Annotated in this window: 51 protein-coding genes and 1 other RNA gene; 37 read left to right on the top strand and 15 right to left on the bottom strand. The window is 58.9% G+C overall.

Translation table 11 applies throughout. From position 1 onward, the window contains the following. Positions 1–7 precede the first annotated feature (7 nt). Both dksA and sfsA read right to left on the bottom strand, forming a co-directional pair. Entirely contained in the window at positions 8–454 is a 447-nt protein-coding gene (gene dksA / locus ABEA08_RS15705) for an RNA polymerase-binding protein DksA (protein ID WP_345336312.1), read from the bottom strand. A 206-nt stretch (positions 455–660) separates the two neighbouring features. Next, a complete protein-coding gene (sfsA, locus tag ABEA08_RS15700) occupies positions 661–1386 on the bottom strand; it encodes a DNA/RNA nuclease SfsA (protein ID WP_345336310.1) in 726 nt (241 codons plus the stop codon). A gap of 208 nt (positions 1387–1594) precedes the next feature. Between sfsA and pepB the strand changes: the two genes are divergently transcribed. Then, positions 1595–2869: an aminopeptidase PepB gene (gene pepB / locus ABEA08_RS15695; RefSeq protein WP_345336309.1), complete on the top strand. Its 1275-nt coding sequence runs from the start codon at positions 1595–1597 to the stop codon at positions 2867–2869. Between the two features lie 176 nt (positions 2870–3045). Here pepB and thpR read toward each other — a convergent pair whose 3' ends face one another. Further along, positions 3046–3573, bottom strand: a complete 528-nt coding sequence (thpR, locus tag ABEA08_RS15690; protein WP_345336308.1) for an RNA 2',3'-cyclic phosphodiesterase — start codon at positions 3571–3573, stop codon at positions 3046–3048. A 122-nt stretch (positions 3574–3695) separates the two neighbouring features. Here thpR and hrpB point away from each other — a divergent pair, with 122 nt between their 5' ends. The 9 genes from hrpB (at position 3696) to ABEA08_RS15645 (ending at position 15205) form a co-directional block, all read left to right on the top strand. Further along, positions 3696–6164, top strand: a complete 2469-nt coding sequence (gene hrpB / locus ABEA08_RS15685) for an ATP-dependent helicase HrpB (RefSeq protein ID WP_345336307.1) — start codon at positions 3696–3698, stop codon at positions 6162–6164. Positions 6165–6224: 60 nt separating this feature from the next. Then, positions 6225–8564: a penicillin-binding protein 1B gene (mrcB, locus tag ABEA08_RS15680; protein ID WP_345336306.1), complete on the top strand. Its 2340-nt coding sequence runs from the start codon at positions 6225–6227 to the stop codon at positions 8562–8564. Positions 8565–8694: 130 nt separating this feature from the next. Next, positions 8695–9291 carry an exonuclease domain-containing protein gene (locus tag ABEA08_RS15675; RefSeq protein WP_345336305.1) on the top strand — a complete coding sequence of 199 codons (597 nt, stop codon included), beginning with the start codon at positions 8695–8697 and terminating at the stop codon, positions 9289–9291. Positions 9292–9445: 154 nt separating this feature from the next. Beyond that, positions 9446–11077 (top strand): ATPase RavA domain-containing protein, encoded by a 1632-nt coding sequence (locus ABEA08_RS15670; protein ID WP_345336304.1) that lies wholly within the window; start codon positions 9446–9448, stop codon positions 11075–11077. After that, complete coding sequence (locus ABEA08_RS15665) at positions 11064–12551, top strand: VWA domain-containing protein (RefSeq protein WP_345336303.1); 1488 nt, start codon at positions 11064–11066, stop codon at positions 12549–12551. The genes ABEA08_RS15670 and ABEA08_RS15665 overlap by 14 nt, the downstream gene beginning before the upstream one ends. A gap of 137 nt (positions 12552–12688) precedes the next feature. Next, the gene (locus ABEA08_RS15660) at positions 12689–12970 is read left to right on the top strand and encodes a YihD family protein (protein WP_345336302.1); all 282 of its coding nucleotides are present in this window, start codon (positions 12689–12691) and stop codon (positions 12968–12970) included. Between the two features lie 264 nt (positions 12971–13234). After that, a complete protein-coding gene (locus ABEA08_RS15655; protein ID WP_345336301.1) occupies positions 13235–13753 on the top strand; it encodes a DUF2937 family protein in 519 nt (172 codons plus the stop codon). 73 nt (positions 13754–13826) lie between these two features. After that, positions 13827–14288: a rhodanese-like domain-containing protein gene (locus tag ABEA08_RS15650; RefSeq protein ID WP_345336300.1), complete on the top strand. Its 462-nt coding sequence runs from the start codon at positions 13827–13829 to the stop codon at positions 14286–14288. A 98-nt stretch (positions 14289–14386) separates the two neighbouring features. After that, positions 14387–15205: a DUF2797 domain-containing protein gene (locus ABEA08_RS15645; RefSeq protein WP_345336298.1), complete on the top strand. Its 819-nt coding sequence runs from the start codon at positions 14387–14389 to the stop codon at positions 15203–15205. A gap of 65 nt (positions 15206–15270) precedes the next feature. Here the strand turns inward: ABEA08_RS15645 and ABEA08_RS15640 are convergent, their stop codons facing one another. The 3 genes from ABEA08_RS15640 to zapA form a co-directional block, all read right to left on the bottom strand. Beyond that, a complete protein-coding gene (locus ABEA08_RS15640) occupies positions 15271–15864 on the bottom strand; it encodes a 5-formyltetrahydrofolate cyclo-ligase (protein WP_345336297.1) in 594 nt (197 codons plus the stop codon). A gap of 130 nt (positions 15865–15994) precedes the next feature. After that, positions 15995–16174, bottom strand: a non-coding RNA gene (gene ssrS / locus ABEA08_RS15635) — 6S RNA. Between the two features lie 32 nt (positions 16175–16206). Continuing rightward, complete coding sequence (gene zapA, locus ABEA08_RS15630) at positions 16207–16563, bottom strand: cell division protein ZapA (protein ID WP_345336296.1); 357 nt, start codon at positions 16561–16563, stop codon at positions 16207–16209. A 135-nt stretch (positions 16564–16698) separates the two neighbouring features. On the opposite strand from zapA, the gene ABEA08_RS15625 reads away from it, so the two are divergent. From ABEA08_RS15625 to gcvP, 7 genes are all read left to right on the top strand, one after another. Further along, positions 16699–17274: a UPF0149 family protein gene (locus ABEA08_RS15625; RefSeq protein ID WP_345336295.1), complete on the top strand. Its 576-nt coding sequence runs from the start codon at positions 16699–16701 to the stop codon at positions 17272–17274. Between the two features lie 42 nt (positions 17275–17316). Next, positions 17317–18618, top strand: coding sequence for a Xaa-Pro aminopeptidase (pepP, locus tag ABEA08_RS15620; RefSeq protein ID WP_345336294.1), 1302 nt, complete (start codon positions 17317–17319; stop codon positions 18616–18618). Between the two features lie 10 nt (positions 18619–18628). Continuing rightward, a complete protein-coding gene (gene ubiH, locus ABEA08_RS15615; RefSeq protein ID WP_345336293.1) occupies positions 18629–19834 on the top strand; it encodes a 2-octaprenyl-6-methoxyphenyl hydroxylase in 1206 nt (401 codons plus the stop codon). Between the two features lie 70 nt (positions 19835–19904). Then, complete coding sequence (locus ABEA08_RS15610) at positions 19905–21113, top strand: FAD-dependent oxidoreductase (RefSeq protein ID WP_345336292.1); 1209 nt, start codon at positions 19905–19907, stop codon at positions 21111–21113. Positions 21114–21242: 129 nt separating this feature from the next. Then, complete coding sequence (gene gcvT / locus ABEA08_RS15605) at positions 21243–22337, top strand: glycine cleavage system aminomethyltransferase GcvT (RefSeq protein ID WP_345336291.1); 1095 nt, start codon at positions 21243–21245, stop codon at positions 22335–22337. 18 nt (positions 22338–22355) lie between these two features. Then, on the top strand, positions 22356–22745 hold the full coding sequence (gene gcvH, locus ABEA08_RS15600; RefSeq protein ID WP_345336290.1) for a glycine cleavage system protein GcvH: 390 nt from the start codon (positions 22356–22358) through the stop codon (positions 22743–22745). A gap of 100 nt (positions 22746–22845) precedes the next feature. Continuing rightward, positions 22846–25719 (top strand): aminomethyl-transferring glycine dehydrogenase, encoded by a 2874-nt coding sequence (gene gcvP / locus ABEA08_RS15595; protein WP_345336289.1) that lies wholly within the window; start codon positions 22846–22848, stop codon positions 25717–25719. 124 nt (positions 25720–25843) lie between these two features. Here gcvP and ABEA08_RS15590 read toward each other — a convergent pair whose 3' ends face one another. Together ABEA08_RS15590 and ABEA08_RS15585 are read right to left on the bottom strand one after the other, a co-directional pair. Next, positions 25844–26761 carry a cation diffusion facilitator family transporter gene (locus ABEA08_RS15590; protein WP_345336288.1) on the bottom strand — a complete coding sequence of 306 codons (918 nt, stop codon included), beginning with the start codon at positions 26759–26761 and terminating at the stop codon, positions 25844–25846. A 221-nt stretch (positions 26762–26982) separates the two neighbouring features. Further along, positions 26983–27948: a LysR family transcriptional regulator gene (locus ABEA08_RS15585; RefSeq protein WP_345336287.1), complete on the bottom strand. Its 966-nt coding sequence runs from the start codon at positions 27946–27948 to the stop codon at positions 26983–26985. A 441-nt stretch (positions 27949–28389) separates the two neighbouring features. On the opposite strand from ABEA08_RS15585, the gene ABEA08_RS15580 reads away from it, so the two are divergent. The 8 genes from ABEA08_RS15580 to ABEA08_RS15545 all read left to right on the top strand — a co-directional run bounded on the left by ABEA08_RS15580 (position 28390) and on the right by ABEA08_RS15545 (position 33775). Then, positions 28390–28572 (top strand): hypothetical protein, encoded by a 183-nt coding sequence (locus tag ABEA08_RS15580; protein ID WP_345336286.1) that lies wholly within the window; start codon positions 28390–28392, stop codon positions 28570–28572. Between the two features lie 108 nt (positions 28573–28680). Then, complete coding sequence (locus ABEA08_RS15575) at positions 28681–29070, top strand: multiheme c-type cytochrome (protein WP_345336285.1); 390 nt, start codon at positions 28681–28683, stop codon at positions 29068–29070. After that, complete coding sequence (locus ABEA08_RS15570; protein WP_345336284.1) at positions 29070–29729, top strand: 4Fe-4S dicluster domain-containing protein; 660 nt, start codon at positions 29070–29072, stop codon at positions 29727–29729. Before ABEA08_RS15575 ends, ABEA08_RS15570 begins: the two co-directional genes overlap by 1 nt. After that, the gene (gene nrfD / locus ABEA08_RS15565; RefSeq protein ID WP_345336283.1) at positions 29729–30691 is read left to right on the top strand and encodes a cytochrome c nitrite reductase subunit NrfD; all 963 of its coding nucleotides are present in this window, start codon (positions 29729–29731) and stop codon (positions 30689–30691) included. The genes ABEA08_RS15570 and nrfD overlap by 1 nt, the downstream gene beginning before the upstream one ends. Positions 30692–30719: 28 nt before the next feature. Then, positions 30720–31010 carry a cytochrome c3 family protein gene (locus ABEA08_RS15560; protein ID WP_345336282.1) on the top strand — a complete coding sequence of 97 codons (291 nt, stop codon included), beginning with the start codon at positions 30720–30722 and terminating at the stop codon, positions 31008–31010. 1210 nt (positions 31011–32220) lie between these two features. Beyond that, positions 32221–32538 carry a hypothetical protein gene (locus ABEA08_RS15555; protein WP_345336281.1) on the top strand — a complete coding sequence of 106 codons (318 nt, stop codon included), beginning with the start codon at positions 32221–32223 and terminating at the stop codon, positions 32536–32538. Positions 32539–32780: 242 nt separating this feature from the next. Then, a complete protein-coding gene (locus ABEA08_RS15550; protein ID WP_345336280.1) occupies positions 32781–33302 on the top strand; it encodes a hypothetical protein in 522 nt (173 codons plus the stop codon). A gap of 92 nt (positions 33303–33394) precedes the next feature. After that, positions 33395–33775 carry a hypothetical protein gene (locus ABEA08_RS15545; RefSeq protein ID WP_345336279.1) on the top strand — a complete coding sequence of 127 codons (381 nt, stop codon included), beginning with the start codon at positions 33395–33397 and terminating at the stop codon, positions 33773–33775. A 424-nt stretch (positions 33776–34199) separates the two neighbouring features. On the opposite strand, the gene ABEA08_RS15540 is transcribed toward ABEA08_RS15545, so the two are convergent. Beyond that, entirely contained in the window at positions 34200–35069 is an 870-nt protein-coding gene (locus ABEA08_RS15540) for a mechanosensitive ion channel family protein (protein WP_345336278.1), read from the bottom strand. 77 nt (positions 35070–35146) lie between these two features. Next, positions 35147–35791 (bottom strand): hypothetical protein, encoded by a 645-nt coding sequence (locus ABEA08_RS15535; RefSeq protein ID WP_345336277.1) that lies wholly within the window; start codon positions 35789–35791, stop codon positions 35147–35149. Between the two features lie 251 nt (positions 35792–36042). Between ABEA08_RS15535 and ABEA08_RS15530 the strand changes: the two genes are divergently transcribed. The 5 genes from ABEA08_RS15530 (at position 36043) to ABEA08_RS15510 (ending at position 42807) form a co-directional block, all read left to right on the top strand. Further along, entirely contained in the window at positions 36043–36801 is a 759-nt protein-coding gene (locus tag ABEA08_RS15530) for a Crp/Fnr family transcriptional regulator (protein ID WP_345336276.1), read from the top strand. A gap of 33 nt (positions 36802–36834) precedes the next feature. Beyond that, on the top strand, positions 36835–37293 hold the full coding sequence (locus tag ABEA08_RS15525) for a YaiI/YqxD family protein (RefSeq protein ID WP_345336275.1): 459 nt from the start codon (positions 36835–36837) through the stop codon (positions 37291–37293). A 207-nt stretch (positions 37294–37500) separates the two neighbouring features. After that, on the top strand, positions 37501–39672 hold the full coding sequence (locus tag ABEA08_RS15520) for a M3 family metallopeptidase (protein WP_345336274.1): 2172 nt from the start codon (positions 37501–37503) through the stop codon (positions 39670–39672). A gap of 173 nt (positions 39673–39845) precedes the next feature. Further along, positions 39846–41978 (top strand): M3 family metallopeptidase, encoded by a 2133-nt coding sequence (locus ABEA08_RS15515; protein ID WP_345336273.1) that lies wholly within the window; start codon positions 39846–39848, stop codon positions 41976–41978. Between the two features lie 70 nt (positions 41979–42048). Further along, positions 42049–42807, top strand: coding sequence for an SDR family oxidoreductase (locus ABEA08_RS15510; RefSeq protein WP_345336272.1), 759 nt, complete (start codon positions 42049–42051; stop codon positions 42805–42807). An 83-nt stretch (positions 42808–42890) separates the two neighbouring features. Here ABEA08_RS15510 and trmY read toward each other — a convergent pair whose 3' ends face one another. Then, positions 42891–43490 (bottom strand): tRNA (pseudouridine(54)-N(1))-methyltransferase TrmY, encoded by a 600-nt coding sequence (gene trmY, locus ABEA08_RS15505; RefSeq protein ID WP_345336271.1) that lies wholly within the window; start codon positions 43488–43490, stop codon positions 42891–42893. Positions 43491–43749: 259 nt separating this feature from the next. Between trmY and ABEA08_RS15500 the strand changes: the two genes are divergently transcribed. The 3 genes from ABEA08_RS15500 (at position 43750) to gndA (ending at position 48737) form a co-directional block, all read left to right on the top strand. Further along, positions 43750–45366, top strand: coding sequence for a GMC family oxidoreductase (locus ABEA08_RS15500; protein ID WP_345336270.1), 1617 nt, complete (start codon positions 43750–43752; stop codon positions 45364–45366). A 92-nt stretch (positions 45367–45458) separates the two neighbouring features. Further along, positions 45459–46304 carry an MOSC domain-containing protein gene (locus ABEA08_RS15495; RefSeq protein WP_345336269.1) on the top strand — a complete coding sequence of 282 codons (846 nt, stop codon included), beginning with the start codon at positions 45459–45461 and terminating at the stop codon, positions 46302–46304. A gap of 915 nt (positions 46305–47219) precedes the next feature. After that, a complete protein-coding gene (gene gndA / locus ABEA08_RS15490) occupies positions 47220–48737 on the top strand; it encodes an NADP-dependent phosphogluconate dehydrogenase (protein ID WP_345336268.1) in 1518 nt (505 codons plus the stop codon). A 119-nt stretch (positions 48738–48856) separates the two neighbouring features. On the opposite strand, the gene ABEA08_RS15485 is transcribed toward gndA, so the two are convergent. Together ABEA08_RS15485 and ABEA08_RS15480 are read right to left on the bottom strand one after the other, a co-directional pair. After that, complete coding sequence (locus tag ABEA08_RS15485) at positions 48857–49471, bottom strand: hypothetical protein (protein WP_345336267.1); 615 nt, start codon at positions 49469–49471, stop codon at positions 48857–48859. A gap of 32 nt (positions 49472–49503) precedes the next feature. Next, on the bottom strand, positions 49504–51969 hold the full coding sequence (locus ABEA08_RS15480; protein ID WP_345336266.1) for a bifunctional diguanylate cyclase/phosphodiesterase: 2466 nt from the start codon (positions 51967–51969) through the stop codon (positions 49504–49506). Positions 51970–52140: 171 nt separating this feature from the next. On the opposite strand from ABEA08_RS15480, the gene ABEA08_RS15475 reads away from it, so the two are divergent. After that, on the top strand, positions 52141–53397 hold the full coding sequence (locus ABEA08_RS15475) for a dicarboxylate/amino acid:cation symporter (protein WP_345336264.1): 1257 nt from the start codon (positions 52141–52143) through the stop codon (positions 53395–53397). A 46-nt stretch (positions 53398–53443) separates the two neighbouring features. Here the strand turns inward: ABEA08_RS15475 and ABEA08_RS15470 are convergent, their stop codons facing one another. Beyond that, positions 53444–53791, bottom strand: a complete 348-nt coding sequence (locus ABEA08_RS15470; protein WP_345336263.1) for a MaoP family protein — start codon at positions 53789–53791, stop codon at positions 53444–53446. Between the two features lie 216 nt (positions 53792–54007). On the opposite strand from ABEA08_RS15470, the gene ABEA08_RS15465 reads away from it, so the two are divergent. Both ABEA08_RS15465 and ABEA08_RS15460 read left to right on the top strand, forming a co-directional pair. Further along, positions 54008–54826, top strand: coding sequence for a LysR family transcriptional regulator (locus ABEA08_RS15465; RefSeq protein ID WP_345336262.1), 819 nt, complete (start codon positions 54008–54010; stop codon positions 54824–54826). 87 nt (positions 54827–54913) lie between these two features. Further along, the gene (locus ABEA08_RS15460) at positions 54914–55192 is read left to right on the top strand and encodes a helix-turn-helix domain-containing protein (protein WP_345336261.1); all 279 of its coding nucleotides are present in this window, start codon (positions 54914–54916) and stop codon (positions 55190–55192) included. A 303-nt stretch (positions 55193–55495) separates the two neighbouring features. On the opposite strand, the gene udp is transcribed toward ABEA08_RS15460, so the two are convergent. Beyond that, positions 55496–56254 (bottom strand): uridine phosphorylase, encoded by a 759-nt coding sequence (gene udp / locus ABEA08_RS15455; protein WP_345336260.1) that lies wholly within the window; start codon positions 56252–56254, stop codon positions 55496–55498. Between the two features lie 168 nt (positions 56255–56422). On the opposite strand from udp, the gene ABEA08_RS15450 reads away from it, so the two are divergent. After that, a complete protein-coding gene (locus ABEA08_RS15450) occupies positions 56423–57196 on the top strand; it encodes a TIGR04219 family outer membrane beta-barrel protein (protein ID WP_345336259.1) in 774 nt (257 codons plus the stop codon). Positions 57197–57671 lie beyond the last annotated feature (475 nt).

The following is a 57671-nucleotide window of genomic DNA, read 5'->3' as shown; positions in this document are numbered from 1 at the left end:
TTCGGCTTTAGCCGACCATCTGCTTCTCTTTGATCTCTGCCAGCGTCTTACAGTCGATGCATTGATCGGCTGTTGGACGGGCTTCAAGCCGGCGGATGCCGATCTCGATCCCGCAGGAATCGCAGAAACCAAAGTCGTCTTCCTGGACTTTCACCAGGGTCTTTTCGATCTTTTTGATCAGCTTACGTTCGCGGTCGCGAGTGCGCAGTTCCAGGCTAAACTCTTCTTCCTGGGCAGCGCGATCCACTGGATCAGGGAAATTGGCCGCTTCGTCCTGCATGTGGTGCAAGGTGCGGTCAACTTCTTCACGCAGCTGGTTGCGCCAGGCTTCCAGGATGGTTTTGAAGTGAGCCAGTTGCTTCTCGTTCATGTATTCCTCACCGGCACTTTCGCGGTAAGGCTCCACGTTGGCGTATGCCAATACGCCGATTTTCTTTGTCTTGCCCTGCGGCATCAGGCGTCTCCTGTTACTAAATACGAGAGGCAATCCTCTGATTGGGGCGGTACATATACCAGATGGATCTCGTTTGCGCAAATCCTTGCGAACCAGATTGCTAGCTAGAACAAATCAATTGAGCGGTATAACACGCAAGTCACACATTCGCAAGCGCCTGGAGTTGCGTCATATTCACGTTTACCGTCCATATTGGGGCTAGGTCATTATTTTTCCGCTACATCTGGTATTAAGACCGGTAAAGTCGTCACCGGCTTCACCGACTGGGGATCCATGTCGCAGCCAACGGCATAAAACTGAACCCCGGCCTGCTGGGCCTGATGGCACAATCGGGCATAATCCTCATCGATATGTACGGCGGGCGCGACCCGTTGGATCCCTGTGTGCGGCACGATAAAGAGGATGGCCGCCCGTTGGCCCGCCTGCACCATGGTCATCAGCTCGCGCAGATGCTTTTGACCCCGGGTGGTGACCGTATCGGGAAAGTAGCCCTGACCATCCTGGCCTAGCAATGTGACATTTTTGACTTCGACGTAGCAGTCGATGCCATCGGCTCCCTGTAGCAGCAGATCGATCCGGCTGTTCTCTGCGCCGTACTTTACTTCCCGTTTTATGACGTCATAACTGGATAAGATCGGCAGCAGTTTAGCTCGGATCGCCTCTTCCGCTAACCCATTTGCCCGCGCCGTGTTGACCATGATGCGATCGCCCCGATCGCTCTCGACCCACTCCCACGTACAGGGGTATTTGCGTTTGGGGTTGTCAGAGGTGGAGTACCAGACTCGCCAGCCGACGCCAGCGCAACCGGTCATGGCGCCGGTATTGGGGCAATGTAGGGTGGTTTCGCTGCCGTCTTGCAATGTGACGTCAGCGAGAAAGCGTTTGTAGCGTTTGATCAGAGTGGCACTATCAAGCGGGGTGGAGAATTCCATCGGTATTCGGCTCCTCGGGCGAAGGCGCACTTTACCACGTTAAAAATCCGCCTTTTGTTCGGTTTTGCCGATTGTCTGCAACGAATATGCCGGTAGGAATGCTCAGCTGGTAAAGGCATTGAATGCGACGGTGAATGGGCCGCTGCGCCAATGAGACAGAATGTTACACTGGATCGATGACAGCTAACAGTTATTCAAGGAATAGAGCATGAGTGAGATCCTCAACGTCGTATTGAGCGACCAACCGGCCCCGGCGCAATGGGGTAAGAGCAAGATCAGTTTCAGCGGCGAGGGGGCCTGCATCCATCTGAGTGAGGGGGAGCCGGCGCGGATCATTCAGTCCGCCGCGCGCAAACTCACCGGCCAGGGGATCCGGGATGTGGCCTTGTCCGGTGAAGGCTGGACCCGTGCCTTGCAGTGGCGCTTTGCCTGCGGCTTTGGCGAGGCGTTGGAGCCGGGCACCATCGCCTGGGCCAGCGACGCCGAGTCACTGGACGCGCAGCGCGATGCGGCTTTATGGCTCAAATCTCTGACTCATGCCAGTCCGGAAGCGCTGAGCCCGGAAGTGTTGGCGGACGAGGTGGCCGAGCGGATCAGTGCCGCGGCGCCGGAGCACGTCACTACCCGTCGTATTGTCGGGGATGCCTTGCTGGCGGCGGGGTGGATCGGCGTTCACGCAGTGGGCCGGGGTTCGGAGCGGCCACCGGTCTTGCTGGAGCTGGATTACAACCCGACCGGTGATGCCAATGCGCCGGTGTCCGTGGCGCTGGTGGGCAAAGGGATCACCTTTGATTCGGGGGGCTACTCGATCAAGCCGTCCGCCGGGATGGTGACCATGAAGTGTGACATGGGCGGTGCCGCCACCGTCTCGGCGGCGTTGAAGCTGGCCATTAAGCAGGGCCTGAACAAGCGGGTCAAGCTGTACCTGTGCTGTGCCGAGAACCTGATCTCCGGTCACGCCTACAAACTGGGCGATATCCTGCACTATAAGAACGGCACCAGTGTCGAGATCGTCAATACCGACGCCGAGGGCCGCTTGGTGCTGGCGGACGGCCTGATGGCGGCGAATGAGGCCGGTGCTGAGCGCATTATCGATGCCGCCACCCTGACCGGTGCCGCCATGACCGCGGTTGGCAGCGATTACAACGCCCTGTTTACCCCCTGCGACAGCGCGGCCACTGACGCACTGGCCGCGGCGGCGGCGGTGGATGAAGGCCTGTGGCGTTTGCCGTTGGCGCCGCTGCACGCGGACAAATGTCCGTCGGTGTTTGCCGATACTGCTAACAGCACCACTCAGAAAGGGGGCGGCGCGGGCGGGGCTTCCAATGCCGCGGGCTTCCTCAGCCGTTTTGCCGGGACGCCGCCTAAAGGCTGGATCCACATCGATCTGGCGGGCGCGTATGTCGGCGGCAATGGCCTCAACCATGAAGGCGCCACCGCTTTGGGCATGCTCACCGTGGCAAAGTTGCTGCAGGACGCTTAAGCGACGGAAAGGGGAGCATGCAAAAACGCCGAAGCCTATCTGCTTCGGCGTTTTTGTACTTGGGCGCTTCGCGTTTCGAGTCACGAATGTGCTGCGAGAGCGGCAGGTAAGGCCCACGCCGTGGGCGAGCGCTGTCCGACGCTGCGTATCGGACGTACGCTGTGCTCTCTGTTTCGTTACCGCTGCCAACGTTTTAGACAGTGGTACTCCACGCCGGCCGGGCCGTTCACCGACACCATGAGTTCGACGCTGTGGCTGGTCATGACGATGGGTTGCTCTGGCACATGGGCAAGATCTGGCAGCAGCGCCGAGGCGCCGCGAAACAGGGTGATGTGGGGGCGAAAAGCGTGCCGGGTTGGGTGCAGCCCGTGCTGATAGGCGTCCTGCTGTAACTGGGTCGCCAGTTGGCCCAGCGCGATCGGGGTGCGGCGGGCGCCTAGGGCGACAATGCCGGGTTTGGCCCAGTAGTGCAGGGTATCCAGCTCGAGGTGCAGATCCGGCACGGTCAGATCCGCCAGCCGGGCCAGCAACGCGTCTTTCTGGCTTGCGGTGACGCTGCCGAGGAAGGCCAGGGTCAGATGAAAATTGGTGGCGGGGATCATCCGGCCATGGATGCCGGCCTGGGCCAGTTGGCTCTGCAACTTGAGCAGGGCCAACTGACTGGTGCGCGCGACCGGTAAGGCGAAAAACAGTCGTTGTGCCATCCAATTCTCCCGCTATCAAGAACGCTGGTGTGTGAAAAAGTCGCCGGCCGGGGCGGCGAACATTGGACAGTCGGCAGGCGCTCAGTACACTGTCGGCCTGTTTGACTGAATGAGCCCTATCTGTGTCCAAGTTGCCCATTGTGGATCTGTTTGATCCGATCCGCCACGCACTGCAAAGCCATAACCAGCTGATCTTACAAGCTCCGACCGGCGCAGGGAAGTCGACGGCGTTGCCGCTGGCGATGCTGGATTGGTCGCAGATCGACGGCAAGATCCTGCTGCTGGAGCCGCGGCGTCTGGCGGCGCGGATGATCGCTCGCTATCTGGCGACGCAGCTGGGCGAGAAAGTAGGGCAACGCGTTGGCTTGCGGGTGCGCGGTGAGACCCGTGTTGGGCCGGAGACGCGGCTGGAGGTGATCACCGAAGGGGTGCTGACCCGGATGATCCAGGCCGATCCCGAGCTGGAAGGCGTGGCGCTGATCCTGTTCGATGAGGTGCATGAGCGTCATCTGGCGACGGATCTGGCGCTGGCGCTGGCACTGGAGGTGCAGGGGGGCTTGCGCGACGATCTCCGCGTGATGCTGATGTCGGCCACGCTCGAGGGCCAGCCCTTGGCCCAGTTGCTGCCGGATGCGGTGCTGCTGGAAAGCGAAGGACGCAGCTATCCGGTGAGCGTGGAGTATGCCGCTCCGGCCAATCCGTCGTTTTGGCTCAATGATCTGGTGGCGCAGGTTCGACGTCAGCTGGCGGCGCGCGACGGCAATATCTTGGTGTTCCTGCCGGGCATGGGCGAGATCCGCCGTGCGGCGGAGCAACTGGCCGAGCGGCTGCCGGAGGAGGTTTTGATCTGCCCTTTGTATGGCCAATTGGCGCCGAAGGAGCAGGACGCGGCGGTTCAGCCGCCGGCGCCGGGCCTGCGTAAGGTGGTGCTGGCCACCAACATCGCCGAGTCGAGTCTGACCATTGAGGGGATCTCCGTGGTGGTGGACGCGGGGTTGCAGCGCCGCGCCAGCTTCAATCTGCGCAGTGGCCAGAGCCGCTTGGAGACGGTGCGGATCAGCCGGGCGTCGGCGGCGCAGCGCGCGGGCCGGGCCGGTCGTTTGATGCCGGGGCACTGTGTGCGGCTGTGGAGCGAAGCGATGCAGCAGGGGCTGGCCGAGGCGGAGACGGCGGAGATCCAGCGGGCCGATCTGACCGCGTTGGTGCTGGAGCTGGCGGCTTGGGGCAGCACGGCGCAGGAGCTGGCGTGGCTGACGCCGCCGCCAGCCAATGCATTGATCAAGGCGGCGCAGCTGTTGACCCAGCTGGGATTGCTGGGCTCGGAGGGCAAGCTGACCCGGCTGGGGCGGCAGGTGCATGAGCTGGGGGCCGATCCGCGTCAGGGCTTGATGCTGCTGCGTGCGGCGCAGTTGGAGGCGGAGATCCCCGGTGCGCTCAAGTTGGCGTGTTTGATCGCGGCGGTGATCGAGGAGGGCGATCCCTTGCGTGGGCGCGATCTGGGGGCGGATCTGGGCCGCCGTCTCAGTGCGGCGGACGCGGGTCGGCATGGCCAGATGGCCAAGCGTTGGTTTGAGCAGCTCGGCCGTCGCATCAAGGCGCGGCCGGTGGCGGCGCATCACAGCGAGGCCGGTTTGCTGCTGGCGCTGGCCTATCCGGATCGGATCGGTCAGTGTCGCGATCAGGGCCTGCGCTATCAGCTGTCCAATGGCAGTGGGGCCACGCTGGCGGAGCAGGATCCCCTGTTGGGCACGCCGTTTTTGGCGGTGGCCAGCCTCAATGAGCGGGCGGGGCGCAGCGATGGCCTGATCTTCCTCGCGGCGGAGCTGGAGCTCGGTGCGCTGGAGGCGGTGGCGCCGCATCTGTTTGAGCGGCAGCGTCAGGCGGAGTTTGATCGCAAAAGCGGCGTGCTGCGTGCCGAGCTGCATACCCGGCTGGGGGCGTTGATCGTGGCGCGCCAGCCGCTGACCGATCTGGAGCCGGAGGATCATCAGCGTGCCTTGCTGGCGGAGATCCGTCGCCGCGGCTTGGACTGTCTGCCCTGGAACGACAAATGCCGCGCGCTGCAGCATCGGGTGGCGTTGGCGGGGCGCCTGCTCAGCGAGCAGGATTGGCCGCAACTGGATGATGGGCAGCTGCTGGCGACGCTGGAGCAGTGGCTGGTGCCCTACCTCAATGGGATCACCAAGTTTGCTGCCTTGGCCAAGTTGGATCTGTACGGCATATTAAAGAACCGGATTCCTTGGGCGATCCAGGCGCTGTTGGCGCAGGAGCTGCCGGAGCAGATGACGGTACCGACCGGCAGTACGCTTGCGTTGCACTACCACGCTGACGGGGTCAGACTGGCGGTGCGGGTACAGGAGATCTACGGCCAGTCTGAGACTCCGCGATTGGCGCGTGGCCAGCTGCCGGTGACCTTGGAGCTGTTGTCGCCGGCGCGACGGCCTTTGCAGATCACCGAGGATCTGGCCGCTTTTTGGCAAGGGGCCTGGCAAGACGTGAAGAAGGAGATGCGCGGGCGTTACCCCAAGCATCTGTGGCCGGATGATCCGGCCAATACCCTGCCGACTCGGCGCGTAAAGAAACACAGTTAATAGGTTTATCAAAGCATTATGCCAAAGAGCCCGAACAAGCCTGCTGCCAAGAAGGCGGCAGTGAAGAAAACCGGTCGCGGCCGGAGCGCGCGCAAGCCGTCAGGGACGGCCAAGGGCGCTTGGTGGCGCCGTGCGCTGCTCCTGCTGGGCAAGGGGGCGCTGGCGGGGATCGCGGTGCTGGCACTGTATGGGATCTATCTGGACAGTCAGATCGCCGCCAAGTTTGAGGGGCAGAAGTTTTTCCTGCCGGCGCAGGTGTTTGCCCGGCCGATGGCGATCTACCCGGGGGCGCCCGTGACCCATAGCCAGCTCAAGGATGAGTTGGCGCTGCTGGGGTACCGCAATACTGGTCGCGCCGCCGCGGAGGGGGAGTTCGCGGTGGCGGTGAATCGCATCGAGGTGTTCCGCCGGGCGTTTGATGGCCCCAATGGCTATGAGGGCGCCACTAAGGTGATGGTGCACTTTGAGCGCAATCGGGTGAACCGAGTGGTGCGCTCCAATGATGGCCGCGATCTGGGCTTTTTGCAGCTCGAGCCCTTGCTGCTGGATCGGATCCTGACCGGCGAGACCGAGGATCGGCTGTTTGTGCCGCGCACTGAGATCCCGGAGACCCTGGTGGAGGCGTTGCTGCGCACCGAGGATCAGGATTTCTATCACCATCACGGCGTGTCGCTGTCGGGGATCGCCCGGGCGGCGGTGGTCAACCTGCGTGCCGGGCGGACGGTGCAGGGCGGCAGTACCCTGACCCAGCAGTTGGCTAAGAACTTCTTCCTGACCCGGGATCGCACCTTTGTGCGCAAGGCCAATGAGGCGCTGATGGCGCTGATCATCGATTTCCGCTACCCCAAGGATGAGATCCTCGAGGCGTACCTCAATGAGGTGTACATGGGGCAGGATGGCGCCATCGCGGTGCACGGCGTCGGCTTGGCGGCCTGGCACTACTTTGGCACGCCGCTGGATGAGATCGATCTGGCCCAGCAGGCGCTGCTGGTGGCGATGATCAAAGGCCCCAGTTATTACAATCCGTGGCGCTTTCCGGAGCGGGCGCAGGCGCGGCGGGATCTGGTGCTGAAACTGATGTTGGAGCAGGGGCTGATCAGCAGTCACGACTACCAGCAGCAGGTCAGCAGTGATCTGTCCCTGCGGGATCCTAACTGGCGTCAGCGTCATAAGTTGCCGGGCTTCCGTGCCCTGATGCAGCGTGAATTGGCTCAGCGTTTTGGCGATAACGTGCTGCATCAATCCGGGCTGAAGGTGTACACCACGCTGGATCCCTTGGCGCAACAGGCGGCGGAGCGCGCGGTGAAGGCGGGCATGGCCGATCTGATCGCCCAGCGCAACGACGATCAGCTGCAGGCGGCGATGGTGGTGGTGGATCGCTATCAGGGCGGTGTGTTGGCGGTGGTGGCGGATCGGGATCCCAACTACCGCGGCTTCAACCGGGCGCTGGATGCACGCCGACCGGTGGGTTCACTGCTTAAGCCTCATGTGTATCTGACGGCACTGGCAGCGCCGGAGCAGTACAACCTGATGACGCCGCTCAAGGATGAGCCGATCAGCATGAAAAGCAGCAATGGTCAGGTGTGGGAGCCGCAGAACGTCGATAAGGCCTTCCGCGGTGAGGTGTCGCTGCTGGAGGCGCTGGTGAAGTCCTACAACGTGCCGACGGTGAATCTGGGCATGGCGATCGGACTCGATGCGGTCAGCTCGACCCTATATAAGGCGGGCTGGTCCGGGCGGATCCGACCCAATCCGGCGCTGCTGCTGGGGGCGCTGGATGCCAGTCCTCTTCAGGTCGCGCAGCTCTATCAGACCCTGGCAGACGGTGGGCGCTACCGCGAGCTGTATGCCATCGGCCATGTGCTCAATAAGCAGGGCGAACGCCTGGTCGAGCAGCTTCCGCCATCGGAGCAGGTGTTGCCGGCCGGGGCGGCGTGGCTGACTAACTACGCCATGACCAAGGTGGTGTCGGAAGGCACCGCGGCCCGGTTAGGGCGCCAGTTCCCGCACGTCACCCTGGCGGGCAAAACCGGCACCACCAGTAATGGTCGGGATGCGTGGTACGCCGGCTTTGACGATCGCGATGTGGTGATCAGTTGGGTCGGGCGCGATGACAACAGTGCGGCCGGCCTGTATGGCAGCTCGGCGGCGCTGCCGCTGTACCAGCGTTATCTGGATGAGCGTGAGCCGCTGTCTTTGGTGTTGACCCGCCCACCCCAGATCGTCGATGGCTATTTTGAGCCGCGTACCGGCGCGGCGGTCGGGGCTCGTTGCCGTGGCGCGGTGGCGTTGCCGGCGGATAGAGAAAGCTGGTCGAGCTCGGCCCGCTGTGGCGGTGTTGAGTCGGAGCGAGCAGACGACGGCGAGCGCAACTGGTTGGAGCGCTTACTGGGGCTTTGATTGACCTGATCTGGGCCGTTGACGGCATGCCGGGCGCCGCGCGGCGGTTCCGGCCCCCGCTAAGTTTGTTAGAATAACGCCATTGGCGGGCCTGATTCATGGCCCGCCTTTTTATCGATAAGGAAACACAATGGCCAAGCGGATCCTCTGCATTGATACCGAGCTGAGCTGCTGGGATAACCCAGAATATCAACGGGCGCAGACGCTGGAGATCTTCCAGATCGGGCTGGCCGAGATCGACGTCGACACGCTCGAGATCCATCGAACCGGTCGCTATTACGTCAACAATACCCGACACGAGGTGACACCATTTTGCTTTCAGCTGACCGGGATCAGCCAGGCGACGCTGGATAAGCGTGGCTTTGCCCTGGAGCACGTGGCCAAGTTGCTGCGGGAGAAGTGGGGCGTGGCGCAGCGCTGGAATGCTCTGGTGTGTTGGGGGGATGAGCGGGCGCTGTTGGAGCCGGATTTTGTCGCCAAGGGGGTGCCCTACCCTTTCCATAATGGCCTATTCAATCTGGCGGACTACTACCGTTTCGGCTTTTGCCAAAGCAAGCGTGACAACCCCGCTCAGCATCAGGTCGCGACCCACTATGGGGTGGAGCTAGCGCAGCCGCAACACGATGCTGAGGCTGATGCGATCACTTTGGCTCGCATTACCATCGCCATGATCAAGGCAGGGGATCTCTGGCCGATGTTGCAACATCGGCAGTCTAAGACTGCGTGATTAAGCTTTTTTCCCAGCCGTTACCAGCAAACACTTCCATTTTCTGCCAGAACCTGTTGTTCGAGCCACATTTCGCTGAAATTGCCAGTGGGTTTGTTGCAGCGTGTATGGGGGATGCGTAAATTGAAGCTATGTAAACCTAAGGCAATCAAAGATGTACGATGAACAGCAACGCCTAGCTATCCGGGTCTCCCGCTTGGTGCAAGCCCTTTCTTCCGGTGTCCTTGAGCGCGACCGTGCCTTTAAGCTGTGTTTGTTGGCGGCGCTGACCGGCGAAAGTGTATTTTTGCTGGGGCCGCCGGGGATCGGCAAATCTTTGGTGGCGAGGCGGATCATGCACGCCTTCGAAGAGGGCGGGGCGTTTGAATACCTGATGAACCGTTTCTCCACCCCGGAGGAGCTGTTTGGTCCGCTCTCCATTCAGGCATTGAAGGATGAAGGCCGCTACGAGCGCCTGACCGAAGGCTATCTGCCGGAAGCCTCAGTGGTGTTTCTCGATGAGATCTGGAAGGCTGGCCCGGCCATTTTGAACACCCTGCTCACCGTGGTGAATGAGAAGGTGTACCGCAACGGTAACCAGACGCTGAAGGTGCCGATGCGGTTGTTGATCACCGCCTCCAATGAGCTGCCTGATGGCGACTCCAGCTTGGAGCCTTTGTACGATCGGATGCTGCTGCGGGTGTACGCCGATAAGGTCTCACAGAAGCAGAATTTTAAGCAGATGGTGAGCGACAGCACCGACATGTACGCCGATCCGGTGCCGGCGGAGCTGAAGATCACCGAGGCAGAGTACGCCGACTGGCAGCAGGCCGTGAAGGAGGTTTCCTTGCCAGACAGTTGCTTTGAGAAGATCTATCAACTCAAGCGGTTGGTGGAGACCCGTCAGGAGGAACATCCAGAGTTGGATCTGTATATCTCGGATCGGCGCTGGAAAAAATCCGTCGCACTGCTAAGAGCCAGTGCCTTCTTTAATGGCCGCATGGCGGTGTCACCCACCGATATCTTGGTCCTGCGCAACTGCTTATGGCGCGATCTGCCCACCCGTGAGCTGATCCAGACGGCGATGAGCGAGTACGCCAGAGAGGTGGCGTACGATCAGCGCGAGATCCGCCAGCAGCTGTTGTTCTTGCATGGTGAGCTGGAGCGCGTGGCGCTGCTGCGGGTGGATGCGTTAACGCCACGAACGGTGAAGACTAATGGCTTGCGCGGTGAGCGCTATGAGCTGGATCTGAATGAGGCCAGCCTGAGTGAGCGTCCTGGGGTCGGCGAGATGGTGACCTTGTTGCCCTTGACGATGCAGACGCCGATGCATCTGGAGCTGGATGAGCCGGCGCAGCAGGTCCGTATGGCGGCCAACGAGGTGCAAAAGGCGGTGGCGCATGGCGGCGGTATCGTGCCGGGCTTTATCAATGATCATGATAAGCAGGCCTACCCTATCCGGCTGGGACTGGACGCGGAGCATCGTTTGGTGCTCAAAGATGTGGCCAACCGGGAGATCGCAGTGGGAGCGCTGGGCCCCTGGCCGGCCAGTCGCCTGACCCGGCAGGAGTGGCTGGATGAATTGGTGCAGATCACCGGTCAGGTGGGTCAGCTGGAGCGCCAACTGGCGGAGCAGCGTGCCCTGTTTATTCGGACGGTGCCCCATAACTTTATCGATACTGATCTGACCGATATGGTGACCGAGAGTCTGGATCAGCTGGCCGAGCAGATGGTGGCGTTGCGGCAAAGCATGAGCGATGGCGAAACCCTGTGGCAGACCATTCAAGTGGCTTATGACAGTCAGTGAGGCCAGCGGCAATCAGCTGAGCCGGGCCGAGCGCGATCCCGGCCATCAGGCGGCGCTGGGGGATCTGGTCGGCCGGGTGGTGCGCGACCGGCGCGATCAGGTGCGCGAGCAGTTGTTGAAGCGCCGTGCGGTGCAGACCCGAGGCTTGGCGCAGGCGTTGGATGATGAGCTCAATCGCTGGAGTGATCAGCTCCAGTCGGTGTTGAAAGGTCAGCCTTTGCCGGCGCAGGCCCGGCGTGAGATCAGCCTGTTGGAAAGCGCCCAGACGCAGGACGTGAGCCAATTTATGTTGGAGCTGGATGCGGTGCGGCTGCAGCTGCGCGGTCATTCGCCCATGGCGGAGGTGCTCGGGCGTTTTGCCGAGGAGATCCGCCAGCTGCCCAGCCACCGTCAGGCCGCGGCGAAGCAGGCGCTGATGGAGCAGTGGCAGAGCAGTGTTGAGCACCGCTATCTGGCCGATCAGATGGTGTTGTTGGATAAGCAGCGCGAGCAGTTGCTGGAGGAGCTGTATCGGCGCATGGAAGGCGCCGAGGCGTTGACCGAGCTGTTTCCGGTCAGCGAGCCCGGCGAAGCGGGGCGTTTGTGGGATATGGCGGATGTGCCGCTGTCACAGCGTCAGCGACGGGATCTTAATCAACTGGCAGGGTGGCTGAGCCGACAGGCACAGATCCAGACCCTGGCTGATCAATTGGGGCGGATGGCCCAAGCCGCCAGCAAGGGCAAGGTGCGGCGGGTCAAGGAGGCATCCAGTGCCCGGGAGGTGCGGCCTAGTCCGCTGCCGGAAGAGGTGGTTGGGGTGCAGCAGGGGAAAGACTTGGCCCGCTTGCTGGCGGTGGCGATGTCACTGTTGGCGACCGAAGAGCTGGAAACACTGTTTTATAAGCAGCTGATTGACGCGCAGTTGCTGATCTACCAGATGCGCGGCAAACAGCCGGTGGCAGGCAAGGTCAAGAACGTGTTCCGGGCGCGGCCCAGCGAGGCGATGGAGCATGGTGGCCCCTTTATTCTTTGTGTCGATACCTCGGCCTCGATGAACGGTTATCCGGAACGCTGTGCCAAGGCGCTGGCGCTGGCCATGGCCCGCATCGCGGTGCGCGATGGCCGAGCTTGCCAGGTGTTGATCTTCTCCACTCAGGTGGTGCAGTTTGAACTGGTGGGGGAGCAGGGGCTCAGCCAGCTGCGTGATTTCCTTGGGTATCAATTCCATGGCGGCACCGATCTAGGCCCCTGTGTCGATCTGGCCTGTCAGCAGCTGAAGCTGGAGACATTTGCCAATGCGGATCTGCTGATGGTGTCGGATTTTATTGCCCCGCGCTTTCAGGCGGAGCGTTTGGCGCTGATGGCGCAGGCGCGTCAGCACGGCACCCGTTTCCATGCGGTTCCGCTGTCGCGGCATGGCAACCCAGCTCTGCTGGCGCAGTTTGATCGGCAGTGGCCGATCGACACCAGCCTCAGCCGACGCTTTCATGGCTGAGCAGCCTGTTCGAGCCAGTCGATTGAGGCAATGTGTTCTTTGCCGCCACCCGGGCGACTGAGTTGGGGATAATGCCAGCCTAAGCAGGGGGATCTCTCTTCCCCCGTTGGGTTTGTACCGGGTTGAAGGAGTCCCCTATGTCTTGCCATCGCATTGATGAACTGCTCGAACTGCTCGCACCGGTTTGGCAAAAGCATCAGGATCTGGATCTGATCCCGATGTTGGCCAAGCTGGCCGAGGAAGCTGGTTTCGTGGGGCCGTTGACGGATCTGACCGATGATGTGCTGATCTACCACCTGAAGATGTTGGAGACCGGAGAGGGCAAGATGATCCCAGGGATCGCCAAGGATTACGTCGAGGATTACGACTGGAAGGCGGCGATCCTCAAGGCGCGCGGCTTCGACGAGGGGGAGGGCTAGCGGCCCCACTATCGGCCCCACTATCGGCCCCACTATCGGCCCCACTGCCGCGCCGTATTGAGTACGGCGCTGAGACGCCCCGCCAAGTGCGGGGCGTTGTCGTTAGTCTGGGGCAGGAGGGGCTTGCACCATTTTCTGTGTGTAGCCCCTGTGTCCAATCTCGGCCGCGCGGCGGTGTGGCAGAGCGCCAACTGTCTCGGCCGTTTGATATCGATGAGTATTGAGTCGCTTTGTGGCTGCATGGCCGATCATCAGGAGTGCGTGATGCTAAAGGAATATGCCCGTCTGGCGTTGTTTGTTTTTAGTGTGTTGTTGGGGGTGCAGATCCCAGGGTTTGTTGATCTGTACCAGCAACGCTTGGAGGCGCACACCCTCGAGGCCCGGCTGGGGTTGCAGGGCTTTCAGCAGACGGCGGATCAGTATTTTCATGGCGATCTGGGTGAACTGATCCTGCATTACAAGCTAAACCCCGATCCTGTGTTTCGCCGCGACGGTGATTCCATCGGCGCTTTGGTGGCGCGGGTGGACCAACTGACGTTGGAACAGGTGGCGATGGATCGCGGTCAGCTGCTGGCAGTGTGGCATCTGCTGGTGGCGGCGGATCCGGCTCTGCGCCAAGAGGCTGTGTCTGGCTACAGCTATCGGGTGGTGCTGACGCCGATGGCGATCGGTTGGGGGATCGGCGCTGCCTTGCTGCTGGGACTGCTGCTGGAGGGCTTTGGTCGAGCCTGTGTCTGGTGTTGGTGCCGACGCCGACGCTCTGTCGGGGCTTTTGGCGGCTGAGGTTGCGCTGGATCAACCCGTTGGTCTGGGAGTGAGCTAGGTTAAAAGAGAGGACTCTGAACGGAGGTGAACCATGACTCGTCATCATTGGGTTTGGCTCGCGCTGGCCGGCGCGCTGCTGGGGTTGATCGCGGCGCCGTTGGCGGCGCAGACCGACAAAGCAACCTATTTGGCTGAGGCGCGACAGGGCGTGGTGGAGATCACGCCTGAGCAATTAAGGACGCGGTTAGCGGGCGAGTTGCCGCCGCTGGTGCTTGATGTCCGTACCTTTACCGAGCGGGAGCAGGGGCGGACGGTGACCGAGCAGGAGATCCACATCCCACGGGGCTTCTTGGAGATGAAGGCGTGGGAACAGCTGCCGACCGGGCAGGAGGTGGTGATCTACTGTGGCACCGGCGGGCGCAGTGCCTTGGCGGCACAAACCCTCAAGGCGATGGGCTGGGAGCAGGTGATGAGCCTGCAGGGCGGGATCACCGCTTATTACGAGTCTGTCGGCGAAGACTGCGGCTGTATTGAGTTGCCGTTCGCGCAATAGCGCGCGGCGCAGTGCGATAGGGTTAATCGCCCGGACGGGCTCCCCTGGCGAACGACCCCCTGATACACTGGCTTTTTTCCCCTACAGGAGCCCTTAGGATGCAAGGCACCCTTTCTAAAATGGCGGTCGAACTGGCGGCGACTGCGCAGTATGCGCTGCGCGTGGGTGAGCAGCGACTGCCGCTGAATGACTTGATCGGCCAGCCGCTGACGCTGCGTTTCACCGGTAAGATCTTCTGTGATGCCTGTGGTCGCAAGACCAATAAGAGCTACTCCCAAGGCCACTGCTTCCCCTGCATGAAAAAGCTGGCCCGTTGCGACATGTGCATGATGAAGCCGGAAACCTGTCATTTCGCTCAGGGCACCTGCCGCGAGCCGGAGTGGGGTCAGCGCCACTGCATGATCCCGCATACCGTCTATCTGGCCAACACCTCGGGGCTGAAGGTTGGGATCACCCGGCAGCTGCCGGTTCGCTGGTTGGATCAGGGGGCAACGCAAGCCCTGCCGATCTTGCGGGTGGCGACCCGTCAGTTGTCGGGTTTGGTGGAGATAGAGCTGGCTAAATTGGTGGCGGATAAGACCAATTGGCGGGCGATGCTCAAGGGCGCCGGAGCACCGGTGGATCTCAAAGCCGAGGCGGCGCGGCTATTGCCGCAGATCGAGGCGACACTGACACAGCTCAATCGGCAGTTTGCCGATAGCGTTGAGGGGATGGCGATCGAGCGTTTGGATGAGCCGGTGGTGAGTATTGACTATCCGGTCAGCCAGTATCCCAGCAAGATCGCCTCGCACAACTTCGATAAGGCGGCGGAGGTGTCCGGGGTGCTGCAGGGGATCAAGGGCCAATACCTGATCTTCGATACTGGGGTGATCAATATCCGTAAGTTCACCGGCTATGAGGTGACGGTGGAGCGCTGAGGGCGTTGAGCTTGGATCCGCACGCCGGCCTTTGGGGCCGGCGTGCGGCGTTTGGACGCGAAAGATCAGCGATCAAACCGGATCAATTGCTCGCCGGTGGCGACGGCATCGATGGGTACGTCCCATTCGGCCGCCATCAACTTTTCGACCTGTTGGCAGCTGTGCGCCAAGCCGATCAGCGTCGGGCGCTGCGCCGGGGTGTAACCGCCTAGGGTACGGTCGTAGAAGCCGCCGCCCATGCCCAGCCGGTTGCCGTGGGGATCAAAGCCCACCAGCGGCAGCAGGATCACGTCCAGCTCCTGCAGTGGCACCAGATCGGGCTTGGACAGCTCGGGCTCGGGTATGCCCAAGGCGTTGTTCATCAGCTGTTGCCCCGGACGGAAACGTTGGAACAGCAATTGCTCGTCGTTAAACGGGTGCATGATCGGCAGGGCGAGCTGTTTGCCGCGCGCGGACAGGACTTCCGCCAGGATATGGGGATCGATCTCGCCGTCATTGGCGATGTAGAGGGCGATCTGACTGGCGTGGTGGATCAGGCTGTGATCGGGCAGGTGGCTGGCCAAGCCGATGGCCGCGTGCTTTTGTTGTTCGTATGAGAGCTGTCGCCGTTGCTGGCGCAGGCTTTGACGCAGGATCTGACGCGTTTGGGGATCACTCATGAGCGCTCATTACTCCATTTTGGTGATGAAGTAACTGTGTATCCTGCGCATCAGAAAGGCAAGCGACCGCGTCGCGAAATCTGGCTAGGGGGCTGGCGGCTTATGCGCCGGGCGATAACAAGGGGGGGAGTTGCTCTCCGGCAGTGCCGCTGCGAAGTAAAGCCCTTGAACCGTAAGTTCAAGGCGGGAGCCTTATCCGTGCTTTCGGCTTCTCGGACGCACCGAGCATGCACAGCCGCACAGTTAAGACACCCTGGGGTTGTAAGCATCGGCCAGGGACATTTAACGCTGGCAAACACCCCAGAGAGCAGATTGAGTGTAGGAAAAAGTCTGAGCTTTGTCCTAACTCTCAGGGCCAGTGTAAGGAGCGGTGGCGCTCGGTTCAACCGATTTCGGCCGGGTTTGGATCCGTTCGGACAAAGCCTGTTCAATTGTATTTTGTAACAGGTTGATCCGCTGCTGCATTTGACGCTGATCTTCGGATTGCTGTTGCTGGCTTTGCATCAGCTCGTGGGTCAGATTCAGCGCAGCCATCACCGCCAGCTGCTCCAGGTTGCCCAATCCGGTACGGCTTTTGAGCTGCTCCATACGCTGGTTCAGCTCGTCAGCCACACGCTGCAACTGCTGGGTCTGCTGCGGTGGGCAGGCGACGGTAAAACTCTTACCGAGAACATGAATGTCGGTTGTATCTTTACTCATTGGAGTACCGGTTCGGATCGTGTCATTAGGGGGCCCACCGCGTTTGCTGCCGGCCGGCCTAAGCTCGGGGCTGGTGGAGCAGGTTGCCTTGCCATGATAGCATGGCTGCGACTATTAGCCTCGGAACTTCTTGCGATGAAATGCAACTCCCCTCTCTTACTCAATAAGCTGCAAACGGCTCTGGATGCAGAAAAAATCGCGGTGCTGCCGGCAGAGGTGCACGGTGTCCTGACCGGCTTGATCTGCGGCGGGGTTACGATGGATGGCAACGCGTGGTTGCAGCCATTTTTGGAGCTGGTGAACGACGGTGAGCCTTTGTCTGACGGGCTGACGGCCATTGTCCGCGAGCTGTATCTGGATGTGGTGAACTCCTTGGTCGATCCTGAGATGGGCTTCTCGCCGCTGCTGGCGGATGACGATGATCCGCTGGCCGATCGCTTGGAAGCCTTTATCAACTGGACTCAGAGCTTCCTGACTGGGTTGGCGATCATTCAGCCGGCCTTGGACAAGTGCTCCGCCGATGTGAAGGAGCTGATCCAAGATCTGACCGATTTCACCCAGGTTGAGCTGGAAGTGGAAGACAACGACGACAACGAAGAGGGCTTTGCCGCTTTGGTTGAGCACGCGCGCATGGCGGCGTGGGAGTGTCTGCGTGAGTTCCGCGGGCTGGATGACGACGACGAAGATGCGGCGCCAAAGACGCTGCACTAACCGCAACCTTGGTTGCGATCACGACACAGGGATAACATTTTGATGGAATATGGCGATTTCGCTTTGCACCGTCGCACGTTGATGGCGCAGTTGCCCGAGGGCGCGGTGGCGGTGATCACCGCTGCGGCCGAATGCACGCGCTCGAACGACACCGAATACCGCTTTCGTCAGGACAGCGATTTTTTCTATCTGACCGGGTTTAACGAGCCGGATGCGGTACTGGTATTGCGGCCGGGCCAGCAGCCCGAGTCGGTGCTGTTTGTCCGACCCAAGGACGCACTGATGGAGATCTGGCACGGCCGGCGTTTGGGTGCGGACGCGGCGGCAGCCACGCTGGGGGTGACTCAGGCCTATGGTTTGGATCAGCTTGAGCGTGAGTTGACGCCGCTGCTGAGCGACGCGACCGTGTTGGCCTACCGCCCCGGCCAGCGTGCGGCGGAGGATGGGCTGATCGCGGCTCAGCTGGATACGCTGCGTGGCGGCTTGCGCCAAGGGCTGCGTGCCCCAGCGACGTTGCAGGATCTGCGCCCGATCCTGCATGAGATGCGGCTACATAAGAGTGCGGCTGAGCTGGCGGTGATGGCCGAGGCGGGGCAGATCAGCGCCCGTGCGCACTGTCGTGCGATGCGGGCTTGTGCGCCGGGTCGGTTTGAGTATCAGTTGGAGGCGGAGATCCAACATGAGTGTGCCATGGCTGGGGCGAGCGATATGGCGTATGGCACCATCGTTGGTGGTGGGGACAACGCCTGTATCTTGCATTACACCGAGAACCGCGCTGAGCTGAAGGCGGGGGATCTGGTGCTGATCGATGCCGGTGCCGAGCTGCATGGCTACGCTGCGGACATCACGCGCACCTTCCCGGTTGACGGCCGATTTAGCGACGAGCAGAAGGCCTTGTATCAGATCGTGCTGGATGCGGAAGTGGCGGCGATCGCCATGCTCGCGCCCGGTGTGTCGATCAAGGACGCCAATGCGGTGGCGTTGGAGATCTTGGTGTCGGGTCTGGTGTCGTTGGGGATCCTGCAAGGGGATATCTCGCAGCTGATCGCCGATGAGGCGTACAAGCCGTTTTATATGCACGGTCTGGGTCACTGGTTGGGGCTGGATGTGCACGATGTGGGCGATTACCAGCACGCCGATCGGCGTCGGCCGTTGGCGCCGGGCATGGTGTTGACCATTGAGCCAGGGCTGTACATCGGCCCGGACGCCGATGTGGAGCCGCGCTGGCGCGGGATCGGGATCCGGATCGAGGATAACATCGTTATCACCGAGCAGGGGCATCGGGTGTTGACCGGTGGGGTGCCCAAGACCATCGAGGCGATCGAACAGCTGATGGCCGGTTGAGCGCGCCGTGATGAAGACAGAGTTCGATATTGTCATTGTCGGTGGTGCCATGGCCGGCGCCACCTTGGCGTTGGCGCTGGCGGATCAGCATCGTTCCGACGGGGCACGCTGGCGCATTGCGTTGGTGGAGGCGCAGCCGCCGCAGGCGGCGGGCCACCCCGGCTTCGATAGCCGAGCGATCGCGTTGGCTCACGGCTCGGTCAGGCGCCTGCAGCAGTTGGAGCTGTGGTCGGCGTTGGCGCCCTACGCGGCGGCGATCGAGCGGATCGAGGTGTCGGATCAGGGCCACTTCGGTGGTCTGACGATGACGGCGCAGGAGTACGGTGTGGATGCGCTCGGTCAGGTGGTTGAGCTTGAGCGGATCGGGCCGGTGCTATGGCAGCAGTTAGCGGCACGCTCGGTCACCCTGTTGTGCCCGCAGCAGCTGAGCTCTGTGCAGCAACAGCAAGATCACGTGACGCTGACGTTGTGCTCCGGTGAGCAACTGACAACCCGTCTGTTAGTCGGCGCGGACGGCACGCACTCGCCGGTTCGTCAGGCCTTGGGGCTGGGCTTGCGCCAGCAGGATTACCATCAGACTGCGTTGATCGCCAATGTCCGTGCCGAGCAGCATGATGGTCGTGCGTTTGAGCGCTTCACGGCGCAGGGACCGTTAGCGATGCTGCCGATGTGCGAACGACGCTATTCGCTGGTCTGGGTGCAGAGTCCGGAGCAGGCGGCCCGGCGCTTGGCGCTGTCGGAGCGGGCTTTTCTGGCCGAGCTGCAGGCGGCGTTTGGTTATCGGCTCGGGGCCTTGCAGCGGGTGGGGCAGCGGGCCAGCTACCCCTTGGCCCTGTGCAAGGCGGAGCGGGTGATCCATCACCGTTGCGTCTTGGTGGGCAATGCGGCGCAGACCGTGCATCCTATCGCCGGGCAGGGCTTTAACTTGGGGTTGCGGGATGTGGAAGCCCTGGCCGAGTTGCTTGACGGTGTGGACGATCCCGGCGCGTTCGCGTTGCTGCATCGCTATGAGCAGCAGCGCCGGGCGGATCGCGGCCGAACCACCGGCAGCACCGATGCCTTGGTGCGGCTGTTTTCCAACTCGTCGCGGCTAATGGCATTGGGCCGCAACAGTGGCTTGTTGGCGATGAGTGTGTTGCCGGGGCTGAAGCGCCGCCTGGCCCATCAGGCGATGGGCTGGCGCAACGAAGCGAATGAGCCGGGAGGGCGACGTTGATGGCGCCCCGACGGCTAAGTCTAGGAATGGACGCAAGGCGGCACAGTCCTACCTTGCTGGAGTATGAGTCATGATGCAGACGCATTCGGTTGACGTCGCCATCGTTGGCGGCGGCATGGTAGGAATGGCGACCGCGCTGGGACTGGCTCAGGCCGGCTTTGAGGTGGCGGTGATCGAGCGGTTCGAGCCGCAGCCGGTCGATGGTGAGCCGAGGTTGCGGGTTTCCGCCATCAATCGCGCCAGCGAGGACTGGCTCAAGGCGCTGGGGGCCTGGTCGCTGCTGCCGCCGGAGCGCGTGGCGCCCTACGGGGCGATGCAGGTCTGGGACAAGGACAGCCTTGGCCGGATCGGCTTTACCGCCGAGCAGCTGCAGCAGCCGGATCTGGGTCATATCATCGAGAATGAGGCGATCGCCCATGCGTTGTGGCAGCGCAGCTTGACGCAAACCGGGCTGCGCCGCTTTATCGCGACGCCGCAACGGGTGGCGCAGGGCGAGCGGGAAGCTTGGTTGACTTTGGATGATGGCAGCATGATCACCGCCCGTTTGTTGCTGGCGGCCGATGGAGCGAACTCCTGGTTGCGCGAGCAAAGCCACATTCCGTTGACGTTTCGCGATTACGGCCATCATGCGCTGGTGGCGACGATCCGCACCCAGTACCCCCATGATGGCGTAGCCCGTCAGGTGTTTTTACCTGAGGGGCCATTGGCGCTGTTGCCATTGGCGCAGCCGGATCTGTGTTCGATCGTCTGGTCGCTGCCTCCCGCTCAGGCGGAGGTGTTGAGCCAGGCGGAGCCTGAGGCATTTAATGCCGCACTGACCGTGGCCAGCGAGGCTCGGCTGGGCTGTCTGCAACTGGCCTCAGAGCGCGCGACCTTCCCGTTAACGATGCGCTACGCCCGTGATTTTGTCCGCCCACGTCTGGCTTTGCTGGGCGATGCGGCCCACACCATTCATCCGCTGGCGGGGCAGGGGGTTAACCTGGGCTTTGGCGATAGCCAGAAGCTGGTAGCGGTGTTGTGTGGTGCGCGTGCCAATGACTGGGATATTGGCGATCTGCGTTTATTGCAGCGCTATGGCCGAGCCCGCAAGGCGGCAGCCCAAGAGATGTTGGCGGCGATGGATGGGTTGCGATGGTTATTCGACGGGGTGGATCCCGTGAAAAAGGGGCTGCGGGATCTGGGATTGAATCTGGTGGATCGCGCGGGTCCGCTTAAGGATCGGTTGTTGCGTCATGCCTTGGGACTGGAAAGCACAATGAACGGCCGACACCGAGATTAGCCTGTGGATGAAATTGTATACAATCCTGGCGTGATGGGTATAATGCGGCGAAAAACGGTGGCGTGATCTGAGTCTCGCATTGCCTGCGAGTTGTGATTGTTGGCCACTTTGTCTGTTCAAGGAATCGATATGGCAAGCCAAACTGTTCTCTACGCACAGCACCTAGAAGCCAACGGCAAGATGGTGGATTTTCATGGTTGGGAGATGCCATTGCACTATGGCTCCCAGGTGGAAGAGCATCACCAAGTCCGCCGTGACGCCGGGATGTTTGACGTTTCTCATATGACGGTGGTGGACGTTGCGGGGCCTGACGCCCGCGCCTTTCTGCGCCAACTGCTGGCCAATGACGTGGCCAAACTGACGGTTCCCGGCAAAGCCCTATACGGCGGCATGCTCAATGCCCAGGGCGGGGTGATCGACGATCTGATCACCTATTACCTCTCCGATACCCAATACCGCTTGGTGGTGAACTCCGCCACCCGCATCAAAGATCTGGAATGGATGGGCCAGCAGGCGCAGGCGTTTGACGTCACACTGACTGAGCGGCCCGAGCTGGCGATGATCGCGGTGCAGGGGCCCAATGCCAAGACCAAGGCGGGCCAGGTGTTTGATGCACAGCAAAATGCGGCCGTTGCTGGGATGAAGCCCTTCTTTGGCGTGCAAGCCGGTGAGCTGTTTATCGCCACGACCGGGTATACCGGAGAAAGCGGCTATGAGATCGTGCTGCCGGCGGAGCAGGCACCTGCCTTGTGGCAGGCGCTGTTGGCGGCGGGAGTGAAGCCGGCGGGTCTGGGGGCTCGGGACACCTTACGCTTGGAAGCGGGGATGAACCTGTACGGTCAGGACATGGATGAAACCGTGACCCCGCTGGCCGCCAATATGGGCTGGACCATTGCCTGGGAGCCGCAGGATCGTGATTTCAATGGGCGGGATGCCTTGCTGGCGGCGAAGGCGGCGGGCAGTGACAAGCTGGTGGGACTGGTGATGACGGAGAAGGGCGTGTTGCGCGCGGGCCTGACCGTGATCTTCACCGATCCCGACGGGGAGGAGCAAACCGGGGTGATCACCTCTGGGACTTTCTCGCCGACGCTGGGCCATGCCATCGCTATGGCGCGGGTGCCGGCTGGGATCGGCGCTCACGCCGAAGTGGAGCTTCGTAAGAAACGGGTGAAGGTACAGGTGGTGAAACCTTGCTTCGTCCGCAATGGCCAACAGGCTTTTTGATTAAAGGGAACGTCGATCATGAGTAACATTCCGTCTGAACTGAAGTTTGCCTCTACCCACGAATGGGTTCGTCCTGAAGGGGAGGGGGTGTTCACCGTTGGGATCTCTGAGCATGCCCAAGAGCTGCTGGGTGACATGGTGTTTATTGAGCTGCCCGAAGTGGGGGATACCCTCAATGCCGGGGACGATTGCGCCGTGGCGGAGTCGGTTAAAGCGGCTTCCGATGTGTATGCGCCGGTGACCGGCGAGGTGGTTGAGGTGAATGCGGAGCTGGAGGACTCGCCTGAGTTGGTCAACAGCGGCCCCTACACCGATGGTTGGTTCTTTAAGGTGAAGATCAGCGACGAAGCGGAGCTGGCGAACCTGCTGGATGCGGAAGGCTATCTGGCGTCCATCGACGACGAATAATAACGATCCTGCTGTCAAAGCCCCTCTTTCTCGGGGCTTTGTCCTTTTGTGCGGTGCGCCCTGCACTGCTCTTGCCCTGTTTCTTTGAGAGTGCGCCTTGATGAAGACCTTGCAAGCCCTACAAAACCACCACGAATTTATTCAACGCCATATCGGTCCCGACAGCGATCAGCAGCATGCCATGTTGGCGGCGATCGGCGCGGAAAGCCTGGAGGATCTGACGCAACAGATCGTCCCCGATGGGATCCGTTTGCCCCAGGTGCTGACGATAGGTGCGCCTCAGTCCGAGGTCGATGCCTTGGCCCAACTGCGTGCCATGGCCGATAAGAATGAGGTGCGCAAAAGCTATATCGGCATGGGCTACTACGGCACCCATGTGCCGCACGTGATCCAGCGTAATGTGCTGGAAAATCCGGGCTGGTACACGGCTTACACCCCATATCAGCCGGAGATTGCCCAAGGCCGTTTGGAAGCGATCCTCAATTTCCAGCAGTTGACCATGGATCTGACCGGGTTGGATCTGGCCTCGGCTTCTTTGCTGGATGAGGCCACTGCCGCGGCGGAGGCGATGGCGCTGGCCAAGCGTACCGCCAAGAACAAAAAGTCGGATCTGTTCTTCGTTGCCGACGACGTGTTCCCGCAGACGCTGGACGTGGTCAAGACCCGTGCCGAGCAGTTGGGGCTGGAAGTGGTAGTGGGCAAGGCCAAGGACGCTGCCGAGCACGATATCTTCGGGGCGCTGTTGCAGTATCCGAACCAGTTTGGTGCGGTGGAGGATTATCAGAAGCTGGCGAATGCCATCCATGAAAAGAAAGCGCTGCTGTGCGTGGCCAGTGATCTGCTGGCGCTGGTGACGCTGAAAGCGCCGGCGCAGTGGGGCGCGGATGTGGTGTTTGGCTCGGCCCAGCGCTTTGGTGTGCCGATGGGCTATGGCGGCCCGCACGCGGCGTTCTTTGCTACCCGCGATGCCTATAAGCGTTCGATGCCTGGGCGGATCATCGGGGTGTCCAAGGATACCCGGGGCAAACCGGCGCTGCGCATGGCGATGCAAACCCGTGAGCAGCATATCCGCCGTGAGAAGGCCAACTCCAATATCTGTACCGCGCAGGTTTTGCTGGCCAATATGGCTTCGTTCTATGCGGTTTATCATGGCCCCAAAGGGCTGGCTCGGATCGCGCAGCGGACCCATCGCTTGACCTCGGTGTTGGCCGCGGGCCTGATGCAGCGCGGCTGCAAGGTGGTGAACGGCAGCTGGTTTGATACCTTAACCTTGGCTCTGCCTGACCGTGCGGCGGTGTTGGCGCGGGCCGATCTGGCCAAGATCAACCTGCGCATCGATCACGCCGAGTGGGTGGGGATCAGCCTGGATGAAACCACCACGGCGGCCGATGTGGCCCAGTTGTGGGACGTGGTGCTTGGCGAAGCGCATGGCCTGAGTGTTGAGGCGGTGGATGAGATGGTGGAGAGCATTCTCGACGAGCGTCTGTTGCGTGATACGCCGCTGCTTGAGCATCAGGTGTTCAATGCCTATCACTCCGAGACTGAGATGCTGCGCTACATTCGCCGCTTGGAGGGCAAGGATCTGGCGCTGAATCATTCGATGATCTCGTTGGGCTCCTGCACCATGAAGCTCAACGCCACTGCAGAGATGATCCCGATCAGCTGGCCTGAGTTTGCCCATATGCATCCCTTCTGTCCGCAGGAGCAAGCTGTGGGTTACCGTGAGCTGGTGGACAGTCTGTCGGCGCATTTGCTGGAGATCACCGGTTATGATGCGCTGTGTATGCAGCCCAATTCCGGGGCTCAAGGCGAGTACGCCGGACTGGTGGCGATCAAGAAGTACCAACAGAGCATCGGTCAGGGGCACCGGGATATCTGCTTGATCCCCAGCTCCGCACACGGCACCAATCCGGCCTCGGCCATGCTGACCAGCCTGAAGGTGGTGGTGGTGGCCAGCAGCAAAGATGGCACGGTGGATATGGACGATCTGCGCGCCAAGGCGGAGGAGCACAGCGAGCGGTTGAGCTGCATTATGATCACCTACCCCTCCACCCATGGTGTGTATGAGCAGCAGATCGGTGAGATCTGCAGCTTGATCCATCAGCATGGCGGTCAGGTGTACATGGATGGCGCCAATATGAATGCTCAGGTCGGGGTGACCTCGCCCGGCCTGATCGGCTCAGATGTGTCCCATTTGAATCTGCACAAAACCTTTGCCATTCCGCATGGCGGCGGTGGACCGGGGATGGGGCCGATCGGGGTCAAGGCCCATTTGGCGCCCTTTATTGCCGGCCACAGTGTGGTGAAGATCGGCGGTGAGCACCAGGACAATGGCGCGGTGGCGGCGGCGCAGTTTGGCAGCGCCTCGATCTTGCCGATCAGCTGGATGTATACCGTCATGCTTGGCAGCCGTGGGCTGACTGAATCGACTCAGGTGGCGATGCTCAACGCCAACTATTTGATGAAGGCGCTCGGTCAGCATTACCCGATCCTCTACACCGGCCGCAACGAGCGGGTTGCGCACGAGTGCATCATCGATATGCGACCGTTGAAGGAGGCCACGGGGGTGACCGAGATGGACGTGGCGAAGCGCTTGATGGATTACGGCTTCCACGCGCCGACCATGAGTTTCCCGGTGGCGGGGACGTTGATGGTGGAGCCGACGGAATCGGAATCCAAGGCGGAGTTGGATCGCTTTATCCATGCCATGGTGAACATCCGTGAGGAGATCGCCATGGTAGGTCGAGGCGAGTGGCCAGCGGACAACAATCCGCTGTGCAATGCCCCGCATACCCTAGATGACATCATGGATCCGGCCTTCGAGGCGCGGCCCTACAGCCGCGAGCAGGCGGTGTTCCCGGTGGCGGAGCTGCGTGACAATAAGTTCTGGCCGACGGTGAACCGGATCGACGATGTATTCGGCGATCGTAATCTGTTCTGTGCCTGTGTCCCGATGGACGCGTACGCGGAGTAACAGCCGGCGGGGCATGGGGCGAGATCCGGCCTGAGTCTCTAGCCGTTCACTGCGGTTTCGGTTGCAGCGAAGACGAAAAAGCGCAGGCCTTGGCCTGCGCTTTTGCTGTCGTGTCCGGTGACGCTCAGCGCACCAGCGAGGGCGCTGAGATCCGCTCGGCGGCACTCGCATCGCAGGGATCGATGTGGATCAGCACTTCCCGCACGTCATTGCCTTCAGACAGCAGCTTTTGTTCGACCGCTTCGGCAATGGCATGGCCCTGACGTACGGTCAGATTGCCATTGACCGTGAGGTGCATATCGACCATCAAGCCGCCGTGGAAGCGGGTACGCAGTTTGTGGATCTCCTGGACGCCATCCACAGCGAGCGCCAGCTCGGTTAAGCGGGCGGTGACCCCCTCCGGCGCGCCTTTATCGAGCAGCTCATGGAAGGCAGGCAGGCAGATCTTGACTGAGGCATGAAGGATGAACAAGGCGATCACGCCGGCTCCGATCAGATCGATCCATAACTGTCCCGGCAGCAGCATCGCGCCGGCCACGGCGATGGCGGCGGGCATCGAGCTGTAGGCGTCGGATCTGTGGTGCCAGGCATTGGCGATCACCGCGGATGAGCCCAAACGCTGGCCCTCGCGTAGGGTCCAGCGAAACAGGCCCTCTTTGATGGCGATCGAGCTGAGAGCCGCGATCAGGGCGATCATGCCGGTGTCTCGGAGGGACTGCTGCTGCCATGCGCTGTGCGCATCCCAGGCGATCCCCAATGCGGCGACAAACATCATCACGCCGATGAACAGGGTCACAGCGGTTTCGAAGCGTTGATGGCCGTATGGGTGATCGGAGTCGGCCGGTGCGGACCAGATATTGACTCCGATCAAGACGGCGATATCGCTGATCAGATCCGACAGGCTGTGAACGCCGTCGGCCACCACAGCGCGGCTATGGCCCAGTGTTCCGGCAACGATCTTAAATAACGCCAAGGCCAGGTTGGCCCACAGCCCAAGCCAGGTGATCCGTTGCACTCCTTGTTTTATGTGTTGCTGTTCCACACGCGCTCCTTCTGAATCGAATCGGGCGAATTATACGGACAATGGGTGAATAAACGGGAACAGCTGCATGAAATTGTGTGTAAAGATTGCTGGCTGAAAACAGCAATGATTGTGATTGCCGCTTGGCAGCGGTGAGCGTGGCCACCAAAGCAAAGGGCAGCCGATGGGCTGCCCTGTGCTGAAGTGTCAGTTCTCGTCGCCGACGAGGTTCTTCCCGCGTGTCAGGCGGCTTGTTCGGCGATCTCGGTGACGTTGTCACGAACAAAATGCTGCACCTCTTCGATCAACCATTTGGGTAATTGGCTGTCGTCCTTGCGCGTGACACAGTAGTACTCTGGGCGGGACTGGCGCTCATGCAACAGATCGTACTCAACACTGGTCAACGGTTGTGCGCGAAGACCGGGCATATGGCCAAGGAAACGCGCTGCACAGTGCGAGCCGATAAAGCTTAGAGCATCTGAGTCCAGCAGATACTCGCTGACCTCAGAGAGTGCACTGGCTTTACCGGCCAAGTGCAGTTGCTGACCGTGATCCATGGCATACAGCTCTAGGGGATCGATGCGGTCATTGAACGCCGTGCATTCGGTGATCAGAAATGGGTAGTTCACCATGGCTTGTAGGAAGTTGGTGGTTGGGCGCTGCCAGATGGCGTGATCCTGACGGCCGACCAAGTAGACCTGGTTGCCGGTGGCGATAAAGGTGGATTCGGTCTGCTCTTTATCACAAGGTTTAAAGGTTATCAGCAGATCGGTCCGGTGCTGTACTAACTCGTCGTAGGCATTGCTGGTTAGGGGGCGGACGTGCAGGGCTAAGTCAAATTCGTGTTCGGCAGCGACCCGCTTGAGCCGGGCTGCGAGGCGATTGGATAGCGTCGGTGGTGCGCTGATCACGAAGCTGTGTTTGAGCTGGGTTTGGTTGCGCTCGCAGTTCTCACTGGCCTGGCTGCATAGGCACAGTACCTGCTGAAAGTAGGGGTAGAGCTTGTCCGCCAACGGGGTCGGCTCAAAGCCGTATTGTCGACGGATGAATAACTTGTCGTCCATCGCATGGCGCATGGCCGATAGGCAGCGGCTGACCTTGGACGGGGCAACGTTAAGGCTGTTGGCTACAGATAACGAGTTCAGAGACTCGTAAACCATCACAAACACCTTGATGGTGAAGATGTTGATGTCACCCAGACGATTCATTGTGATCCCTTGTCGTCGATAAATCCTAATTCTGACGTCCAATATATGAGATTTGAAATTAAAAAAAGTCGTCGACGTTAACACTTTTTTCAACCTAGCTAAGCAAAGCCGAGTTTCGTGAGTTGAGCGAAAGAACTGGGTGTTTGGGTGAAATGTTTTTTATTGTGCCGGAGGTTTTTTACAGGGTAGTCAGGTTATCGCACGCGGTGGAATTGTGGGTTGTGTGTGGCGGAATTCACAAAGGGTGCCCTGGGTATTTCCAAATATCGAAATGCGGTTTTTGCAACTGGACTCCGGATCTTAGTATTAATATCAAATTGTTTAAGTTGGAAAGCTTGATGAGTTGGATCACATTAATCATTAGGGGGCTGGATTAATAATTGAGGTCGAGGGGGAGAGGTAAATGAGTTACCTCTTCTGTCAGTTCAACAGGAGGTTACTATGAGCTTCGGTACTTTCTTATCCGTTATCGTTCCTTATCTATTTATCTTTTTTGTCTTGTTTATTGGTCTACCTTATCTGGTCTCAGCATTGGTGATGGGTGGTTACGAGTACTTTAAAGGCGAAGAAAAAGCAGCGGACGCGGCGTTCGAAGGCGAAATGCACAAGCAAAAGCACGCATGACGCGTTGGGGTGGACTCTGTGATGGGAGTCCGCCATCGCTTTATTGGGGAACCGATGATGAGATCTAAGTTTTCAAAGGTCGCCTTGGCGGCTTTGATGAGCGCTGTGATGGGCGCTCCCGTAATCGCGTCTGATGACAGCGCATGCATGCGCTGTCATAAACGCAATGGCGCTATGGAGGGGATCCACAGCCAGGTGGCTGATGGTTTGTCCTGCATTCGTTGTCACGGCGATGCGCCGGGGCATCCGCGTAATAAAAATCTGGACCTAATGTATTTTGGCGACATTGACCGCAACGAATATTGCGTTCGCTGTCACCAACCTGAGGTGCTGAGTGAGGCCGACTGGACCCACGATGTCCACCTTGATGAGATCCCATGCTCGTCCTGTCACCAACTGCATCCTGAGGTCGACCCGATCTCCGGGATCGGAGAGAAAGCCCGCACCGCTTTGTGCGTGGATTGTCACGGCAACATGAGCGCAGAGGGGAGCAAATAATGAAATTGTCTCGACGTCATTTCCTCGCTGGGGGAGCGGCTTGTGCGGCGATCCCTGTGGCCACTTTGGTGACGGCCGAAGAGGAGAAAACCGGCAAAAATCTGGCGCTGGTGTTTGATCAAACTAAGTGTATTGGGTGTGAGGCCTGTTCGCAGGCGTGCCGTGAAGCCAACAATGTGCCGGCGCAGGTGAGCCGCCTCAATATTGTTCGTGAAGGCCCGTACGGGGAAGGCAACGACAAGCATTACCGCTTTGATCGTCAGAGCTGTGTGCATTGTGAAACGGCGCCGTGCATTGCGGTTTGCCCTACTGGTGCCTGTTTCCGTGATGAGGATGGCGTGGTGGATGTCACTGCTAACCGTTGCGTTGGATGCCAGTACTGCATTGCTGCATGTCCCTATCGTGTGCGCTATGTCGACCCAGAAACCAAGGCGGTGGATAAGTGCGATCTGTGTCGTAAGACCCGGCTGAAAGAAGGCAAGCTGCCCGCGTGTGTTGAGGCGTGCCCAACCCAAGCGGTGGTGTTTGGCGATCTGAACGACCCCAAGAGCGATGTGGCCAAATTGCTGCGCGCCAAACAGACCTATCGTGACAAGGTTTCATTGGGAACCAAGCCGAAACTGTACAAAGTCCCACATGGCAAAGGGAAGGTGATCTAATGGACAATGCAATCAGCTCAGCGCTGCATTTTGAGACCATGGTGTGGCCTTGGCCCATCGCGATTTATCTGTTCCTAGCCGGGGTTTCCGCCGGTGCGGTTCTCATCGGTATTGCCGTTAAGCTGTACCGGGAATCCCGTGGCCAGATCGGTTACGAGAGTGGCATCGTTAAGGGTATGGCTCTGATCGCTCCGATCGCCGTGATCATCGGCCTCGCTATCTTGATTATTGATCTGACCAAGCCGCTCGAGTTCTGGAAGATGATGATCTACTGGAACCCGTCGTCGGTGATGTTCTGGGGCGTCATGCTGTTGTCGGTGTACATCATGGTGCTGTTCCTGTTCCTGGCGGCAGTGTTCTATACGCCGTTGATGGCCATCGATCGCCGCTACCCTATCGTGGGGACAGTATTAGCGTTGCTTAAGCGATTCGAGAAGCCGATGCAGACCTCGATGATCTTCCTTGCCATCGCGGTGGGGGCCTATACCGGCTTCCTGCTATCGGCACTGAAGGCCTTCCCGATCTTCAATAACCCGGTCTTGCCTATCCTGTTCTTGGTCTCTGGCGCTTCGTCCGGTGCGGCGGCAACCATGCTGTTTGGCATGCTGTGCTTTAAGGAAAAGGCGGACAGTCAGGATATTCATTTTGTTCATAAGATCGAAAAGCCGGTGTTGATGACCGAGATCTTCTTGCTGTTTGCCTTCTTCCTAGGCCTAGTGTTTGCCGGTGGCGTCAGTGCCGAAGCCGCTCGTGTCGCCTTGATGGGGGACTTCTGGTCTTACATCTTCTGGGGTGGGGTGGTGTTCTGCGGCATGGTTTTGCCTTGGCTATTGCAGTGGTTCTCACCACGGAGTTTGACCCACAAACCGGGCTTCGTTGCCGCCTTGTGCGTGTTGAGTCTTTCTGGTGTGTTTGCTTTGCGCCACTTTATTCTTTATGCCGGTCAGATGACCGCGATCTAACTGACTGGATGTTATTGAGGGCCCTTTGATGAATAAGTTTGTAACTGCAGCCGCCGCTTTGATGTTCTCCTGGGCGGCGGTTGCTGGCTCGGTCGCGGATAGCCACACGGATATGGCGGGCTGTGATGCCTGTCATGATGATGGCATGCCTTCCAGCGATCTGGTGTATGAAAATGAAACCTGCGTTGGTTGTCATGGCGATCTAGCCGATCTCACCCAGGTTCATCAGGATCATCAAGGCATGATGGTGTGTACCGATTGTCATATCACCCATGAAGAGGGTGATGATGCGAGCTCTACCTGTGCTAACTGCCACTAAGGCGGGGAGCCAGACCGAATAAGGGAAGCTCATTGCAAGGATGCAACCTCACATGTCCCTACGGGGACCGCAAAGCCACAGTTCGCTGTGGCTTTTTTTTGCGTCCGTGTTTTGGTTAATGCTCGGAGGTCAGAGAGGGGGACTTCAAGGCCAAGCATGGCTGGTTGAACCTAGGTTGAGTTGGCGTCGGTTCGCGTGCGTGTATCTAAGGGGCGGCATGTGCCCTGACGATGGTGACAGGCGTTATTGGCTCCCTCTTTTTGCTGACCTCAATGCGCCGATCTTGCAAGTGCTGGATTTAAGACCGCGTGATGACTCGGTACTTTGAACGCCGCTTCTTGGTGACGCTTAAGGGCGATAGATAAGGTTTCCGACGGAGGAATAGGGCGTTTATATTCGGATGACACGAGCTGTGGTTCACTATCTTTTGCCAAGCACCATGGGTGGAAGGGGGCAGCCTTGCTGTTTGTGTCGAACTGTCCATTATTTTTATGTTTTTATATTTTTATCTTAGTGCGTTTGCTTTGAACATGACTGAACGCCTTACTTCAATGGCAAAGCGAGAGTCTTGATGGCAGCGCGCCTTGGGCAGGTGGATGATACTGATAGTCGGTGTTGCGTGCTTCGGTTTCTTGCTGGAGAGGAACACCGGCGTACCCATTGCCATGCCATAGCAGCAAGCCTGCAGGTTTTATGTTTATCTATGCAAACAGCGTCGTGTTTTATGGCTTTTATATCTGATCATAAAAATATTGCCGGTTCGGGAACGGACATGGTGGAACGTAATGTGTGTCGTGTACTGCGGGCGACTGGCTATATTCCGACGGAAGGCGAATTATCTTAAGTATTGCGCCAGGCTCATAGAAACGGCGTTGATTGCCGCTGCACGAATGAATCGTTGTTTGTGGTTACGGACTTGTGCTGCAGGTAGTGAAAATAGATTGCCAATTTTACTGAGCCCGGATATGCAAAGTTCGGGCGAGGCGATTTATACGCGATCTCAAGTTGAGAAAATATGGTAGTGATGATGGATCATAAAACGATTTGGTCATGATGGTTGCAGCCGCGATGGCCGTATCCGGTTGTGCGGATTATGGGAAAGACGGGGTTGCTGGAGCGGGAGGCTTAGAGGGAGCTGGGTTGGACACCACTGTTTAATTTCTTTGACGTGACACTGGTAAAGGCGATCAATCACTGTGTGTCTGGCGGCATGAGCGTGTTCGAGTTTGAAGCGGCCGATCGTACCACCTTAAGTGAAAGTTTCGATGCTGGTTATACCGGTGTGACGCTGCGGCATCACTCAGAGGCGAGTGGTGCTAATGCCTACGAAAGTCGCTCGGCGGTAACCGGTGATAGCTGTTCTATCTGCCACACCAATGAACACAACGACCACAAAATGGGCGCGTATGCTGATGGTGGTTTAGCTTACATCGCCTGTCCACAACAACGGTCGGGATCGCAGCGTAGTAGCAACGGCACTCGGCTATGGCTCAATGGTTCACCGTCGACTTTGGGCTGCGGACCGTGATAACGACGCTGAGTGGATGAGCAGCTCTGCTGCGGCATTGAACGCGACAAATGGCGTTGCTTGTCACGCCGACGGCATCAATAAGTACCACGTGTTTGAGCGTCCATACCGGCAGAAACGCAGGCGTCTTGGCGGTATGGACGCCGCTGCGCGTTTCCCTGCAAGTCCATGTAAAGGCGCCTGACGGTGCCTTTTTTTTGTGGTTATATCGCAAGCCATGAGCAATTGAAGGGAGCGCGAGGGTGCGTAAGTTAGCGATTTTGAGTGGGCTGCTCTGGGCTTTTTGCGCGAGTGCGCTTGGTGCCGCGCACGTCGAGTATGTGGCGGTGACGGGCGAGCCGTATCTGCACGCCGCTTATGAGTTTGATGACAGCCGGGCGGGTGCCTATTGTGCCGATGTGGCGCTGTTCGAGCGAACCGAGGACGGATTCGAGCAGCAAAGCATTGCCGGACTTTTGGCACAGGGCACGCTGAAGCAGGTTGAGCTCTATCTGCATGGCTATCAGGCTCACCGTCAATATGAAGGGCGGATCAAAGAGCATTTTGATCAACCGGATGGCCGCCGTACCTTCTGTTTGCCTTATTTGCATCGTGGCTTTGGTAATGAGGGGCTGATGGCCGCCAGCCGTGTTGAATTGACTGGGGTAAAGACCAAGGCGTTGGTGGCTTGGTCTCAGCCGGTGGACCGACGCTTCGCCGTCCAGGCGACCGAGTTTGAGGCCTCACCTGCGCGAGATAAGGGCTGTATAGACTGTCACCGTTGAGCGCTGGTACGGCTTTGAGTTGCGCAAAGCGAGCCGGTGTCTTACCCTCCTGCCATCCCCTTTTGGGAAGTCGATAGATTAAGGTATCCATCATGTCCGTTATTGCCGTTGAAAACGTGTTTACCGTTGAGCAGAAGCCTCATCACAAGCCACGTCACCTGAAAAAATTCGCGATTGGCCCATTTGCGCAAACCTGCGTGGAGTTTCGCTTTGAAGGTGATATCGAGAAGTTCGATGGCGTGGACGATGCCCTGACCGAACTGCAGAATGAGCACGGCTGGGATCTGTTCATTGCTTACTTCAACAACCGATATCATGTTGCCGTGAACTTTTTCACCGAGCAGGAAGCGCAGGATAAAGTGATTGAGCTGGTGCAGGGGGTGGTCACGACCGCTCTGGGCGCGCAACCAGACTTTACTGTCTTGGCGGGCGACGCCAATTACGGTGACTGGGATTCCTCTTACGCTGAGTAAGTGTGTGACCTTGGGTTTGATAAAGCCGCCCTTTGGGGCGGCTTTTTGTCTCTATCTGCTTTTTTAATACCCTTTGGGTTAAGGCGATAACCCGCATTATCTTGGACTTCGAGCGTCGAGCTTGTCCGTGAGCTCAGTCGTCGCGTGCAAAGGACACTTCATGCCGGGATCACCGTAAGCTATTCGATCTCACTGAAGGCCATTCTAACGATTTCTAAGGGTGGAGAGTTCTGAGTGCTGAATCACGATGCGGGAGAATGGGTTTATCAACCCGTCCTGCAGCGGATAAGTGCACAAGGTCGTCAGTGGGAGAGGGCTAATGTGGTAGGACAACAGCAGCGACGGCGAAGCTAAAATTCGTATTTTCTCTTAGCCAAAGCCCGCCAATCGGCGGGCTTTGGCGTGTCTAGGCATTCTTTGGGGCTCAGATGCTGTCGGTCCCCTGCAGGTGATCGGACAGGCCGTGATGATGCACATCCCGCTGCGGGTAGGGGATGGTGATGTTGTTGCGATCAAACGCCAGCTTGACCTGTTCGATGACGGCAAAATGCACCTCCCAGAAGTCCTCGGACTTGACCCAGGGGCGCACCAGCAGATTGATTGAGCTGTCGGCGTGGGCGCTGACGAAGATCTCCGGTGCCGGCTCGCTGATGATGCGCGGATCGTCGCTGAGCACTTTGGCCAGCACCTCCTTGGCCAGGTGGATATCGTCGTCGTAACCGATGCCAAAGGTGAGATCGATGCGGCGGGTGGGCTCGCAGAACAGGTTCTTGACGCAACCATTGGAGAGCAGGCCGTTGGGGATCACCACCTTTTGGTTGTCCATGGTTAGCAGTATGGTGTTGAAGATCTGGATCTCTTTGATCCGGCCGACAAAGCCTTGGGCTTCGATCACATCGCCAAACTTAAAGGGCTTGAACAGTAAGATCAGCACGCCACCGGCGAAGTTGGCCAAGCTGCCCTGCAGCGCCAAGCCGATCGCCAGACCGGCGGCACCCAGCATGGCAACCAGGGAAGCGGTTTCGACCCCGATCATCGAGGCAAAGATCACAATGAGGATCAGCTTTAAGCCGACGCTGATGATGCTGAGCAAAAAGCGCTGCAGGGTGACATCGACCTTAGCGCGATCCATCGACTTGTCGACGACCTTGACCAGACCACGGATAAACCAAAGCCCGGCAAACAGCACCATGAAGGCCAACACCAGCTTAGGGCCATGGGTGAGGGCAAGCTCCACCCCTTTCTCGGCCATATGCTCCAATAGCACCAAGCTTTGCTCTACGTTTTCTTCCATCTCAAGACTCCCTGTATTGATCAATACGCTGTCTTAAAGATGGTAATAAATTGAGTGCTTTGCCAATTTTACTGGGGTTAGGCGCTGTGGGCGGTCAAAGGAGGGGAGCGGAAGTGGCCCCGCAGTAGAGGCAGTAGCTGTGCCTGTTGCAGCGCCGGATCGGCCGTGACAACACGCAGTGTTTTGGCCTCGGCCAGGGTGAGTGCTAGGGCGCGGATCTGGCTGCTTTCCAGTCCGGTGAGTTTGGCGGCCCACTCAGCGGTTTTGGGCTTGGCGTCGGGCCAGCCCAGCAGATATCCGCGGTAGCTGTCGGCTTCGCTGAGCCAGGGCAGCTCGTTGTTGGCCGGGGCTTGCTCGGCGGCGAAGCCATAAACATGTTGCTGGATGAAGTGATGATCGAACGGGCTGCTGTCCAGCTCGACCAGCCAGACATAGAGTAGCGCATCGATCAAAGCCCAGTGGCTGCCCTCCTGGATGGCGATATGGGTGCCAAGCTCCGGGTGTGGCTCTGGGCTGAGCAGGATGATCTCCTGCGGCGACGGCGCGCTGAGCTGAGGCAGTGGCTGGTGCCGGCAATGAAAGATAACGATGAGATCGTTCGGCTGCGCGTCAGGCGCGGACAGCGCCGTGAAGGGGAGTAGATCACCGGTAACCGGTTTGGGCGCGAGTGGCGAGATCCGGTTTTGCACGACGCTGAGCAGTTCTATCCGTTGTTGAGTCATGGCATGTTATCGTGCTGAATTGATCTGTGGCTTCAAAAGCCTTGAGTGTTAGATGTTTCACAGAGTAGAGGGTGAGAGGGGCGGCAAGTGTCATCTGGTTGACACTCAACAAGGCTCAGGTCGACAGTTTTACATTTTGCTACACCGTGAACCCAGCAACGGCGGTAGTCTAATGGTTATATTTCTGCTGCTATGTGGTATTTCCCTTTTTGTCTTCTATCGCTGCTTCTGTCTTAACTTGTTCTAATCGTTTGGCCGGTCTCAGTTGGCAGCAACAGCTGATCCGTTGCGGCTGTGATGCGGACGACGTGACGGAGGTGGAGCGAGCGGGCAAGTGGGTTGAACTGGCCGAGGGTGAGATCTTTGGCATGCATAACGCGTATCGGGGATTGATCCAACTCGAACAGGGCTGCTTGGCGCGCGAGTACACCCTGATGGATGGCCGTGATGGGATCTCATACCTCTTTCTCAGTGGCATGGTGTTTGAATTGGAGCGCAATGAGCTGTTCTACTATTTGCCCTTGCACTACCGGTGCTTAACGCCAGTACGATTTCGCTTGATACCGAGCGAGGCGCTTAAGCGGTTAAAAGCGCAGAGTCAGGGCGTGCAGCGTTATGCTCGGGCGCACAGTCAATTTGTCGCGAGTCAGCTGGAGGAGTTGGCGATGCTGCGGCAGATGTTGAGTAAAAGGGACTTTGTCTATCTGGCTCTGTTGCTGATGCATGATGCGTTCGCCAATAGAGGCTTGCACGCTATCCCATTCAGTGACGACATGTTGTGTCGGATCACCGGAACCACCCGGCAATATTTTAATGGCTTAATGCGGGATCTGGTGAGCAAAGGGTTGGTGCAAAAGAGCTATTGCAGCTTGTCTGTCATCGACATAGATGGGGTGCGCGCCTTGATGACGGATGACTATTACGGTGAATACGTGGTGCGTCATCAGTTTTTCAATGCTCAGGGGCGGATAGCCGAACCACCGAGGGCGCTGGAGGGCGGCTGGGGGTGATACACTGCGTCTTTTTACAGTAGAGCACCCACCATGAGCTGCCCCACTATCTATGTTGATGCCGACGCTTGCCCGAAGGTGATCAAAGAGGTCTTGTTTCGCGCCGCCGAGCGTGCCCAGATCCCACTGATCCTGATCGCCAATCAATACATACCGACGCCGCCTTCCGCCGTCATTCGCGCGGTGCAGGTCAGTGCCGGTTTTGATGTGGCTGACAATGAGATCGTTCGCCGCTGTGCCCCGGGCGATCTGGTGGTCACCGCCGACATTCCCCTAGCCGCCGAGGTGATCGAGAAGGGGGCGCTGGCACTCAACCCGCGCGGTGAGCTCTACACCAGAGACAATGTTCGTGCCCGCCTCAATATGCGGGACTTTATGGATACGCTGCGCAGCTCCGGCGTCCAGACGGGCGGGCCACCACCGCTGTCACAGCAGGAGCGGCAAACCTTTGCTAATGCGCTGGACCGCTACTTACGCCGTTTGCAGCGCTGAGCAGTGTCGCCTGGGCGCGGCCGGATCAGGCGCTCGGCGATCCTGTCCATGTGTGTTCAGTCTACTTTTCATTGAACACACATACTTTGTTACCAATCGGTGAGCAGCGGATCTGCTCATCGGTGTAATCTGTTTTGGAATTTTTTCTTTTAATACAATGATGAACCGGCTCGACAAGGATGAGCCGGTGTTTACAAGGAGCGTCGAATGTTTCACTTGTCGGGAGTCCGCCCAACCCTGATCGCCACCGGCTTGGTGCTGGCCCTTGCGGCTTGCAGTACCAACGCCCCCGCCCCTGGCTTATCGTCCGTTGCTGACAGCGCCATCAGCCTGCCAGCCAGCAATCCCTTTTACGCTGTCAGCACGCTAGATTACAAAACACCGGATTTCAGTCAGATCAGCGATGCCGATTTCAAGCCGGCCTTTGTGGCGGGGATGGCACAGCAGTTGGCGGAGATGCAGGCGATTGCCAACAACCCGGAGCCGGCGACTTTCGACAACACCATCATCACGATGGAACAAAGCGGCGCCCTGTTGGGGCGGGTTACCAGTGTGTTCTACAACCTGTTGGGGTCGACCAACAATGATGCGCGTCAGGCACTGGCGACCGAAATGGGTCCCAAGATGGCCGAGCACTCCGACAACATCTACCTCAATGCCGCGCTGTTTGCCCGTATCGATAGCCTGCACGCCCGCCGGGCCGAGTTGGGCTTGAATGCCGAGGCGATGCGTCTGCTGGAGGTGACCCATAAGCGCTTTGTGATGGCGGGGGCCCAGCTAACGCCGGAGCAGAAGTTACAGGTGCGGGCGATCAACAAGCAGTTATCCGAACAAACCAACCTGTTCAGTCAGAACGTGCTCAAAGCCAGCAGCCAGGATGGTGTGCTGGTGAAGGATGTGTCACGGCTGGCAGGTCTGAGTCAAGGACAGATCAAAGCGGCCGCGGCGGCCGCGAGTAAGGCGGGTCAGGAGGGTCAGTACTTGCTGAGCCTGACCAACACCACACGCCAGCCGATCCTGACCGATCTGCAGGATCGGGCGCTGCGCGAGCAGATCTGGACCGCGTCGGCCACTCGGGCGACCCGTGGTGAGTTTGATAATACGCCGGTGATCCAATCCATCGCCAGTCTGCGGGCCCAGAAGGCGGCTCTGTTTGGCTTTGACAACTGGGCCAGCTATATCCTGCAAACCACCATGGCCAAGACCCCGGAAGCGGTTCGGGATCTGTTGGGCACCATGGCGCCTAAGGTGGTGGCCAATGCTGATAAAGAGGCCGAAGCGATTAAGGCGATGATGGCGGCGGAAGGGGTCGATCATGAGCTGGCCCCTTGGGACTGGTTCTATTACGCCGAGAAGGTACGTCAGCAGAAGTACAATCTGGATCAGGCCCAAGTCAGCCAATATCTGGAGTTTAATCGGGTGCTGGAAGATGGGGTGTTCTACACCATGAACCGCCTGTTTGGGATCAGCTTCAAGCCGCGGCCGGATCTGCCGGTGTATCACGATGACGTGACCGCCTATGAGATCTTCGATGAACAAAACGCCAGCCTAGGCTTGTTCTACGCCGACTATTTTGCCCGCGAGGGCAAGCGTGGTGGCGCCTGGATGAGCACCTTTGTCAGCCAGAGCCACCTGTTGGCGGATAAGCCGGTGATCGTCAATGTGATGAACATCCCTAAAGCCGCCGAAGGCCAGCCGCAGTTGGTGTCCTTTGATGAGGCCACCACCATCTTCCATGAGATGGGCCACGGCCTGCATGGCCTGTTCTCCGACGTCAACTTCCCGAGCCTGGCCGGCACGTCGGTGTCCCGTGATTTTGTCGAGTTTCCTTCCACCTTCCAGGAAGACTGGGCATTCCACCCAGAGGTGATCGGTAACTACGCCAAGCACCATGAAACCGGTGAGCCGATCCCGGACGATCTGCTGGCCAAGGTGTTGGCCGCGGCTAAGTTCAACCAGGGGTTTAATACCCTGGAGTACTTGTCGGCCGCGCTGCTCGACATGGAGTGGCACAGCATCGGTGTGGAGCAAAGCATTGACGATGTCGCGGCGTTTGAGCAAGGGGCACTGGCGCGCAATGGCGTGGCACTGTCGCACATTCCTCCGCGCTACAAGTCCAGCTACTTTAACCATATCTTCTCCTCGCCGACCGGCTATTCGTCCGGTTACTACGCCTACATGTGGAGTGAGATCTTGGCGGCGGACGCCTTTGCCTTTGTCCGCGACAATGGCGGGTTGAGCCGGGAGAGTGGTGAAGTGTTCCGCCGCAAGATCTTGGCGGTGGGCAACAGTCAGGATCTGATGGAAGCCTATAAGGCCTATAAGGGCGACGAACCCACCACAGAAGCCTTGTTAATCCGTCGTGGGATCCTGCTGTAACTTCTTAGCAAGATATTGAAAAGCCGGCCATTTGGCTGGCTTTTTTGTTTGTCTTAATTTTCGTCATTTGGCCGCTTTTCGCTTGTTGGTGCGGTGACAATGCGGGTATGGTCGTTTGTGATCGAAACCGGCCCCAATAGTCGGATCCACCCCCCTTTTCAAGGAAGAGAATTATGCACAAGCTCGTTTGGCTTGCGGCGCTGTCGTTGCTGGTGGGATGTGGCCATTCGTCGGCCACGCCAGAGCCCAGCGTACCGGCTCTCCCGTCCCTATCGGACAGCAATCCGTTCGCCAGCGTCAGTCCGCTGGCTTATCAGGCCCCGGATTTTTCGCGGATCGATGATCGGCACTTTGCCCCAGCTTTTGACGCTGGCATGGCGGCTCAACGGGCCGAGATCGCCGCTATTCTGGGGAACCCAGAGCCCGCCTCGTTTGAGAATACGGTATTGGCGCTGGAGCTCAGCGGTGAGCTGCTGCGCCGCTCCCGGCGGGTGTTTAATCACCTGGTGGCGGTGGAGAGTCAAGCTCAGCGTCAGGCGCTGAAGGCGGAGTATGCGCTGCGGTTCTCCGAGCATAATGATGCGATCTATCAAGATCGTGCCTTGTTTGCCCGGCTCGATAGCTTAATGGTACCCAGTCAGGGTTGGCAGAGGGAGGATCGGCGTTTGTTGGAGCAGACCCATCAGCGTTTTGTCCGCACCGGCGCCCGGCTCAATGAGGCTGAACAAGCGCGCGTGCGTGAGCTTAATGGCGAGATCGCCCAGTTAACCAATCAATTTGGCGAACATCTGCTGGCGGCCACCGAAGCGGCGGCGGTCTGGGTAGATGATGTGGCGTGCCTGGCGGGGGCGAGCGAGCGGCAGATCCGCGCCGCTGCGCGGGCGGCGCAAGAGGCCGGTCAGCCTGGGCGGTATCTGCTCCGGCTCAGCAGCACGACCCGGCAGCCGCTGCTCAGTCAGTTAGACAACCGAGCCTTGCGAGCGCAATTGTGGCGCGCGTCGGCCCAGCGGGGCAGCGAGGCGCCGTTTGATAATCGTCAGGTGATCTTGTCATTGATGGCGCTGCGCTCGGAAAAGGCCGCCCTGTTGGGCTATCAAAGCTGGGCCGAATATCGACTCGATAAGCAGATGGCGCAAACCCCGACCGCGGCGGCGGCGCTGCTGAGCTCTATGGTGCCACAGGTACGGGCCAATACTGAGCGGGAAGCGCAACAGCTGCGGCAGCAGATCGCACTGGACGGCGGCGACCATGAACTGCAGCCCTGGGATTGGTTTTATTACGCCGAGCGGTTGCGGCGCGAGCGTTATCAGTACGACAGCGATGAGCTAAGCCAGTATCTGGAGTTTGACCGAGTGCTGGAGCAAGGAGTGTTCTTCACCATGACACAGCTGTTCGGGGTGCGGTTCGAGCGGCGCACGGATCTGCCGGTGTACCACCCGGATGTGCGGGTGTACGAGGTGATTGATCATGATGAGCGCCCTTTGGGGCTGTTTTACGGTGACTACTTTGCCCGGCCGGGCAAGCGCGGTGGCGCCTGGATGGCCAATCTGGTGCATCAGTCGCACCAGCAGGGCAGTCGGCCGGTGGTGCTGAATGTCGCCAACCTGCAGCGCGCCGCCGATGGCGAGCCGCAGTTGCTCACTCTGCGCGAGGTGAAGACGCTGTTCCATGAGATGGGGCATGCGCTGCACGGCTTGCTGTCGGATGTCCGCTATCGCAGCCTGTCTGGGACGGCGGTGTCACGGGACTTTGCTGAATTCCCCTCTAAATTTCAGGAGGACTGGCGATTTCATCCCGAGGTGATCGGCCGCTATGCTCGCCACCATCAAACCGGGACGCCGATCCCGTCGGCCCTGCTGCAGCGGGCGGTGGCCGCAGAGCGGTTCAATCAGGGGTTTGATACCTTGGAGTATCTGGCCGCGGCGCTGCTGGATCTGGAGTGGCATAGCTTGACGGCAGACCATGGTGTTACCGATGTGGCGGGCTTTGAGGCTGAGGTGTTGTCTCGCCATGGTGTTGCTCTGCCGTTCGTGCCGCCTCGCTATGGCTCGACCTACTTTGGTCACGTGTTTGCACGGGGTTATTCCGCCACGTATTACGCCTATCTGTGGAGTGAGATCCTCGCCGCGGATGCCTTTGCCCATGTGCAGGCGCAAGGCGGCTTGAGCCGATCGCAGGGGGAGGCGTTTCGCCGGGCGATCCTGAGTCAGGGCAACACCGACGAGTTGATGACCTTGTATCGCAATTTCCGCGGCAAGGCGCCGGACACCCAGGCGTTATTGCGGCGGCGTGGGATTGTGCTCTAGTCGGGCCTGGGGCAAGTTAAGGGAGATCTGGCCGTTTTGCGGCCGGCGAGAGCAGAGACAGGGAGTGTGTATGGGTAAGGTGAGGCAGGGGATCGTGATCACCGGCGCCAGTTCCGGGCTGGGACGGGAGATGGCCAGGCAGTTTGCGGCGATGGGGCGGGATCTGGCGCTGTGCGCGCGCCGGACGGACCGACTGGATGCGCTTAAGTCGGAGCTGGAGCTGGCCTACCCGGCCATACGGGTGTATGTACGGGCACTGGATGTGAATGACCATGAGCAGGTGTTCGCGGTATTCAATGGGTTTCGGCAGGACTTTGGCGGCACCATCGATCGGGTGATCGTCAATGCCGGTATGGGCAAAGGCGCCTCGGTGGGCACCGGTCATTTCGAGGCCAATAAGCAGACGGCCATCACCAATTTCGTCTCCGCCTTGGCGCAGTGCGAGGCGGCGCTGGCGATCTTCCGTGCGCAGAATGCCGGCCACCTGGTGACCATCTCCTCGGTCAGTGCGGTGCGCGGTTTTCGCCGGGCCTTGACCGTCTACGCGGCCACCAAGGCGGCGTTGACCTCTTTGAGTGAAGGCATGCGGGTGGATCTGCTGGGCACGCCCATCACGGTGACCACCGTGCATCCGGGCTTTATCCGCTCTGAGATCAACGGCCAGGTTGAGAAGATGCCGTTCATTGTCGATACCGAAACCGGCTGCCGGGCCATGGTTCGGGCCATTGAAAAGGAGGGGGCCAATGTCTATGTACCGGCCTGGCCCTGGGCCTTGGTGCAAGGGTTGTTGCGCTGTCTGCCGCTGTCGCAGCTGAGGAGATTCAGCTGAGGAGATTCAGCTGAGGTCGGCGAGCGCGCAAAAGGGGCCAACATCGTTCGATGTTGGCCCCTTTTGGACGTTTGGCGGCTGGCTTAGCCCTGACGCAGATCCAGCTCGTTGTGGATCAGCACGATGCATTGGGAGGCGAACAGCATCTTGGGCCCCAGACTCATCTTCTCCACACCCAGGCGCTTTAAGCTGTTGTAGCTCTTTTTCGGCATCGGGATGTGATCGGTCAGCAGGAAGCAGCAGTCGCCGGCAAATTCCTGCTCGCGAACGCTGTCGCCTTTCTTGTCCATCATGAAGATCTGATAGTCGGCGGCCAGCTCCGCCACCAGCTTTTCAAAGCTGATGGTGCGCACGGTAATGCCGGACTCCACCTGACGCAGCTGCTCTTTGCCCATGCCTTTGGAGGCATCCAGCGCGGTCACCACCTTGCTGATCAGCGCTTGCTCGTGAAAGCCACCGATGTTGCGCAGCTCATTGGAGGTGAAGGTGATGGTGCGGGAGTAATCCTGGGTGCTCTCCAGCACCAGATGGACGATGACGTCTTCGCGGTGCGACTGGGCCACGAAGATCCCATTCATCAGGGTATGGGCCAGGATCTCGGTGTGAGCGTCGTTGCCGACACCGGCCAGCAACTTTTGACTATCGGTTGGAGCGGCGCGGGCTCGAAGTACAAATGCGCGCATAGGGATCACCTTGTGATGAACGGATCTCGCCATCGGTTGGCGAAATGAATTGCTCGCAAGTATACCCGCCTGTTAGCAAAGCTCTAGCGTCGCGTGACAGGTTGGTGGGCGCCGAGTCGCTGATGAGACTATGGCTGTGGACGCCAGGTCTGTCTTCTGGTGGGGAGTCTCATTGTCAGCGGAGTGAAAAGCTTGTTATTAATAGTGGGTTACATTCCTGAGTGTTTGCATATATCAAGAAGATTGCAGGGAGCTTGCTATGGACGCGTCATCGGAAATGCTCGGACACTACGATTACATTGTGGTCGGCTCAGGTTCGGCGGGAGGGGTGCTGGCCAATCGTTTGGCAAGCTCGCAACAGCATCGGATCTTGCTGCTGGAAGCGGGGCCTAAGGACGTCAACCCGATGATCCATATGCCTGGAGGCACCGCAGAGGTCGTCAAGAATAAGCGACTCAATTGGGCCATGGACTCGGAGCCGCAGCGTCATCTGGATCATCGCCGGCTGGCGCAGCCGCGCGGAAAGATGCTCGGTGGCTCGAGCAACATCAATGGCATGGTGGCCATTCGGGGCAATGCGGCGTGTTATGACCACTGGGCCGCCTTGGGCAACCAGGGCTGGGGCTATCGGGAGCTGTTGCCGCACTTCAAGTCGATAGAAACCTGGTGTAACGGGCAACCCAGTGAATTTCATGGGGACCGCGGCGAGTGCCGGATCAACCCCACCACATTCGATAACCCGCTGCTGGAGCGATTCGTTCAAGCGGGGCGGGAGTTGGGGCTCCCTGCGAACGACGATTTTAATGGGCGCTGCCAGGAGGGGAGCGGGCGTTATCACGCGAATGTGCATCGGGGGCAGCGCCAGGGCACGTCGAAGGCGTTTATTGCGCCGCTCAGGGGCCGGTCGAATGTGCGCATCGAAACCGGCGTCTTGGTGGAAAAGGTGCTGCTCGAAGGTGGCAAAGCGGTCGGCATTCAGGCAACGCGCAAGGGAAGGGCGCTGCACTTTAGGGCGAATAAAGAGGTCATCCTATGTGCCGGGGCGTTTAACACGCCGCAATTGTTGATGCTGTCGGGGATAGGCAACCGGGCCAAGCTTGAGCCGTTGGGGATCGCGCTGCAACACCATCTGCCGGGAGTGGGGGAAAACCTGCAGGATCACTTAAGTTTGCTGATGAATTACCCCTGCTCTGAGCCCTATTCCATGAATGGCATCGCCAATAGTGCCTGGGCGAAGCTTAAGGTTGCCGCCGATTACTTCATCCGAAAACGCGGCCCGGCCAGTCATAACATGGTTGAGGTCGGGGCCTTTTGTCACTCGATGGCCGGTTTGCCGGCGCCAGACATTCAGCTGCATCTGATGCCGACATTGATGTACAACCTGACTGACACGCCGCCCGATCAACACGGCGTTTCGGTGCGAGCTTGTAATTTGACTCCTCTTAGTCGTGGTGTGGTTGAGTTACACAGCGCGGATCCGCAGCAGCAACCGAAGATTGATTTTCGATTCCTGTCCGATCCTCGGGATCTCCCAGTGCTGTTAACCGCATTTCGAACGGTAGAGCGGCTGATGCAGGCCAAGGCGTGGGGCGGGATCATCGGGCCCGAGACCAAAGGCGGCAGTGATTGCCACAATGATGACGCGATCCACGCTTTTATTCGTGCATACGTGGGCACGGATTACCACCCGGTGGGCACCTGCAAAATGGGCCAGGATGAGATGGCGGTCGTGGACAATCAACTGAAAGTGCATGGCATTGATGGCTTGCGGGTAGCCGACGCATCAATCATGCCGACGATAGTGCGGGGCAACACCAACCTGCCATGCATGATGATTGGCGATAAATGTGCACAGCTGATCTTGGCGCAGACTTGAAGATCGGCGCTGAGAACGCTGAAAGCCCTCTATTCCTCCTCCGCTTAGCGCTATGATGCGGGGGAAATCCAACAAGAACAGGAGCCCGCATCGTGCGCATTACCGATCTCTATATCTACCCGGTCAAATCCCTGCAGGGGATCCATCTGACGCATTCGAGCCTGAGCGTCACGGGCTTGCCCTGGGATCGACACTGGATGCTGGTGGATGGCAATGGCCGCTTCGTTACCCAGCGTCAGTTGCCGAAGATGGCCACCATTGCGACGGCGCTGGATGATGAGTGTTTAACGTTGCGCTGTGGTGAGGCGTGTTTGACGCTGCCGCTGGAGCAGGCCCAGGCGGATCTCACCCCCGTTCGGGTGTGGGATAGCGAATGTCAGGCACGGGATGAGGGGGCGGTCGCTTCGGCTTGGTTTACCCAGATATTGGGCGAGTTTCGTGGTGCACCGTTACGTCTAGTGCGTTTCAACCGCGCCCAGCCGCGCCATATTAAGGCCAAGTATCTGCATGCCGATGAGGAGTCCCATACCGAGTTTGCCGACGGCTTTCCGTTCCTGATCGCTTCGCAGCAAAGTCTGGATAGTCTCAATGCGGCGCTTGTTCAGGCCGGTGATACGCCGGTGGGGATGGAACGGTTTCGGGCCAATATCGTGGTGGATGCGTTTACGGCGCCGTTCGATGAACTGTTTGAGCACAACTTGCGTCACAGCGATTATCAACTGGCTATTCGCAAACCCTGTGAACGCTGTCCGATCACCACGTTGGATCAGATCACCGGCGAGCGGCCCAACGCAAAACAGCCGCTGCGCAGCCTGATGACGTTGAACCCGCTGGAGAAGCGCGGCGCCTACTTTGGCGGCAACGCCATCTTGACTGGCGGTGTTGGCGCTAACATCCGGGTGGGAGATCTGTTGGAGTGTGAGCCGGTGCAAGACTAGGGTGGTTTTTGTGGGGAGTAGAGTAAGTCTGTGGCGTAATGGGTGATCCCTGTCGGCGTTCGCGTACACTGACGTCCGGGCCATTACTCACCCCAAAAAGCGCTCGGCAAAGAGAGGTTTCCCACCCAATTTGCCATCAATAAAGCGCCCCCAAAAGCCTGACAAGCACGAGTAATGGCCCACCCCCCCTCTTCCATACGTCGAACCCCGTCGTTGTGCGCGCAAAGCCATTGGCGCGGCTGTCCATGTTTGTCGACGACATGGTTTTTTCCCTTCTTGGTTGGCTTATTTCCCCTTTCATCAAATGCTTACGCTGCCTTGTCCGTTCGTTCCCGAGTGGCTTTCTGCTGCGGCACGTGGCGGTGGCAATATGGCGGCAGCGTGGTGATAACCTGAGACGTCATGCGCGGGTTGCCTCGTTTGATTGGCGGTGAGCTGTCTTGTCACAAACATAATGGTGATTAAGTTACACCATCGATCCGACGTTGTGGCGCAATGTGAAAAGCTGAGCGCGCGCTGTGTGGCGATGATAGGGCGATATACCGAGCATGCTGATGCATTTTTGTCTCCGGTAGCACCGCGGTTAAAGTGAGAGCAAAGCCTGTTGGTGTGAGAAAAACCGCGTTATCACACGCAAATGCTGTGATGGGGTGTGAATTGGCGTGAGCCAATGCGTCGGTGGAGCGTGAGATCCTTGCTGGAGCACTCCCTTATTGTGATCAGGGTTGCGCGTCGGCGTGATAGTGCGTGCGTTGTCGCGGCGTGAGGGGGCTTTTGTGGTGTGTGTTCAAAGATCTCGCACTTAACCTCCAGAAACCAAAATTAACGGCCTTTCACACTTACGCGCAGTCCGGCCAGTATGTATAATCCGCCCCGATTTTAGTTGTAGTAACTTTCTTTCAGGGGAAAACGCACATGGCGCTTTGCGATATTGGTTTTGTAGGTTTGGGTGTGATGGGCAAGAGCCTGACCCTGAACCTGGCGGACAACGGCTATCAAGTGGCCGCGTTCGATCTGGACCAAGGGAAAGTCGAGGGCGTATTGGCGCAAGATCGGTTGGAAAACAAGACCGACGCCACCCGTGTGCAAGGTTGTGAGTCCTTTGTCGATCTGTTGGCCAAGGTCAAAGCCCCCCGCACCATCGTGCTTTCTGTACCCGCAGGGGCCCCGGTGGACAGCGTATGCCGCAAGTTGATTGAAGCGGGGATCGGCCCGGACGATACCGTGGTGGATACCGGTAACAGCCTGTGGAGCGACACCGTACGTCGTGAAAAGATGTACGACGGTCTGTTCATGTTCTTCTCGACCGCCGTCTCTGGTGGCGAGCAGGGCGCCCGTTTCGGTCCTTCCCTGATGCCGTCGGGTGATCGCCGTGCTTGGGAGCGCATTAAGCCGATGTGGCAGGCCATCGCCGCCAAGGTGGATCCAAAAACCGGCAAGCCGATCGAGCGCGCTGAGCCGGGGAACCCGGTCACCGAAGGCGAGCCGTGTGCCGAGTACATAGGCCCGAACGGTGCCGGTCACTACGTGAAGATGGTGCATAACGGCATTGAATACGCCGATATGCAGCTGATCTGCGAAGCCTACCACGTGATGCGTGATGCGCTGCAGATGAGCCCCAAAGAGATCGCCGCGGTCTTCCGTGAGTGGAACCAGGGCGTGCTGGACAGCTACCTGATCGAGATCAGCGCGGAAGTGCTGGAGGAGATGGACAGCGCCACCGATGCGCCGCTGGTGGATGTGATCCTGGATCGTGCCGGCCAGAAAGGTACCGGCATGTGGACGGCGATGAGCTCGTTGGAGCTGGCCAGCCCGGCACCGACCATCACCGCGGCGGTTTACGCCCGTGCCATGTCGGCGCTGAAGAGCGAGCGTGTTCACGCGGCATGCATTTTGCTAGGACCGCAAGGCGAGAAGCCAAGTGAAGCGGAAAAGGCGGCTACCATTGCGCAGCTGCATGACGCGCTGTACTGCTCCAAGATCTGTGCTTACGCCCAGGGCTTCCAGCTGATGGCCAGCGCTGCCCGCGCCAATGGTTGGACCCTGGACTTCGCCGCCATCGCCAAGATCTGGCGTGCCGGCTGCATCATCCGCGCGGTGTTCCTGCAGAAGATCACCGACGCGTATGTACGCAATGAAGATCTGGCCAACCTGCTGCTGGATCCGTTCTTCGTTGACGAGATCGCGACGCACCAGATGAACTGGCGCAAAGCCATCGCCAACGCCACCGTGCTGGGCATTCCGTGTGGCGCGTTCAGCTCTGCGCTGGCGTACTACGACTCCTACCGTCTGGAAACCTTGCCAGCGAACTTGCTGCAGGGTCAGCGCGACTACTTTGGTGCGCACACCTTCGAGCGTACGGATGCACCTGCGGGTGAGATGTACCACGTTGAGTGGGGCACCGCTGAGCGTGCCATGCATAAGATGGGCTGATCCCCGGCGCGCTTTGCGCTTGATGATCGCCGGATGGTGAACGAAGGCCTGGCTCTTGAGTCAGGCCTTCGTGTATTTGGCCGTTGGGATCATGGGTTGTTGGGGTTGGCGACGCCGGGCTAGTAGCGGGTCAGGATCAACAGGCTGTGATTGAATGAGTCGATGATCTGCAGGCGCATATGGGCGGGCAGCCGGCGCTGGGTTAGCAGGCGCTGGCGTGCTTCATTGTGGGCAAAGTCCAACTCGGCCAGGCAGCGGCGTTGACGGCAGATCCACTGAGGATCCAACTCGGAGCCGAGCGGGCCAAACCATGCCGTGTCCGGCCAGTTATGGCTAGACCAGTCTCCCCATTGTTGCGTTGCGTGAAACTGCTGCCAGCGTTGCCGGATCTGCACTTCGCCTGAGGGGTCGGCTTCCGGAGCGGGGCCGAGCAGGGTAAAGCCCAACAGCTCAATGCCGTTATCGTCGGCTAGGTAGATCTGATCGCGCCACTGAACCGGCCCTTGATGTTGATGGTATTGCCGGGCCATGGATCCAAATTGGGCGTCCGTTGGGGCGATCCAGGCTGTGGCAGCGGCGTTGGCGTCGGCGCGGTGGACGCGTGCCAGCGGGGCACTGGGGATCGGGCTGGGCACCAATTGTGAGCGCACCGTGGGCAGAGCCTCTGAGCCTGAGCATTGCAGTAAGGCGCCCGTTAGGATGAGGGCGTAGCCGGACAGAAGCGCGGTTTTCATGGGGCTCCCCAACAAGAGTTGTTGGGGTTATGTTATGACGACTTTGGGGAGATGTGGGGCTGTTTTCCGGCCAGGAAGTCACTGACTTGTTCGGCGGGAAGGGGGTGCCCCAGTAGGAAACCCTGACCGTAATGGCAGCCCATTGTACGGAGCTTTTCTATCTGCTTTGGGCTGTCGATCCCTTCGGCATTGACCTTAAGCCCGAGTGAGCGGCCGAGGCTGAAGATCGCTTCGATCACGGCTTCGGCACGGGGATCGGACTCCATCCGGCTGATGAAGCTGCGATCGATCTTCACCACATCCAGGGGCAAGCGGTGCAGGTGGCTGAGCGAGGAGTAACCGGTACCAAAGTCATCCATCATCAGACGGATCCCCGTGCGGCGAAGCTGGTTGAGGATCTCAGTGGCTTGATCCAGGTTATGCAGTAATGAGCGCTCGGTGATCTCCAGCAAGAGGGACTGTGGCGGCAGTTGTGCCGCTTTGAGCGCTTGCATGATGATATCGAGTGCATCACTGCGGTCGAACCAGTCAGCGCTGAGGTTCACGCTCAGCCCGGTGCGTTGCAGCCGTGGGTACTTCTTCTGCCAGTGGTTAAATTGCTGGCAGGCGTGGCCTAACACCCAGCGATCTAAGCTGTGCAGCTGATGGGTTTCCTGCATCAGCTCGATAAACTCTGCCGGGTAGAGCAGCCCGCGCTCGGGGTGGCGCCAGCGCACCAGGGCCTCAAAACCGACCAATTGCTCGGTTTTGAGTCGCCACACGGGCTGGTAGTGGACCTCAAACTGCTGCTGCTCTAGGGCGCGCTGCAGTTCGTTCTCGAGCTTCATCCGATGCAAGGCGGCGTCGCGCATGCTGCTGTCGAACAGCAGTGGTGCCCCTTGGCTGGTTTCTTTGGCTCGGTACATGGCGACATCGGCATCTCGCAACAGGCCGGTGGGCTCGTTGTATTCCGGTGCGCCCAGGGTGACGCCGATCGCTGCACCGCTGTAGATCGCTTCGCCGTCGATGTAATAGGGCTTGAGCAGGGCTGCGTGGATCCGCTGCGCGGTGTGCAGCGCATCCGTTGGGCAACTGAGGTGTTCCAGCAGGATGGCGAATTCATCGCCGCCTAAGCGCGCCACCGTATCTGAGCCTCGCAGGCAGGCATTGAGGCGTTCGGCCACCTGGCGCAACAGCTGATCTCCGGTGAGGTGGCCCAGTGAGTCGTTGATCACCTTGAAGCGATTGAGATCCAGATACAGCAGGGCGTAATTAAAGTCACTTTGCCGCTGCTTGAGCGCCAGCACCTGATGCAAGCGTTGCATGATCATCGCGCGATTGGGCAGGCCGGTCAGATCATCGTGCAGGGTATCGTGGCGCAGCTGCAACTCGATGCGGCGGCGCTCCTGGATCTCCCGCTCGAGCTCTGCGGTGCGCTCTTGCACTGTGGTCTCCAGCGCTTGCTGATCTTGCGCCAGCCGCTGCTGGGTTCGACGCGTGCCGATTAAGTTGGCTAACAGCTGAGCGAGATTATCCAGGATCGTCAGTTGTGTCTCATCATAGCCATTGGGATCTTGATGGTCTTGCAGCACCACGGCGCCGAGTAACTCGTCGCCGTGGTACAGCGGCGCCCCAAGCCAGCACAGGCACGGGGGAGCGCGCTCGGGGCGCTGGCAGTGCGCGTTGAGTTGCCGTAATTGCTCGGCGCGTAGGAGCATGGGTTTGCCTTGCTGCAGCAAAGACTCGGTGAGCGCCGGATCGAATGGATCGGGCGTTGAGCCCGGCTCGGGACGCGAGGAGCGATAGGGAAAGCTAAGCGGTTCGGGCGAGTTCAGCAGGGCAAGATGGCCGTGATCGTTGCGGATCAGCTTTGATATCAGCCGATGAAACTCGGGATAGAGTTGATCCAGCGGCGCGGAGGATTGGCTGAGCCGGGTGATCGCGCACAGTACCTGAAGATCTTGCTGTTGGGTGCAGCGGCGCGCGGGCGCTGGGCAGAGAATGGGCTCCAGCCCTTGCGCCAGTGAGCCCGTTAGGCGCTCAAGCCAGTGCAACTGCTCGATGTCAAAGTGTTCATCGTGGCGACTCTGCAGGCCGAGGGCGCCGAGTAATCGACCATGCTGCTTGAGTAAGATCCCCATCCAACTCTTGGGGAGCGGGTATTGGGGGGCACGGTGAACTGGACTCAGCAGGGCGCTGATCTCGAACTGGCCAAGCAGGACGGCGTGATCATGGCGCTGCAAGCAGTGCAAGAGCTCGGTGTCCGCCGGTGCGCGGTTGGGCGCCGAGCTCCATAGGGGGACGAGGCGATCGTCCCGAGCAGCAGCCAGGGTCATATGGCAGCCGGGCAGGTGCGCCTCAAGCCAGCTTTGCAGGGCTTGAGCACATTGCTGCAGCTGTGGGTTTTGCTCGGCCAGCAGTAGGAGCTGCTGCTGAAGCGAGAGTGTCGGTGTTGTCTCTAGCGCTTCTGGCTGCATCATTCCTTGATTAGTCAGTGTTTTATCTCCTTTTTTCGTCATCATTCTGCCATTTTGTTCGGCCACTCGCCAGTCGACTTGCCGCAGTAAGATTTGGTTATGATCTTATGCCTGCGATCTCGCTCACGTGGCGCTTGCGCACCGCTGGGGTGAGAATGGAATTCAGCTAGAATCGCGACCGCATAATTCCGATTGATACTGAGACTTTGACTAATGACTGCTGGACCGACCGTTTCGAACTCTGTTTCACTGCTTAAACGGTGGGGCACCGTGCCTTTGTGGGGCAAGATCCTATTGGGGATGGCGCTGGGGATGTTGACCGGCATCGCGCTGGGCGAACACGCCGCCTACCTCAAACCCCTAGGGACGCTGTTTGTTAATACCATCAAGATGTTGATCGTGCCCTTAGTGTTCTGCTCTCTGATCGTCGGGATCACCTCTATGCAGGATACCCAGAAGATGGGCCGGATCGGCATAAAGTCATTGGGCTTCTACTTGGGAACCACCTCGGTGGCGATCACCATAGGTTTGGCGTTCGGTCATTGGTTCGCCCCTGGGGCGGGCTTATCCTTGCCGCTGCCAGAGATGGCCAGCAGTCCGGTGCAACAGGCGCCCTCTTTTGTGGATACCTTGGTGGCGATCGTGCCGGAAAATCCCGTGGCAGCGTTGGCGCAGGGCCAGATCCTTCAGGTGATCGTGTTTGCGGTGGCTCTTGGGATCTCACTGGTGATGATCGGTGAACGTGGCCGTCCCGCCATCGCGGTGTTTGAGTCGTTGGCAGAGGCGATGTTTAAGCTGACCGATCTGGTTATGCGGTTAGCCCCCTATGGCGTGTTCGCCTTGATGGCTTGGGTGGCGGGGCTGTACGGTTGGGAAGTATTGCAGCCGCTGTTGAAGGTGATCGTCGCCGTCTATCTGGGCTGCATGCTGCATATCTTTGGTTTCTACGGCTTGGTATTGGCACTGGGCGCGCGTCTGAACCCGCTGCAGTTCTTTAAGAAGATCTCCGATGCCATGGCGGTGGCGTACACAACCTCCAGCTCGGCGGGGAGCCTGCCTGCGTCGATGAAGTGTGCAGAGCGCGTTGGCGTCAATAAGCGGATCTCCAGCTTCGTGTTGCCACTGGGGACCACCATTAATATGGATGGCACTGCGCTGTACCAGGGGGTCTGCGCCCTGTTTGTGGCGCAAGCGTTCGGCGTGGATCTGACCATGAGCCAGTATCTGACCATCATTGCGACGGCGACCCTGGCGTCGATCGGCACGGCGGGCGTGCCGGGGGCCGGACTGGTTATGCTGACCTTGGTTCTGACCACCGTTGGCTTGCCGCTGGAAGGCGTGGCGCTGGTGGCCGGGATCGATCGGATCTTGGATATGGCCCGTACCGTGGTGAATGTCTCCGGTGATCTGGTCGCTACCAGCGTGATCGCACGCTCTGAAGGTGAGCTGGATACCCGCGTCGAAGCGTAACGTCGGCCCGATCAGCGCGCCAGCCCTCGAGGCTGGCGTCGTTGTTTCAATCGTCCAAGATGGCCAATGAGCGGGCCGGCGCGTTGTCGGCGAGAGAGGCGGAACTGCCAATGGAGAACAGGCGTTTTCCGCGGCTGTTTTTCAGGTACTTCAGCCAGACCTTTTCCAGCTTGGTGCTCGCCTCCTTATGACCCTGACAGATCAGAACGAACCGTTGCTCATCTGGGGTGCTGGGCGTGCGCAGACCCAAGCTGAGTTGTTGCATGGCCACGCCGTACTGTTCGAGCAGAGCGGCTTCATGGATGGTGAACGTTCCGCTGCGACGAAAGCCGCGGGGAAAGGCACCGTCATCGAAAAATAGTTGCTGACTTTGGAAGCTTTCCATTGCACTCATAATACGTCTCCCTGACCTCTTGATACAGTGTGTACACTGGCAAAATTATATGAGAGAGCGATGACAGTAAACGCAAAATATTTGTTGTTTAAGCAAAAAATCATTCGTTTTCACATGAGGTTGTATGTCGGGGTGGACAACGCTCGGTGGTGGGTTGTTTACTGGGAGGACGGCAGGCGACTCTGCGATCGGATTTTCATGGTGGATGGAGCCAAGATGGATACCGAATTACTCAAAACCTTTCTGGAAGTTCACCGCTGCGGCCGGTTTAGCCGGGCTGCCGAGCGTCTATACCTGACCCAGTCCGCTGTTAGTTTTCGTATTCGTCAGCTTGAGCAAGGTATGGGTCACCCGCTGTTTGTGCGTCAGCGAAGTCAACTGAGCTTAACGCCGGCCGGGGAGCGACTGGTTCCTCATGCCGAGGCGATCTTGGCCGCCTTGGCGCGTGCTCGACAGGAGCTTGGCGCCCACTCCCTGTCTGATCGTCATGCCTCACTCGGTGCCAGCGGGGATCTGTGGGATGCGGTACTGGGTGACGTAGTACCTAGGCTCTGTGCGGCGCTGCCGGAGTTAACCCTGCGAGCTGAGGTTGCGAGCGAGCGAGAGATGCGTCGTTATCTGCTGGAGCAGCGGCTCGATCTTGGTGTCATGCTGGAGCCGCCAAAAACCGAAGGACTGAACAGCGAAGCCATGGCTTGCCTCGATCTCTGGCCTGTGTCCGTCGACGGGACCCAAACACGCTATGCGCATATTGGCTGGCCGGCCTTGGAAACACACTTCAGTGGCGTTGAGGTCGAGCGGCCGATCCCCGCACTGATGGCGGGAAGCTTTCGCATCGCCCTAAACTACGTGCTGCATGCTGGGGGCTGGGCCTATCTTCCCTATTCGTACATTAGTCGTATCCTGCAGCAGCAACGGTTGCAGCGGATCACTTCGGCGCCACCGCTGAGTCAGCCGGTATACCTCGTTTGGGCTAAACAGAACGACAATGTGCGCGTGCGTCAGTGGCTGCAGTCGACGTTGTCTGCACAGTAGGAGAACGCCATCGATGTGGGTTAGCCCTGTGTTTTAGCGCGTGGTTTTGGGTATTGTGGCGTCAGGCTAAAGCAAAAAGGAAGTGTGATGTTAAACCCGACATTTTGTCGTCGAGCCATTTTACTGTTGGCCATTGAGCAATTAGAGCGCCCGTCGGTCCCTGAATTGATGCGGTATTTACAGTGGCCTAGACGAACGATCCAAGACGTGATCAAAGCGCTGCCCGGGTTTGGAGTCGATATCACTTTTGTCGAAGACGGGGTGCGCCATAACGATGGCTACTATCAGATCCGCCATTGGGGTGGGATCGATCGAGATTGGGCCTATCGTCAACAGGAGCAACTACAAGTGGCCCTGATGAATTAGCTTCGATGGCAAAACGCTGGCTGTTGTTAACGTGATCCGCTTAAAAGAACGGCAATCCGCCGGCCGGTTTTTCTAGGCGCTACTTATCGCCTCGATATAATCGAGCTCGATCACCGTGATGCGGTGTAAATTCCGAGTCGTTTAAGGTAGTGGCATGAGCAAGAAAAACAGCAATATTGATGGGATCACCGCCGTCGCTTTTGGTGGGATGAGCGCGTTTCTGTATGTCATCGTACAGATGTTCTAAGCCAGCCTCCCGATGAAAAGCCGAACGTCTTAGCGTTCGGCTTTTTTGATCCGGCCTTAAGCGAGCATGCGTCGAGCGGCGTCAACCACGGCCGCGATGGCATCCTGCTCGGTTTGCGCCATCAATGACTCGGACGGGATCTCTTGCTCGGTACGATTGACGATCACCCCGGCGATACAGCCTGCCTTTAATCCGAGTGCAGCGCACATGGTTAGCAGTGTTGCAGACTCCATCTCATAGTTGAGTACCCCCAGTTCCTGCCACTCTTGCATTGAGCCCTGAAAGCGCGACGTGACCCGCCCGCTGTAGGTGTCATAACGCTCCTGTCCCGGATAGAAGGTATCCGAGCTGGCCGTGATCCCAACAACGGGGCTATGTCCTTGTGCTTTAGCCGCTTCGACCAAGGCCAAGGTGCATTCAAAGTTGGCAACCGCGGGGTATTCCATTGGTGCGAAGTGCTGACTGGCACCATCAAGGCGAACAGAGCCCTGAGTCACGATAAGACTGCCAACGGCGATGTTTGGTTGGATGGCGCCGGTGGTGCCAATGCGCAGAAAAGTGCGGATCCCCAATTGTGCCAACTCCTCAACCGCGATAGAGGTTGACGGACCACCAATGCCAGTGGAGCAGATCACTACAGCGTGGCCATCCAACATGCCGACATAGCTGGTGAACTCCCGAGTTGCGGCCAGCGGGGTTGGGTCATCCATCAATGCCGCAATGCGTTTGACCCGCTCGGGATCACCGGGAACGATGGCGATGCTTGCGCCCTTGAGCATGGTTTTGGTGAGTCCTAAGTGGAATACATCACTCATCTGTACAGAATCCTTATACTTGATTGAAAGCCAAGTTTAGCCTGAGTTGTTCTGGCTTTCTAAAGGGATCTCAAGATCAAAGCTACAAGCAGTCACGGGTGACTGGTATCTTGTTTATTACTTCGGCGGCAAAGGGCCGCACAGGGACGGATAAAGAGGTAAGAGACGATGAGAGTAGGCAGTGTGTTAATCGTATTGGGACTGTTGGCCACACCTATGGCGCAGGGCGATACCTTAGGGATCTACGCCGGGGCTGGCTATTTTTCTGGCGATGTCGGCGGCACGTTAGGCGACGAAGGTGTTTCGCTGGAGAATGAGTTGGGATTCAACGACAGTAACAGTGGGTTTCAGGCCTACATTGCCTTCGAGCATCCAGTGCCCATCATTCCCAATATCAAGCTCGCGACCTTAAGTTATGACAATCGTGCCCAGGGGATGCTGGATCAGGATTTTGATTTTGGCGGTGCAACAGTGCCAGCCGGGTCGACCACCAACACCCTGCTGGATTATCGGCACACAGATATCACCCTCTATTACGAGTTGTGGGATACCGGGGTTGATCTGGATCTGGGGATCACCGCGAGACAATTCGATGTCGCCACTGAGTTGGCTTACAACGAGGGCATCATGGATAGGGTGGCGGGAACGGTCGATGAGTCATTGGATGAATGGGTACCTCTTCTATATGGTGCGGCTCGGATCGATCTCCCCTTAACCGGTCTGTACGCCGCGACCGAGGTGCAGGGCATTGGCTACTCCGGCTCCAGCTTCATTGATTATCAGGTCAAGCTGGGTTGGACGCTGGGATTGGTCGCATTGGATCTTGGCGTGGAAGCGGGTTACCGCAATATCACCATAGACGTAGATGAAGACGATGTGGGGGATCTCACCAGCAACGTCGACATTGATGGTTGGTTTATCAATGGCGTTGTGCACTTTTAGGCCAGCCAGGACCAATAGAGTGAAGAAAACGCGCTTCGGCGCGTTTTTAGTGGGCTAATCCGTGGCGAAAAGGCGCAGAACTGAGCGTATTGCTGGGGATTTAGGCAAGCGAGCGTGATTCAACAATAAAGCCTTGCTAGATAAGAACGCTTCCCTATAATGCGCATCTGTCGACGGGGACAAGGCTTCTAAGCAAACGTTGGAAACAACGGGTTAGCAGCGGCTCTTGTCAAAAAGACAACGGTTGAAAAGAAAGTTTCCAAACGGCCTTTACAACCCCGGAGAACAGCGTATTATACGCCTCCTGCTTCGGCAACGAAGCGAACCTTAAGTCAGCATGACTTAAGTGCTCTTTTACAATTTGTCAGACAATCTGTGTGGGCACTCACGCAGGATTGAGAAATCATCATTTCTTAATGCCTATTGAGTGAACACACGTTTTATTCAGTATTCATTGAGTAAGTCTTCGGACTTA

The sequence above is a fragment of the Ferrimonas pelagia genome, from assembly GCF_039543565.1.
Classification (GTDB): domain Bacteria; phylum Pseudomonadota; class Gammaproteobacteria; order Enterobacterales; family Shewanellaceae; genus Ferrimonas; species Ferrimonas pelagia.
This window is presented reverse-complemented; position numbering and strand designations above follow the sequence as displayed.

Coding starts and splice junctions, on each gene's coding strand:
- dksA (WP_345336312.1), bottom strand. CDS start 454: ATGCCGCAGGGCAAGACAAAGAAAATCGGCGTATTGGCATACGCCAAC.
- sfsA (WP_345336310.1), bottom strand. CDS start 1,386: ATGGAATTCTCCACCCCGCTTGATAGTGCCACTCTGATCAAACGCTAC.
- pepB (WP_345336309.1), top strand. CDS start 1,595: ATGAGTGAGATCCTCAACGTCGTATTGAGCGACCAACCGGCCCCGGCG.
- thpR (WP_345336308.1), bottom strand. CDS start 3,573: ATGGCACAACGACTGTTTTTCGCCTTACCGGTCGCGCGCACCAGTCAG.
- ABEA08_RS15675 (WP_345336305.1), top strand. CDS start 8,695: ATGGCCAAGCGGATCCTCTGCATTGATACCGAGCTGAGCTGCTGGGAT.
- ABEA08_RS15670 (WP_345336304.1), top strand. CDS start 9,446: ATGTACGATGAACAGCAACGCCTAGCTATCCGGGTCTCCCGCTTGGTG.
- ABEA08_RS15665 (WP_345336303.1), top strand. CDS start 11,064: ATGACAGTCAGTGAGGCCAGCGGCAATCAGCTGAGCCGGGCCGAGCGC.
- ABEA08_RS15660 (WP_345336302.1), top strand. CDS start 12,689: ATGTCTTGCCATCGCATTGATGAACTGCTCGAACTGCTCGCACCGGTT.
- ABEA08_RS15655 (WP_345336301.1), top strand. CDS start 13,235: ATGCTAAAGGAATATGCCCGTCTGGCGTTGTTTGTTTTTAGTGTGTTG.
- ABEA08_RS15650 (WP_345336300.1), top strand. CDS start 13,827: ATGACTCGTCATCATTGGGTTTGGCTCGCGCTGGCCGGCGCGCTGCTG.
- ABEA08_RS15645 (WP_345336298.1), top strand. CDS start 14,387: ATGCAAGGCACCCTTTCTAAAATGGCGGTCGAACTGGCGGCGACTGCG.
- ABEA08_RS15640 (WP_345336297.1), bottom strand. CDS start 15,864: ATGAGTGATCCCCAAACGCGTCAGATCCTGCGTCAAAGCCTGCGCCAG.
- zapA (WP_345336296.1), bottom strand. CDS start 16,563: ATGAGTAAAGATACAACCGACATTCATGTTCTCGGTAAGAGTTTTACC.
- ABEA08_RS15625 (WP_345336295.1), top strand. CDS start 16,699: ATGAAATGCAACTCCCCTCTCTTACTCAATAAGCTGCAAACGGCTCTG.
- pepP (WP_345336294.1), top strand. CDS start 17,317: ATGGAATATGGCGATTTCGCTTTGCACCGTCGCACGTTGATGGCGCAG.
- ubiH (WP_345336293.1), top strand. CDS start 18,629: ATGAAGACAGAGTTCGATATTGTCATTGTCGGTGGTGCCATGGCCGGC.
- ABEA08_RS15610 (WP_345336292.1), top strand. CDS start 19,905: ATGATGCAGACGCATTCGGTTGACGTCGCCATCGTTGGCGGCGGCATG.
- gcvT (WP_345336291.1), top strand. CDS start 21,243: ATGGCAAGCCAAACTGTTCTCTACGCACAGCACCTAGAAGCCAACGGC.
- gcvH (WP_345336290.1), top strand. CDS start 22,356: ATGAGTAACATTCCGTCTGAACTGAAGTTTGCCTCTACCCACGAATGG.
- gcvP (WP_345336289.1), top strand. CDS start 22,846: ATGAAGACCTTGCAAGCCCTACAAAACCACCACGAATTTATTCAACGC.
- ABEA08_RS15585 (WP_345336287.1), bottom strand. CDS start 27,948: ATGAATCGTCTGGGTGACATCAACATCTTCACCATCAAGGTGTTTGTG.
- ABEA08_RS15580 (WP_345336286.1), top strand. CDS start 28,390: ATGAGCTTCGGTACTTTCTTATCCGTTATCGTTCCTTATCTATTTATC.
- ABEA08_RS15575 (WP_345336285.1), top strand. CDS start 28,681: ATGGGCGCTCCCGTAATCGCGTCTGATGACAGCGCATGCATGCGCTGT.
- ABEA08_RS15570 (WP_345336284.1), top strand. CDS start 29,070: ATGAAATTGTCTCGACGTCATTTCCTCGCTGGGGGAGCGGCTTGTGCG.
- nrfD (WP_345336283.1), top strand. CDS start 29,729: ATGGACAATGCAATCAGCTCAGCGCTGCATTTTGAGACCATGGTGTGG.
- ABEA08_RS15560 (WP_345336282.1), top strand. CDS start 30,720: ATGAATAAGTTTGTAACTGCAGCCGCCGCTTTGATGTTCTCCTGGGCG.
- ABEA08_RS15555 (WP_345336281.1), top strand. CDS start 32,221: ATGAGCGTGTTCGAGTTTGAAGCGGCCGATCGTACCACCTTAAGTGAA.
- ABEA08_RS15545 (WP_345336279.1), top strand. CDS start 33,395: ATGTCCGTTATTGCCGTTGAAAACGTGTTTACCGTTGAGCAGAAGCCT.
- ABEA08_RS15540 (WP_345336278.1), bottom strand. CDS start 35,069: ATGGAAGAAAACGTAGAGCAAAGCTTGGTGCTATTGGAGCATATGGCC.
- ABEA08_RS15535 (WP_345336277.1), bottom strand. CDS start 35,791: ATGACTCAACAACGGATAGAACTGCTCAGCGTCGTGCAAAACCGGATC.
- ABEA08_RS15525 (WP_345336275.1), top strand. CDS start 36,835: ATGAGCTGCCCCACTATCTATGTTGATGCCGACGCTTGCCCGAAGGTG.
- ABEA08_RS15520 (WP_345336274.1), top strand. CDS start 37,501: ATGTTTCACTTGTCGGGAGTCCGCCCAACCCTGATCGCCACCGGCTTG.
- ABEA08_RS15515 (WP_345336273.1), top strand. CDS start 39,846: ATGCACAAGCTCGTTTGGCTTGCGGCGCTGTCGTTGCTGGTGGGATGT.
- ABEA08_RS15510 (WP_345336272.1), top strand. CDS start 42,049: ATGGGTAAGGTGAGGCAGGGGATCGTGATCACCGGCGCCAGTTCCGGG.
- trmY (WP_345336271.1), bottom strand. CDS start 43,490: ATGCGCGCATTTGTACTTCGAGCCCGCGCCGCTCCAACCGATAGTCAA.
- ABEA08_RS15500 (WP_345336270.1), top strand. CDS start 43,750: ATGGACGCGTCATCGGAAATGCTCGGACACTACGATTACATTGTGGTC.
- gndA (WP_345336268.1), top strand. CDS start 47,220: ATGGCGCTTTGCGATATTGGTTTTGTAGGTTTGGGTGTGATGGGCAAG.
- ABEA08_RS15485 (WP_345336267.1), bottom strand. CDS start 49,471: ATGAAAACCGCGCTTCTGTCCGGCTACGCCCTCATCCTAACGGGCGCC.
- ABEA08_RS15480 (WP_345336266.1), bottom strand. CDS start 51,969: ATGACGAAAAAAGGAGATAAAACACTGACTAATCAAGGAATGATGCAG.
- ABEA08_RS15475 (WP_345336264.1), top strand. CDS start 52,141: ATGACTGCTGGACCGACCGTTTCGAACTCTGTTTCACTGCTTAAACGG.
- ABEA08_RS15470 (WP_345336263.1), bottom strand. CDS start 53,791: ATGAGTGCAATGGAAAGCTTCCAAAGTCAGCAACTATTTTTCGATGAC.
- ABEA08_RS15465 (WP_345336262.1), top strand. CDS start 54,008: ATGGATACCGAATTACTCAAAACCTTTCTGGAAGTTCACCGCTGCGGC.
- ABEA08_RS15460 (WP_345336261.1), top strand. CDS start 54,914: ATGTTAAACCCGACATTTTGTCGTCGAGCCATTTTACTGTTGGCCATT.
- udp (WP_345336260.1), bottom strand. CDS start 56,254: ATGAGTGATGTATTCCACTTAGGACTCACCAAAACCATGCTCAAGGGC.
- ABEA08_RS15450 (WP_345336259.1), top strand. CDS start 56,423: ATGAGAGTAGGCAGTGTGTTAATCGTATTGGGACTGTTGGCCACACCT.